This is a genomic window from Micromonospora sp. NPDC006766 (assembly GCF_040636055.1).
Lineage (GTDB): Bacteria > Actinomycetota > Actinomycetes > Mycobacteriales > Micromonosporaceae > Micromonospora.
Genome location: NZ_JBEYIX010000028.1, coordinates 1 through 56,991, shown reverse-complemented (window position 1 = coordinate 56,991; position 56,991 = coordinate 1). Strand labels below are relative to the sequence as shown.

51 protein-coding genes, 1 tRNA gene and 3 pseudogenes (1 of these 55 only partly in view) are annotated in these 56,991 nt (G+C 71.9%); 23 read left to right on the top strand and 32 right to left on the bottom strand.

Translation table 11 applies throughout. The features are described 5' to 3' along the window. On the bottom strand, positions 1-353 hold the 5' portion of the coding sequence (locus ABZ671_RS21600) for a LacI family DNA-binding transcriptional regulator (RefSeq protein WP_357860838.1). 682 nt of this gene lie to the left of the window's left edge; 353 of the gene's 1,035 nt are visible here — the first part of the coding sequence; the start codon lies at positions 351-353; its stop codon lies off the left edge, out of view. A 232-nt stretch (positions 354-585) separates the two neighbouring features. Between ABZ671_RS21600 and ABZ671_RS21595 the strand changes: the two genes are divergently transcribed. Continuing rightward, positions 586-981 (top strand): hypothetical protein, encoded by a 396-nt coding sequence (locus tag ABZ671_RS21595; RefSeq protein ID WP_357860835.1) that lies wholly within the window; start codon positions 586-588, stop codon positions 979-981. A gap of 61 nt (positions 982-1,042) precedes the next feature. Here the strand turns inward: ABZ671_RS21595 and ABZ671_RS21590 are convergent, their stop codons facing one another. From ABZ671_RS21590 to ABZ671_RS21580, 3 genes are all read right to left on the bottom strand, one after another. Continuing rightward, a complete protein-coding gene (locus ABZ671_RS21590; protein WP_357860832.1) occupies positions 1,043-1,477 on the bottom strand; it encodes a VOC family protein in 435 nt (144 codons plus the stop codon). A 42-nt stretch (positions 1,478-1,519) separates the two neighbouring features. Next, positions 1,520-2,329: a metal-dependent hydrolase gene (locus ABZ671_RS21585; protein WP_357860829.1), complete on the bottom strand. Its 810-nt coding sequence runs from the start codon at positions 2,327-2,329 to the stop codon at positions 1,520-1,522. A gap of 114 nt (positions 2,330-2,443) precedes the next feature. Next, positions 2,444-4,372, bottom strand: coding sequence for an amylo-alpha-1,6-glucosidase (locus ABZ671_RS21580; protein ID WP_357860827.1), 1,929 nt, complete (start codon positions 4,370-4,372; stop codon positions 2,444-2,446). A gap of 42 nt (positions 4,373-4,414) precedes the next feature. Between ABZ671_RS21580 and ABZ671_RS21575 the strand changes: the two genes are divergently transcribed. Then, positions 4,415-7,147, top strand: a complete 2,733-nt coding sequence (locus ABZ671_RS21575; RefSeq protein ID WP_357860824.1) for a glucosidase — start codon at positions 4,415-4,417, stop codon at positions 7,145-7,147. 119 nt (positions 7,148-7,266) lie between these two features. On the opposite strand, the gene ABZ671_RS21570 is transcribed toward ABZ671_RS21575, so the two are convergent. Beyond that, a complete protein-coding gene (locus ABZ671_RS21570; protein ID WP_357860821.1) occupies positions 7,267-7,770 on the bottom strand; it encodes an alpha/beta fold hydrolase in 504 nt (167 codons plus the stop codon). Between the two features lie 226 nt (positions 7,771-7,996). On the opposite strand from ABZ671_RS21570, the gene ABZ671_RS21565 reads away from it, so the two are divergent. From ABZ671_RS21565 to ABZ671_RS21555, 3 genes are all read left to right on the top strand, one after another. Further along, on the top strand, positions 7,997-8,626 hold the full coding sequence (locus tag ABZ671_RS21565) for a TetR/AcrR family transcriptional regulator (RefSeq protein ID WP_357860818.1): 630 nt from the start codon (positions 7,997-7,999) through the stop codon (positions 8,624-8,626). 87 nt (positions 8,627-8,713) lie between these two features. Further along, positions 8,714-9,412, top strand: a complete 699-nt coding sequence (locus tag ABZ671_RS21560; RefSeq protein WP_357860815.1) for an HAD family hydrolase — start codon at positions 8,714-8,716, stop codon at positions 9,410-9,412. A 22-nt stretch (positions 9,413-9,434) separates the two neighbouring features. Beyond that, a complete protein-coding gene (locus ABZ671_RS21555; protein WP_357860812.1) occupies positions 9,435-10,226 on the top strand; it encodes a DUF4184 family protein in 792 nt (263 codons plus the stop codon). A gap of 41 nt (positions 10,227-10,267) precedes the next feature. Here ABZ671_RS21555 and ABZ671_RS21550 read toward each other — a convergent pair whose 3' ends face one another. From ABZ671_RS21550 to ABZ671_RS21530, 5 genes are all read right to left on the bottom strand, one after another. Then, positions 10,268-10,543 carry a hypothetical protein gene (locus tag ABZ671_RS21550; protein ID WP_357860809.1) on the bottom strand — a complete coding sequence of 92 codons (276 nt, stop codon included), beginning with the start codon at positions 10,541-10,543 and terminating at the stop codon, positions 10,268-10,270. A gap of 46 nt (positions 10,544-10,589) precedes the next feature. Further along, positions 10,590-11,021, bottom strand: coding sequence for a hypothetical protein (locus tag ABZ671_RS21545; protein WP_357860806.1), 432 nt, complete (start codon positions 11,019-11,021; stop codon positions 10,590-10,592). Between the two features lie 99 nt (positions 11,022-11,120). After that, positions 11,121-11,825: a VOC family protein gene (locus ABZ671_RS21540; protein ID WP_357860804.1), complete on the bottom strand. Its 705-nt coding sequence runs from the start codon at positions 11,823-11,825 to the stop codon at positions 11,121-11,123. A 40-nt stretch (positions 11,826-11,865) separates the two neighbouring features. Continuing rightward, positions 11,866-12,411, bottom strand: coding sequence for a hypothetical protein (locus ABZ671_RS21535; protein ID WP_357860801.1), 546 nt, complete (start codon positions 12,409-12,411; stop codon positions 11,866-11,868). Further along, positions 12,412-13,365, bottom strand: a complete 954-nt coding sequence (locus ABZ671_RS21530; protein WP_357860798.1) for an FAD-dependent oxidoreductase — start codon at positions 13,363-13,365, stop codon at positions 12,412-12,414. Positions 13,366-13,475: 110 nt separating this feature from the next. On the opposite strand from ABZ671_RS21530, the gene ABZ671_RS21525 reads away from it, so the two are divergent. Then, positions 13,476-14,378 (top strand): LysR substrate-binding domain-containing protein, encoded by a 903-nt coding sequence (locus ABZ671_RS21525; protein WP_357860795.1) that lies wholly within the window; start codon positions 13,476-13,478, stop codon positions 14,376-14,378. Between the two features lie 94 nt (positions 14,379-14,472). Here ABZ671_RS21525 and ABZ671_RS21520 read toward each other — a convergent pair whose 3' ends face one another. The 3 genes from ABZ671_RS21520 to ABZ671_RS21510 all read right to left on the bottom strand — a co-directional run bounded on the left by ABZ671_RS21520 (position 14,473) and on the right by ABZ671_RS21510 (position 17,342). After that, entirely contained in the window at positions 14,473-15,537 is a 1,065-nt protein-coding gene (locus tag ABZ671_RS21520; RefSeq protein ID WP_357860870.1) for a S8 family serine peptidase, read from the bottom strand. Then, the gene (locus ABZ671_RS21515) at positions 15,479-16,030 is read right to left on the bottom strand and encodes a S8 family serine peptidase (protein WP_357860792.1); all 552 of its coding nucleotides are present in this window, start codon (positions 16,028-16,030) and stop codon (positions 15,479-15,481) included. The genes ABZ671_RS21520 and ABZ671_RS21515 overlap by 59 nt, the downstream gene beginning before the upstream one ends. A gap of 214 nt (positions 16,031-16,244) precedes the next feature. Continuing rightward, a complete protein-coding gene (locus ABZ671_RS21510) occupies positions 16,245-17,342 on the bottom strand; it encodes a winged helix DNA-binding domain-containing protein (RefSeq protein ID WP_357860789.1) in 1,098 nt (365 codons plus the stop codon). A gap of 87 nt (positions 17,343-17,429) precedes the next feature. Between ABZ671_RS21510 and ABZ671_RS21505 the strand changes: the two genes are divergently transcribed. Then, positions 17,430-17,723, top strand: a complete 294-nt coding sequence (locus ABZ671_RS21505) for a hypothetical protein (protein WP_357860786.1) — start codon at positions 17,430-17,432, stop codon at positions 17,721-17,723. Positions 17,724-17,779: 56 nt separating this feature from the next. On the opposite strand, the gene ABZ671_RS21500 is transcribed toward ABZ671_RS21505, so the two are convergent. From ABZ671_RS21500 to ABZ671_RS21475, 6 genes are all read right to left on the bottom strand, one after another. Beyond that, positions 17,780-18,970, bottom strand: a complete 1,191-nt coding sequence (locus tag ABZ671_RS21500; protein ID WP_357860783.1) for a helix-turn-helix domain-containing protein — start codon at positions 18,968-18,970, stop codon at positions 17,780-17,782. Further along, a complete protein-coding gene (locus ABZ671_RS21495) occupies positions 18,960-19,127 on the bottom strand; it encodes a hypothetical protein (protein ID WP_357860780.1) in 168 nt (55 codons plus the stop codon). Before ABZ671_RS21495 ends, ABZ671_RS21500 begins: the two co-directional genes overlap by 11 nt. A gap of 94 nt (positions 19,128-19,221) precedes the next feature. Then, on the bottom strand, positions 19,222-20,370 hold the full coding sequence (locus tag ABZ671_RS21490) for a helix-turn-helix transcriptional regulator (protein ID WP_357860867.1): 1,149 nt from the start codon (positions 20,368-20,370) through the stop codon (positions 19,222-19,224). A 738-nt stretch (positions 20,371-21,108) separates the two neighbouring features. Then, on the bottom strand, positions 21,109-21,498 hold the full coding sequence (locus ABZ671_RS21485; protein ID WP_357860777.1) for a hypothetical protein: 390 nt from the start codon (positions 21,496-21,498) through the stop codon (positions 21,109-21,111). Continuing rightward, positions 21,498-22,871 carry a pyridoxal-dependent decarboxylase gene (locus ABZ671_RS21480; RefSeq protein ID WP_357860774.1) on the bottom strand — a complete coding sequence of 458 codons (1,374 nt, stop codon included), beginning with the start codon at positions 22,869-22,871 and terminating at the stop codon, positions 21,498-21,500. Before ABZ671_RS21480 ends, ABZ671_RS21485 begins: the two co-directional genes overlap by 1 nt. A gap of 151 nt (positions 22,872-23,022) precedes the next feature. After that, positions 23,023-23,205 (bottom strand): hypothetical protein, encoded by a 183-nt coding sequence (locus tag ABZ671_RS21475; RefSeq protein ID WP_357860771.1) that lies wholly within the window; start codon positions 23,203-23,205, stop codon positions 23,023-23,025. Here ABZ671_RS21475 and ABZ671_RS21470 point away from each other — a divergent pair. Both ABZ671_RS21470 and ABZ671_RS21465 read left to right on the top strand, forming a co-directional pair. Then, positions 23,196-23,432, top strand: coding sequence for a hypothetical protein (locus ABZ671_RS21470; RefSeq protein ID WP_357860768.1), 237 nt, complete (start codon positions 23,196-23,198; stop codon positions 23,430-23,432). The two genes, ABZ671_RS21475 and ABZ671_RS21470, sit on opposite strands and share 10 nt — an antisense overlap. Positions 23,433-23,800: 368 nt before the next feature. After that, positions 23,801-24,850 carry a tetratricopeptide repeat protein gene (locus ABZ671_RS21465; protein WP_357860765.1) on the top strand — a complete coding sequence of 350 codons (1,050 nt, stop codon included), beginning with the start codon at positions 23,801-23,803 and terminating at the stop codon, positions 24,848-24,850. A gap of 59 nt (positions 24,851-24,909) precedes the next feature. Here ABZ671_RS21465 and ABZ671_RS21460 read toward each other — a convergent pair whose 3' ends face one another. Continuing rightward, positions 24,910-25,638, bottom strand: coding sequence for a YsnF/AvaK domain-containing protein (locus ABZ671_RS21460; protein WP_357860761.1), 729 nt, complete (start codon positions 25,636-25,638; stop codon positions 24,910-24,912). Positions 25,639-25,983: 345 nt separating this feature from the next. On the opposite strand from ABZ671_RS21460, the gene wrbA reads away from it, so the two are divergent. Then, a complete protein-coding gene (gene wrbA, locus ABZ671_RS21455) occupies positions 25,984-26,601 on the top strand; it encodes an NAD(P)H:quinone oxidoreductase (protein WP_357860758.1) in 618 nt (205 codons plus the stop codon). 102 nt (positions 26,602-26,703) lie between these two features. Here the strand turns inward: wrbA and ABZ671_RS21450 are convergent, their stop codons facing one another. Then, positions 26,704-28,623, bottom strand: coding sequence for a chorismate-binding protein (locus tag ABZ671_RS21450; RefSeq protein WP_357860755.1), 1,920 nt, complete (start codon positions 28,621-28,623; stop codon positions 26,704-26,706). A gap of 251 nt (positions 28,624-28,874) precedes the next feature. On the opposite strand from ABZ671_RS21450, the gene ABZ671_RS21445 reads away from it, so the two are divergent. Next, positions 28,875-30,239, top strand: coding sequence for an FGGY family carbohydrate kinase (locus ABZ671_RS21445; protein ID WP_357860752.1), 1,365 nt, complete (start codon positions 28,875-28,877; stop codon positions 30,237-30,239). Between the two features lie 37 nt (positions 30,240-30,276). Here the strand turns inward: ABZ671_RS21445 and ABZ671_RS21440 are convergent, their stop codons facing one another. Continuing rightward, positions 30,277-31,773 carry a GH1 family beta-glucosidase gene (locus tag ABZ671_RS21440; protein WP_357860749.1) on the bottom strand — a complete coding sequence of 499 codons (1,497 nt, stop codon included), beginning with the start codon at positions 31,771-31,773 and terminating at the stop codon, positions 30,277-30,279. An 852-nt stretch (positions 31,774-32,625) separates the two neighbouring features. Between ABZ671_RS21440 and ABZ671_RS21435 the strand changes: the two genes are divergently transcribed. Then, a complete protein-coding gene (locus ABZ671_RS21435) occupies positions 32,626-35,514 on the top strand; it encodes a glycoside hydrolase family 48 protein (protein WP_357860864.1) in 2,889 nt (962 codons plus the stop codon). Positions 35,515-35,844: 330 nt separating this feature from the next. After that, complete coding sequence (locus tag ABZ671_RS21430; RefSeq protein WP_357860747.1) at positions 35,845-36,732, top strand: phosphatase PAP2 family protein; 888 nt, start codon at positions 35,845-35,847, stop codon at positions 36,730-36,732. A 2-nt stretch (positions 36,733-36,734) separates the two neighbouring features. Here ABZ671_RS21430 and ABZ671_RS21425 read toward each other — a convergent pair whose 3' ends face one another. Then, entirely contained in the window at positions 36,735-37,175 is a 441-nt protein-coding gene (locus tag ABZ671_RS21425; RefSeq protein WP_357860744.1) for a YbhB/YbcL family Raf kinase inhibitor-like protein, read from the bottom strand. 110 nt (positions 37,176-37,285) lie between these two features. On the opposite strand from ABZ671_RS21425, the gene ABZ671_RS21420 reads away from it, so the two are divergent. Then, positions 37,286-37,960, top strand: a complete 675-nt coding sequence (locus ABZ671_RS21420) for a maleylpyruvate isomerase N-terminal domain-containing protein (RefSeq protein WP_357860741.1) — start codon at positions 37,286-37,288, stop codon at positions 37,958-37,960. Positions 37,961-38,032: 72 nt separating this feature from the next. Here the strand turns inward: ABZ671_RS21420 and ABZ671_RS21415 are convergent, their stop codons facing one another. Together ABZ671_RS21415 and ABZ671_RS21410 are read right to left on the bottom strand one after the other, a co-directional pair. Next, positions 38,033-38,887 (bottom strand): DUF1028 domain-containing protein, encoded by an 855-nt coding sequence (locus ABZ671_RS21415; protein ID WP_357860738.1) that lies wholly within the window; start codon positions 38,885-38,887, stop codon positions 38,033-38,035. Positions 38,888-38,902: 15 nt separating this feature from the next. Then, entirely contained in the window at positions 38,903-39,511 is a 609-nt protein-coding gene (locus tag ABZ671_RS21410; RefSeq protein WP_357860736.1) for a cadmium resistance transporter, read from the bottom strand. A 163-nt stretch (positions 39,512-39,674) separates the two neighbouring features. Here ABZ671_RS21410 and ABZ671_RS21405 point away from each other — a divergent pair, with 163 nt between their 5' ends. Beyond that, positions 39,675-40,577: a hypothetical protein gene (locus ABZ671_RS21405; protein WP_357860733.1), complete on the top strand. Its 903-nt coding sequence runs from the start codon at positions 39,675-39,677 to the stop codon at positions 40,575-40,577. 13 nt (positions 40,578-40,590) lie between these two features. On the opposite strand, the gene ABZ671_RS21400 is transcribed toward ABZ671_RS21405, so the two are convergent. The 7 genes and pseudogenes from ABZ671_RS21400 to ABZ671_RS21370 all read right to left on the bottom strand — a co-directional run. After that, positions 40,591-40,869, bottom strand: a complete 279-nt coding sequence (locus ABZ671_RS21400; protein WP_357860729.1) for a hypothetical protein — start codon at positions 40,867-40,869, stop codon at positions 40,591-40,593. Between the two features lie 31 nt (positions 40,870-40,900). Continuing rightward, positions 40,901-43,111 carry a transglutaminaseTgpA domain-containing protein gene (locus tag ABZ671_RS21395; RefSeq protein ID WP_357860861.1) on the bottom strand — a complete coding sequence of 737 codons (2,211 nt, stop codon included), beginning with the start codon at positions 43,109-43,111 and terminating at the stop codon, positions 40,901-40,903. 101 nt (positions 43,112-43,212) lie between these two features. Then, complete coding sequence (locus ABZ671_RS21390) at positions 43,213-44,367, bottom strand: DUF58 domain-containing protein (protein WP_357860726.1); 1,155 nt, start codon at positions 44,365-44,367, stop codon at positions 43,213-43,215. Between the two features lie 16 nt (positions 44,368-44,383). Then, on the bottom strand, positions 44,384-45,379 hold the full coding sequence (locus ABZ671_RS21385; RefSeq protein ID WP_357860723.1) for a MoxR family ATPase: 996 nt from the start codon (positions 45,377-45,379) through the stop codon (positions 44,384-44,386). Positions 45,380-45,406: 27 nt separating this feature from the next. Further along, complete coding sequence (locus tag ABZ671_RS21380; RefSeq protein WP_357860720.1) at positions 45,407-48,046, bottom strand: fibronectin type III domain-containing protein; 2,640 nt, start codon at positions 48,044-48,046, stop codon at positions 45,407-45,409. Positions 48,047-48,194: 148 nt separating this feature from the next. Continuing rightward, on the bottom strand, positions 48,195-50,153 hold the full coding sequence (locus tag ABZ671_RS21375) for a fibronectin type III domain-containing protein (RefSeq protein ID WP_357860858.1): 1,959 nt from the start codon (positions 50,151-50,153) through the stop codon (positions 48,195-48,197). A gap of 147 nt (positions 50,154-50,300) precedes the next feature. Beyond that, positions 50,301-50,717 (bottom strand): annotated as a pseudogene (locus ABZ671_RS21370) (tetratricopeptide repeat protein); the annotation flags it as partial. Positions 50,718-50,949: 232 nt separating this feature from the next. Between ABZ671_RS21370 and ABZ671_RS21365 the strand changes: the two are divergent. From ABZ671_RS21365 to ABZ671_RS21330, 8 genes and pseudogenes are all read left to right on the top strand, one after another. Next, positions 50,950-51,033: transfer RNA gene (locus ABZ671_RS21365), tRNA-Leu, on the top strand. 141 nt (positions 51,034-51,174) lie between these two features. Further along, complete coding sequence (locus tag ABZ671_RS21360) at positions 51,175-51,627, top strand: hypothetical protein (protein WP_357860717.1); 453 nt, start codon at positions 51,175-51,177, stop codon at positions 51,625-51,627. Continuing rightward, positions 51,624-52,640 carry a site-specific integrase gene (locus tag ABZ671_RS21355; RefSeq protein ID WP_357860714.1) on the top strand — a complete coding sequence of 339 codons (1,017 nt, stop codon included), beginning with the start codon at positions 51,624-51,626 and terminating at the stop codon, positions 52,638-52,640. Before ABZ671_RS21360 ends, ABZ671_RS21355 begins: the two co-directional genes overlap by 4 nt. A gap of 111 nt (positions 52,641-52,751) precedes the next feature. Next, on the top strand, positions 52,752-53,339 hold the full coding sequence (locus tag ABZ671_RS21350; protein WP_357860711.1) for a hypothetical protein: 588 nt from the start codon (positions 52,752-52,754) through the stop codon (positions 53,337-53,339). Between the two features lie 224 nt (positions 53,340-53,563). Continuing rightward, a pseudogene (locus ABZ671_RS21345) lies at positions 53,564-53,863 on the top strand (helix-turn-helix domain-containing protein); the annotation flags it as partial. A gap of 215 nt (positions 53,864-54,078) precedes the next feature. Continuing rightward, positions 54,079-54,981: a hypothetical protein gene (locus tag ABZ671_RS21340; protein WP_357860708.1), complete on the top strand. Its 903-nt coding sequence runs from the start codon at positions 54,079-54,081 to the stop codon at positions 54,979-54,981. Positions 54,982-55,316: 335 nt separating this feature from the next. Then, positions 55,317-56,342 (top strand): ATP-dependent DNA ligase, encoded by a 1,026-nt coding sequence (locus ABZ671_RS21335; RefSeq protein WP_357860706.1) that lies wholly within the window; start codon positions 55,317-55,319, stop codon positions 56,340-56,342. A 161-nt stretch (positions 56,343-56,503) separates the two neighbouring features. After that, positions 56,504-56,991 (top strand): annotated as a pseudogene (locus tag ABZ671_RS21330) (IS5/IS1182 family transposase); the annotation flags it as partial.

Here is a 56,991-nt window from a genome sequence, read left to right as displayed (position 1 = left end):
TCGAGCATCCGCTGGCTGGCCAGCCGGTGCAGCTCGTCCAGGTCGTTGACCCCGACGGGGGAGAGGACCAGGTGGTAACCGGCGGCGCTGGCCGCGGCGGCCGCCCCGGTGACGAACGCGGTCTCGGTGGCGCCGAGGCCCCGCTCGTCGACCGGCAGCAGCAGGCCGACGATGTGACTGCGCCGGCTGGCCAGGCCACGGGCCATGGCGTTGGGCTGGTAATCCAGCTCGGCCATGGCCGCGAGCACCTTCTGCCGGGTCGCCTGGGAAATCGGCCGGGCGCCGGTGAGCACGTACGACACGGTGCTGACCGACACCTGGGCGAGGCGGGCGACATCCTGCATGGTGGCCATCGCACCTCCTCCGGCGGCGGTTCCCGGCCGATGGCCGAATTCGTCGAAGCGTTTCGATAGACCGTAGCCACGCGTTAGACGTGCGTCAATAGCGTCTCAGATCAGCTAGCGAGGGAGATCGCCGCGGCCAGGATCAGCGCGTGCAGGATCATGTGCTCCAAGTTCGGTCGCGGGCGGTCACCGATGGGCGGCAGCACGATGAGGGTGCGCGCCGGCTACGCCACATCGGAACTTGAGCAGCACCTGCTCCTTCGGCGCGGGCCAGCAGCTTCCCAACGCGCCCTGGCTGGCCGATAATCGGCGCATGTGGGCCCGATGGCTGGCGTTGGCGGCAACAATCTGGACGGGTGCCTACGTCGCGGTGTACGTGACGGTGGTGGGCCACGACGACAACTCACCGGCCTGGTGGTATGTCGGGCTCATCGCGGTCAGCGTGGTGCCGTTGATCGCGGCAGTTGCCGGCCGGCTGTCCCGGCCGGCGTTGGTCGCCAGCGCCGTCGTGCTTGCGGTCGCGGCGCTGCTGGGGCTGCTGTCGATCGGCGTCATGCTGTTGCCGTCGGTCATGTGCGTGATCGTGGCGGCGATCGTGATGAAATCCGCGTCCGGCACCGTCCACGAGCCCCGGTAGCAGCCATCTTGCCACCTAACTCGACAATCGATCCGTACGCGGTTCCGCAGGTCGCGGCCTCTCAGTCGAGGCAGAACTCGTTGCCCTCGATGTCCTGCATCACGAGGCACGATTCGTTGACGCCGTCGGCGCGCAGTAGTTGCACGCGTACCGCGCCGAGGGCGATGAGTCGTGCGCATTCGGCCTCAAGTGCGGCCACCCGCTCTTCCCCCACGAGCCCGGTGCCGACCCGTACGTCAAGATGCAGCCGATTCTTGACGACCTTGCCTTCGGGTACGCGCTGAAAGAACAGCCGCGGGCCCACGCCTGCGGGATCAACGCAGGCGAACGCCGAACCCTGATGCTCAGGCGGCAGGGCGCGATCGAATTCGTCCCAGGTAGCAAAGCCCTCTGGTGGCGGCGGTACGACGTACCCCAACACCTCGCACCAGAAACGGGCGACGCGCTCAGGTTCTGCGCAGTCGAAGGTGACTTGGATCTGCTTGACCGACGCCATCGGCCCACTATAGGGGGTGGGCCTTCGCGTCGGGCGCGTCGGTCACACCCCGTTGTTCATCCGCTGCAGCACCGAGGGCGCGACCAGCCCCACCGCGGCGAGCACCGCGACGATGGTCATCGCGGTCCGCAGCACGACGGTCTCGGCCTTGCTGCCGGTGCGTAGCGCGATGCTGTGGGGCAGCCCGAACGATGTCCACATCCGTCGCTTGATCGGGATCGGCCAGAGGATCGGCACTCCGGCCCGGGTGATCATGTCGCCGAGGACGTGCACAACGCAGCCCACCCCGACGGCGGTGCCGATGAGCGGATAACCCCGGTCGCCGGGGAGGTTGGCGAAGGTGAACCAGGCTGCGGCCGCCGAGGCGAGGGTGACGACCACCCAACCGGCCCGCTCGGCCCACTTGTCGAAGAGCCCACGCAGCGCCAGCCCGATCATGAAGAAGAGGATGCTGACCACCGCCCACTTGCCGTAGTGGGCGCAGAGCTCGGTGGTGCCCCAGCCGACCAGGGCGGCGAACGGGAGGGTGTGGGTCAGCGTCCGATGCCCGTTGTTGCGGCGCGGGTCCTTGCTGAGCTTCGTGGCGTAGTAGACACCGAGCGAGACCTTCTCGACCACCTCGGCGACGAAGAGACTGACCACACCGAAGGTGTGCGCCACGGTGGCGCCGCCCTGGTTGCGGGTCACCTTGCCAGAGAGGTCGAGGTCGGGCAGAAGCGCCCCGCCCGCGCAGACCGCGGTGCCCACCGCCAACGCCAGCGGCGTCTGATGGTAGTCGGCGAACTGGTCCAGCGCCCAGGAGCCGGTCAGCCACACCGCCGCGCCGGACAGCGCGTGGGACGGTCCCATCATCTCGGCTCGCCCTCTCCACAATCTTGATCGACAAGACGATGCCACTGTAGTCAAGCCGCTCCGTGGCGGGGAACCACCGGACGGTCCACTGGGGAATGGCGATGACGGGCTGGGTCAGGCCCGGTGGCTGTGGCCCCGGCGTACGCGCAGGAGCTCGGCGACCGACCACGCCTGGAACGGGCAGCCGGTGGCGGCGTACGGGGCGGACCCGTCGGCGGTCTCACTCACCGAACCCACCCCGAACTCCGCCAGATGACCCTCAAGCCCCACCAGCAGGTCATCGGTGGGCAGCCCGACCCGGCGGTACGCGTCGACGAGCGGCCCGATCAGCCACGGCCAGACCGTGCCCTGGTGGTAGGCGGCGTCGCGTTCGGCGGGCCCGCCCCGGTGCCGGCCCACGAAACCGGGGGAGTCAGGGGCGAGGCTGCGCGGCCCCAGCGGGGTCAGCAGCCCCTCGGCGACCCGACGCAGCGTCGGCTCGTCCGGTGCGAGCGGGGCGTACGGCAGCGACCAGGCGAGCAGCTGGTTGGGGCGGAGCAGGTCGTCGGCGTGGTGCGGCGCGGGGGCGTCCACCACGTCGTGCAGCCAGCCGACCGGTGCCGGGAACCGGGCCCGGAACGCGCCCGACGCCTTCGTGTGCAGCCCCCACAGCGCGGTGGCGTCCCGCCCGAGCAGTTCGGTCAGTTCGGCGAGCCCGGCCAGCCCGTTGACCCAGAGCGCGTTCACCTCCACCGGCTTGCCGGTACGCGGGGTCACCGGCACCCCGTGCACCCGGGCGTCCATCCAGGTCAGGGCCGTGCCCGGGGTACCGCCCTGGGTGATGAGCCCGTCGGCCGGGTCGGCCTTGATCCCGTAGCGGGTGCCGGTCAGGTGCGCCTGCACCACGTCGTGCAGCGCGGGCAGCAGCTCGGCGGCGAGGTCGGTGTCCCCGGTGGCGGTGACGTGCCGGTTCACCGCGTGCAGGAACCACAGCGTCGCGTCGACCGTGTTGTACTCCACCCGCCCGGTGTCGGCGGTGTTGGCGAGCATCCCCTCCGACAGCGTCGCCGCGTACGCGCGCAGCAGCTCGCGCCCCTCGTCGGCGCGGTTGGTGCACAGGAACAGCCCCTCGTAGGCGGTCATGGTGTCCCGCGACCAGGCGCCGAACCACGGGTAGCCGGCCACCACGTCGGGCCCGGCGGCGGTTCGCACCACGAACGCGTCGGCGGCCAAGGCGAGGGTGCCCTCGACCCGATCGCGTGGCTCCGCGGCGGCCACCACCGCCCGGTTGCGCCGCCGGGCCGCCTCGACCAGCGCGGTCGCCGGCGGCGGCTCCTCGGTCAGGTCGCCGGCCCAGGCCAGCACCGACACCGTGGCACCCGGCTCGTCGAGCGGGCCGGAGAACCGGCCCGCGTACCAGAGGTCCTCGTTCGGGGGCAGACCGCGCGCGGCCTCCTCGCGGTGGTGCACGCCCAGCCACCACTGGCCCTCGGGCGCCCAGTCCGGCCCGGCCAGCCGGAACGCCTCCTCGACCACCGCCCCGCCCGCCACCGGCTCCAGCCGGGGCGGCGGCCCGTCCGCGCGGCGCTCGCCGTGCGCGTCCCGCCAGGTGCAGACCGCGGCCAGGTCCAGCCGGACCGGGCCGCCGGAGACCAGCCGGTGCACCACCGCCACGCAGGGCCGCCCGTACGCCATGGCGATCTCCCGCTCGATCACCACCTCGCCGATCCGCCACCGCCAGCGCGGCACGCCGTAAGTCAGGTCGAAGCGTTCGAGCAGTTCGAAGCCGCGTGGGTCGACCGCCCCGGAGGACCACTCGTGGACGCCCAGCCGGACCCGCTGCCCGGAGGGCAGGGCCACCGTCGGGTCCAGGCTGACCAGGCCCACCCGACGGGACGCGGCGGTCTCGCCGGCCACCACCAGCAGCCCGTGGTAGCGGCGGGTGCGCAGCCCGCCGATCGTGCCCATGGCGTAACCGCCCCGGCCGTCGGCGGCCAGCCACTCCCGCGTCGAGGAGGCGGACAGGTCCCCGCAGACCTGCGGCCCGAAACAAATATTGATCACGTTTCCTCCACCGGCGGCGAGGTGTGACGCGCCACGGCGACAATGGCCCGTGTGGTGGTGTACCCCGGCGGCGTCGAAAATGTGCAGGTGATCACTGACCGTCCGCTTTCCGCGAACCCCGACCCCGAGCGGCACCGGCTCGCCCAGGCCGACGCCGGGGCGCAGGACTGGCGCGCATGGGGTCCCTATCTGTCCGAGCGGGCGTGGGGGACGGTACGGGAGGACTACAGCGAACACGGCACGGCGTGGGACTACTTCCCCCACGATCACGCGCGGTCCCGAGCCTACCGGTGGAACGAGGACGGCATGGCCGGCGTCTGCGACGACCGGCAGACGTTCTGCTTCGCCCTCGCGCTGTGGAACGGGCGGGACCCGATCCTCAAGGAGCGGATGTTCGGCCTCGGCGGCGACAGCGGCAACCACGGGGAGGACGCCAAGGATTACTGGTGGTACGAGGACTCCACCCCCACCCACTCGTACCTGCGCTGGCGCTACCACTACCCGCAGGCCGCCTTCCCCTACGCCGAGCTGGTCGAGGAGAACGCGCGGCGCGGCCGGGAGGACACCGAGTACGAACTGGTCGACACCGGCATTTTCGACGACGACCGGTACTGGGCGGTGACCGTCGACTACGCCAAGGCGTCCCCGACCGACCTGTGCGTCCTGGTGACGGTCGCCAACCGGGGTGATCGGGACGACACCCTGCACGTGCTGCCGACCCTGTGGTTCCGCAACACCTGGGCGTGGGGGCTACCGGGCGGCGACCGGGTGCCGAAGCTGGTCGGCTTCGAAGCCGGCGCGGGGCCAGGCCCGGCGGCAGGCGTCCGGCTGGTCGGCGAGCACTGGGTGCTCGGGCAGCTCCTGCTGGAGGGCGACGGGGACGCCACCCCGCTGCTGTGCGACAACGACTCCAACGCCGAGCGGCTGTGGGGGCTGCCCGGGCGGTCGCCCTACCCGAAGGACGGGATCAACGACCACGTGGTGGCCGGCGCGGCCACGGTCAACCCGCAGCGGGAGGGCACCAAGGGCGCCCTGCACTACATCCTGGACGTGCCGGCCGGCGGGCAGCGGCAGATCCGGCTGCGGCTGACCCGGACCGCCCCGCCGCCGGCCAGCGCGCCGCCGCCCCCGGCCGACCTCGGCGACGACTTCGACGGCGTGCTGCGGGCGCGACGCGCCGAAGCCGACCAGTTCTTCAACAGCGTCATCCCGGCCGGGGCCAGCGCCGACGAGGCCCTGGTGGCGCGGCAGGCGATCGCCGGGCTGATGTGGGGCAAGCAGTTCTACCACTTCGACGTCAAGCGGTGGCTGGATGGCGATCCCGGCTCCGCGCCGCCGCCCGCCGGACGCCGCCAGGGGCGCAACAGCCACTGGTGGCACATGACCAGCTTTGACGTGATCTCCATGCCCGACCCCTGGGAATATCCCTGGTACGCGGCCTGGGACCTGGCCTTTCACTGCGTCACCATCGCCCGGGTCGACCCCGGCTTCGCCAAGGACCAGCTGCTGCTCCTGTTGCGCGAGTGGTACCTGCACCCCAACGGGCAGATCCCGGCGTACGAGTGGGCGTTCGGGGACGTCAACCCGCCGGTGCACGCCTGGGCCGCGCTGAAGGTGTTCGAGATCGACGGCTGCCGGGACCACGAATTCCTCGCCCGGATCATGCACAAGCTGCTGCTCAACTTCACCTGGTGGGTCAACCGGAAGGACACCGGCGGCAAGAACGTCTTCGAGGGTGGCTTCCTCGGGCTGGACAACGTCGGCCCGTTCGACCGCTCGGCCGCGCTGCCGGTCGCCGGGGTGCTCGAACAGTCCGACGGCACCGGCTGGATGGCCATGTACGCGTTGAACCTGCTCGACATGGCGATCGCGCTCGCCGAGCACGACCGGGCGTACGTGGACATCGCCACGAAGTTCTTCGAGCACTTCGCGTACATCGCCGCCGCCGCGTACGACCAGGGGCTCTGGGACGACGAGGACGCCTTCTTCTACGACGTGTTGCGGCGGGCCGACGGCACGACGGTGCCGCTGAAGGTCCGCTCGGTGGTGGGGCTGGTGCCGCTCGCGGCGACCACCCGGCTCACCGCGCAGGCCCTGCACCGGCTGCCCGAGCTGAGCGCCCGGCTGCGTTGGTTCCTCACCAACCGCCCCGAGTACGCCAACGTGATCGGCGCCCGCCGGATCGGCCCCGACGGCCGGCAGCAGCGACTGCTGTCCATGGTTGGCCCCGACCAGGTGACCCGGCTGCTGGCCCGGATGCTCGACCCCGACGAGTTCCTCTCCGACTACGGCCTGCGTACGCTCTCCCGTGCCCACCTGGACAAGCCGTTCACGGTGACCCTCGGCCGGCAGAAGTTCAGCGTCGGCTACGAGCCGGCCGAGTCGACCAGCGGGCTGTTCGGCGGCAACTCCAACTGGCGCGGCCCGATCTGGATGCCGACCAACTTCCTGCTGATCAGCGCGCTGCGCGACTACGCCGCCTTCTTCGGCGACGACCTGCAGGTGGAGTACCCGACCCGCTCCGGCGAGAAGCGGACCCTCGACGAGGTCGCCGACGACCTGTCCGCCCGGCTGATCTCGCTGTTCACCCGGGACGACTGGGGCCGGCGGCCCATCTATGGCGCGGCCCAGCTGTTTCAGACCCACCCGGACTGGCGCGATCTGCTCTGCTTCCCCGAGTACTTCCACGGCGACAACGGCGCCGGGCTCGGGGCGTGGCACCAGACCGGGTGGACCGCGCTGGTCGCCGACCTGATCCTCACCCTGCGCCGCTGACCGGGACGCCGGGCGTGCCGAGGACCTGTTGCAGACGGTCCTGGCGGACGCTTGGCGGCGCTGGGCCTCGATCACCGCCGGCGGGCGCCCCCCGAGGCGGGGCGGCGCCGAGGTGCTGGTCATCGACGCTCACGACACGCGCTGGGAGCCCAGCGTGCTCGTCGGGAGCAGGTTGAGCGAGGCGCGCGATGTCGGCGGTGATGAATTCCATGGCTGCGTCGATTACCTCCGGCTGGCCCAGGATCCCGCGATGCCCGAGGTTGCGGGTGACGACAAGCCGGGCCCCGTGCGCGGCGGTGATCCGGTGGGCGTGTTCCAGCGGCACCCTCCTGCTGAACCCGTCCGGAGAGGCCGAGTTGCCGGCTGAACTCATCAACCAGGAATCCGAATTCGGCTACGCCGCTGACGGCCACCAATCGCCCGGCCCCGATGCCGTTGCGGAGGTCATGGAGGGCACAGGGGACGCCGAAGGAATGGGCGATGACGGCCTCGAAGCGGCCGTAACGGCCCTGCAGGTGGCGGATCACCTCCTCGTACTCGAGGATCGTCATGGACGTACCGCCGGAATCTCCGTGCCCGGGGGCATCGAAGGTGACGGGGCTGAACCCCAGGCCTCGCAGCACGGGTACGAATCCCGCGTACCGGGACCCACGCGACTGCCAGCCCGGAAGTGGCGTTCAGGGCCGATCCGACGAGCGACAGGGCCTTCATTCTCTTCCTTGTCTGCGGCCGAGGCATCAGCATCCCGGCTATTTTCCGCACGAACGTTCGTGCTTGCCGGCAGGCTATCAGCATGGCTACTCGTTCGTGAAGTATTGTTAACGAACGTTCGTACGCGGAGGAGTGGACATGGTCGGGCGACCGCGAGACGAGCAGGCGCGGAGTCTGATCCTGCGCAGGGCGGCGGACATCGCGTCCCGGAACGGCTTGGAGGGCTTGTCCATCGGCGGGCTCTCCGGCGAGCTGGGCCTCAGCAAGAGCGGACTGTTCGGCTACTTCGGCTCCAAGGAGGAGCTTCAGCTCGCCACCGTCCGAGCCGCCGCCCAGATCTTCATCACGGAGGTCGTCCAACCCGCGCTGAGCGTCCCGCCCGGGCTCGGACGGGTGTGGCTGCTGTGCGACAGCTGGTTGATCTACTCGCAGCGGCGGGTCTTCCCGGGCGGCTGCTTCTTCTTCACCGTCGCGGCGGAGTTCGAAGGTCGCCCCGGCCGAGTCCGGGACGCCGTTGCCGCAGCCAGCCTGGACTGGCGTCGCCTGGTTGCGCGCACCATCGAAGACGCCCGTCAACTCGGCCAGCTCATCGAAGGCACCGACGCTGATCAGCTCGCCTTCGAGCTGATCGCCTTCATGGAGGCCGCCAACTCCGTCTCGCTGCTCCACGACGAGGCCGGTGCCTACCAGCGGGCACGCGCCGCCATCCAGGCGCGCATGCGTCCCCTCGCCACCGGCCACACGGCGCTGTCCTGGATCTCGTCGTAAGGTTCGACGCGCCGCGGACCGGGCGGCGTTGACCGCTCTGACCGGCCTGTAGCGTGTCGGGGCCGCCACACGGGAGGGAGACAGGCGATGCCGCAGCGCCGCGACGCCGAGGTGCTCGTCTTCGACGCCGATGACACGCTCTGGGAGAACAACGTCCTCTTCGAGCGGGTGATCGATGACTTCCTCGACTGGCTGGACCACCCGACGCTGGAGCGCGGGCAGATCCGGTCGATGCTCGACGACATCGAGCAGGCCAACTCCGTCGCGCACGGCTACGGCGCGAAAGTCTTCCTGCGCAGCCTGGGGGAGTGCCTGGAGAAGCTGCGGCAGCGCCCGGCAACCGAGCGGGAGCGCGCGGAGATCGACAGTCTCGCGGCGGCGCTCATCGGGCACCAGGTCGAGCTGATGCCCGGGGTCGCGCAGACCCTGGACGACCTCGCGACCCGGCACGAGCTGCTGCTGCTCACCAAGGGGGAGCGGGAGGAGCAGCAGCGCAAGCTCGACGCGTGCGGGCTGCTGCACCACTTCCGCGCCGCGCACATCGTGCCCGAGAAGGACGCCGACACCTACCGCTGGCTGGCCCGCGAGCACGCCTTCGACCCGGCGACTGCGTGGATGATCGGCAACTCGCCGCGCTCGGACATCCTGCCCGCCCGGGCCGCCGGCATGAACGCGGTTTTCATCCCCAACGAGACCACCTGGGTGCTGGAGCACGACGAACTCGACCCGTACGACACGGGGGTGATCCGGCTGGCCGCGTTCACCGACCTGCTTCACCACTTCTGACCGGGCGGGTAACGTCCGGTTCGTGCCGCTGACCTTTCCCTCGCACCTGGCCCCGGTGCTGCCGCTGAAGCTGTGGCGACCGGCCTGGTTCGACGGGGTGGCGCTGGCCACCGGCGCGGTGGCGCCGGACGTGGGCTACCTGTTCACCGGCACCCGGTTCGACATCGGCCTGCGTACCCACACCCTCGGCGGGCTGCTCTGGTGGTGCCTGCCGATCGCGCTCGCGTACGCCTGGATCGTCCGCCGGGTGATCGCCGGGATCGCGGTGCACCTGCCCGGCGAGCGACTCTTCGCCTGGCGCGACCACGCCGCGCTGGCCGGCGTCCGCCATTCCTGGCAGGTCACGGTCTGCTCGGCGCTGATCGGGGCGTTCAGCCACGTCGCGTGGGACCGGGTCGCCCACACCGAGCGCTGGCCGCGGCTGCTGGGGATCCCGGACTTTCATGCCGCGACCGGCATGCCCTGGTGGCTGTTCTCGGACGTGGTGAATTCGCTGGCGGGGGCCGCCGTCGTGGTCGCCCTGGCGGTGCGGGCCGCCCGCCGGCGGCAGATCTTCGACGGGGTACGGCCGCCCGCGCCGCCGGCCCGGCCCGCCGTCTTCTGGGGCGTGGCGCTGCCGGTCACCGCGGCCGGCGTACTGGTGCTGCCCGGTCTGCCCGCCGCCGCCGTCCCGGCGCCGGCCGGGGTGCGGCTGCTGCACCTGGCGGCGCTGGCGCTGATCGCCGGGGCCGCCGCGGCCGGTGGCCTCACCCCGACCCGTCCGGGTCCCGAGCCCGGTGATCGGCCCGCAGAGCGGCAGCGCACGGCCGGCTGAGCATGGTTCGCGGGCGAGGATCTGCCGTCTTCGGAAGCCGCTCAGGAGACCTCGCCCCGGACGATCGCCACCGCCACCCGGCAGAACTCATCCATGTCCGGCTGGAAGCCGGCGGCGATGTCCGGGTGCAGGCCGGCGCGGGTCTCGTCGAGCAGCCGACGGCAGACCTCCTCGACCGGCTCGCCCGCGTAGCTGGCGCGGACCCGTTCGGTGGCCGCCTGCAGGGCCGAGGTCAGCTGCTCCTCCAGCGGGCCGTGCAGCTTGCGCTGCACCGGATCGAGCCCCTTCGGGTCGAGCGTGACATGTGGCTCCGACACTGGCCCTCCCTTCGTTGGCGTCCGCGGTACCCACCGCGATCGTCGGTCACACCACCGCCGGTACGGCGGCCACCCGGACCCGGTACGAGAAGTCCTCCGCCGGCTCCTCGACGTACGACAACCGGCGGATCTGCCGGTCGTCGCGGTAGAGGGCGACATCGACCAGCACCCCGAGGTGGGCCAGGCCGATGTGCGCCACCCGCTTCTTGTCCTGCAGCACCGCGCAGATCCCGCCCAGCAGAGTGCTGGCGTCGGAGGTGCGGTGCCCGGGCGGACAGCGCAGGGTCAGGTCCACCTCGACCGGACCGTCCAACGGCGTCCACCCGATGCGCTGGGCCGCCGTGGAGGCGGCCTGGAGCAGGGCGCGGACCCGCACTGCCTGGCGATGCCCGGCGGCGAAAATGGACAGGGCCTCGGTCTTGACCGGGGGCAGGCCGCTCACCTCGAACGTCAGCGCGAGAGCGCGGGTGTCCTGCACGACGGGAACCTCCTCGTGGGGACGATCCTGCCGAACCGGAGTGACGGCCGAGGCGGGTTCACGCGAGAACCAACCGAACGGGCGGGCCGGGGTGGCCGCTCACTGGTTGGGGCGTGGCGGGAAGGCGCAGAACTCGTTGCCCTCCGGGTCGGCCAGCACCCACCAGCGGGTCGTGTCGGTGGGCTCGCGCAGCAGGGTGGCGCCGGCGGTGATCAGCGCGGTGACGTCCGGGCCGGCCAGGGTGACGTCCCAGTGCCACCGGTTCTTCACCCGCTTGCGTTCCGGCACGGGGTCGAAGACCCAGTGGCCCCAGGGGAAGTCGGCCGCGCCCACCACCGAGGCGGCCCCCTCGTCGGTGGTCTCCACCCGGCCGCCGACCACCCCGGCCCACCAGGTCGCCTGGGCCATCGGGTCGGCGCTGTCGACGACCACCGCGAACACGCCGGGCCGGGCGCCGTCGCGCGGCCCGTACGCGCGGAACTGGTTTCCCTCCGGGTCGGCCAGCACCCACCAGCGGGTCGTGTCAGTGGGTTCGCGCAGCAGGGTGGCACCGGCGGCCAGCAGCGCGGTCGGTTCCGGGTCGGCGAGGCGTAGGTCCAGGTGGACGCGGGTCTTGCCGGTGCGCGGCTCGGGCACGGTGTTGACCCAGATCGACTCGGCCGTCACGGTGCCGCCGGGGGGATCGATCCGGGTGTCGCCGTCGCCGGTGTCGACCAGTTCCCCGTCGAGGACGCCGGCCCAGAATGCGCCGAGCCGGTGGGCATCGGCGGCGTCCATACACAGGTCCTTGAAGCGCGCGATCATGCCGCCCACTATGCCGGTCACCTCAGACATGCGCGGACCGCTATGCCGGATTGTGGCGGGCCCGGATCGCGCCAGCCCGATGGCCGGTCGCGGGTCGATCACGGAACCCCAGGCCAGGCAGAGTGCGAGCATGACCGGCACCCCGAACGCTGTGGCGACGCTCTGGCTGAACAACGGTGAGTGTCGAGGCAAGGACGAGCAGCGGGATCGCGAGCACCCATCGCCACGGCCCGGCCGCCGCCGGCCGCAGCAGCGGCACCGACAGCCCGATCACCGGCAACCACCAGCTGGCAAGTTGAAACACGTGGAGGTTGTCCCAGGTGTCGTTGAACGGGGGAATCATGGGCGGCACCGGGGTGAGCAGCGCCAGCGCGAAGCCCAGCCGATAGCGGGCAGACAGCAGGGCCAGCGCCGCAGAGCCGGCGAGGGCGGCTGTCGCGGTGGATCCCCACAGCAGCTGCCAGGAGATCGACTCGTCGGCGGGTAGGTCCGCGCCGGCGAGCGTCACCTGCCAGATCCGCAGAATGGCCTGCCAGGCCAGCATCAGCACGAGTGCCGCTCGCGCCCCGTCGCACCAGGGTTCCACTCAGCCCAGGGCGAGGTCCGCCACCTCGGCGGCGCACCCCCAGGACAGGGTGACCCCCGCCCCACCATGGCCGTACGCGTGCACGAGCCGGCTGCCGGGCGGGCCCGCCGGGTCCACCTCCACCCGGGGGCCGCCGTGCCGGGCCGGCCGCAACCCGATCCGCTCCCCGAGCACCGGCGCGTCCGCCAGCTCCGGCACCAGCGCGACGCAGCGCCGCCGGATCGCCGCCGCCGTGTCCGGGTCGGGAGCCGTGTGCCCCACCCCCGGCTGGTACGTGCCGCCGAGCACCACGTCGTGCCGGCGCGGATGCACGTACGTGATCCCGGCCGGGTCGTCCTCGTCGCGGACCGACACGGTCAGCCCCGGATTCGCCACCAACACCAGATGACCGCGCACCGGGTAAACGGCCGGGTCGGCGGCGAGCTGCCCGGCAGCCAGCCCCGTCGCGTTGACGACCACCCGTGCGATGTCGAACGCGTCGGCCAGCCGCCGCACCCGGCGGCGCAGCAGCCGCCCGCCGTTGGCCTCCAACTGTTGCCGCAGCCAGGCCAGGTAGGGCGTCATCTCCACCGTCGGCGCGGTGAACCGCAGCACCGCCGGGTACGGCGGCTCCGCCGGCTTGGCCACCAGGTCCCCGCACGCCTGCCCCCACCAGGGCGGGCCGGCGTACGGGTGGCGCAGCAGCATCCGGGTCGGCCGGGCGACCACCCCCGGCACGCCGTCCGCCGCCTGGCGGCTCAGCTCCGCGTGTGTCTCGCGCGCCCAGCGCAGCACCCGTGGGTCCTCGTCGGTGTGGGTCGGGTACCAGACCGCGGCGGCCACCGTGGACACCGTGTCCGCCGGGTCATCAGCGGCCAGCACCGTCACCCGCGCCCCCCGCTGCGCAAGGGTGACCGCCGCCGTCATCCCGATGACCCCGCCGCCGACCACCACCACGTCCGTCGTTGCCGTCATCGCCTGCTCCCGTCGCTCATGCCGTTGGCCTCGGATCGTCACTCTTGCGACGGGGCGCCGTCCAAGACGGATCGAGCAGTCGGCGATAAGCGGCGCTTATGATTGGCGGCATGTCCGACGCGTCGACCCCGGAGGCCTGGTCGGACCTGCGGCGGCTGCGCTACTTCGCCGTGCTGGCCAAGGATGTGCACTTCACTCGGGCCGCCGAGCGGCTGCACATTGCCCAGCCCGCGCTCAGCCAGCAGATCCGGGCCCTGGAACGCCAGCTCGGCGTGCCGCTCGTGCACCGCACCAGCCGAGGCTGCACGCTCACGCAGGTGGGAGCACAGGTCGCCGACGAAGCCGCCCGGCTGCTCGCCGACGTGGACGAGGGCATCGCCCACATTCGGGACCTGGTACGCGGGCGGGGTGGCCGGCTCCGGCTGGCGTACACCCGATCGGCGCGTGGCGGCCGGGTCGACGCGCTGGTCGCCCGGTTCCGGGCCGCCCACCCCGACGTCGAGGTGGTCCCGGAGACGGCCTGGACGGCACCGAACGTGGCGGGCCTGCTCGCCGGCCGGTTCGACGCGGCGTTCGTCCGCCCGCCGATCGACGAGCCGACGCTGGCCTGCCGGACGGTCGACACCGAGGAGCTGCTGCTGGCCCTGCCCGCGGGCCACCCCCTCGCCGCCGGACGCCGCCGAATCAGCCGGGCCGAAGTGGTCGACCTGCCGGCCGTCATGTGGCCGCGCGAGAACGGCCCTGGGATGTTCGACCGCACGATCGCGCAGGTCTGGCCGCGCGGTGGCTTCCGGCTCGTGCGGCAGGAGCCGGACGACGAGCAGCTGCTGCGGGCGGTGGCGCAGGGGGATGTGGTCGCGGCCGTCCCGGCCGGCCGGGCCCGCGCGCTACGGCTGCGCGGCGTACGGCTGCGCCGGTTCACCGCCCCGACGCCCACCGTGGACGTCGCTCTGGCCTGGCCGCGCGACAGCACGAACCCAGCTTTGCGCCGGTTCCTCGCCCTGCTCGATTGAGAGGTCGGGGCACTCCGGCGAACCGGGTGCCCCGACCGACTCCGCTGCTCAGCGGAGATCGCACGCGGAGACGAATGCGATCGACAGTGAATTGCTAGGCACGACCCAATATATCCCAGTACATTCTGCCGTCCCTGCCCCACAGCGCGAGGTTGCCGTCAGACTGCAGCTCGAGCCGGTCGATGGGCTTGGACCACGTATTGCTGCTCCAGAGGGGCCGCCCGCCAGGGGCGTAGACCACGAAATTGCCGTCCCCCTGGACAACCGCGTAGGCATTCCAATTGCCCCACGTGTTGGGGGTGTTCCAGAGCGGAAAGCCATCCTGGTAGAGGACAAGGTTGCCGTCCGCCTGCATCACCAGTTCGTAGTTACCCTCGTCGGACCGAATGTACTGGCCAGTGGCGAGCGTCTGATTCACGGGGACCACGTCGGTGCCGGGACGCGGCGGAGTGATGAGGGTGTGGAGCAGCTTGTTCGGTGAGCCGTTGTTGATGCCGCTGAGCCGTCCCGTCGTCGCATTAATGACAGTTAGTTCGATGTCAACGTATCCGGGGAACATCGTCGGGTTGGACCCCAGCAGGAGCGCGGCGGCGCCGGCCACGTGCGGCGCGGCCATCGAGGTGCCGTCGATGGTGTTCGACGCGGTATCGCCGCTGTTCCAGGCGGAGGTGATGCTCTGGCCCGGAGCGAAGACGTCCACGCAACGTCCGTAGTTGGAGAAATAGGCTCGCGTGTCGGTGCTCGTGGTCGCGCCCACGGTGATCGCCCGGGACACCCGGGCCGGCGAGTAGTTGCAGGCATCGGCGTTGTCGTTGCCGGCGGCCACCACGTACGTCACCCCAGCGTTGATGGAATTGAGCACGGCAGCGTCCAGGGCGGAGTCGGCACCGCCGCCGAGGCTCATGTTCGCCACCGCGGGCGAGATCTTGTTGGCGGTGACCCAGTTGACCCCGGCGATGACGCCCGCCGTCGACCCCCTGCCGGCGCAGTCGAGCACCTTGACCGCGTGCAGCCGTACCCCCTTGGCCACACCGTAGGCGGCACCGCCGATCGTGCCGGCGACGTGCGTGCCGTGGCCGTTGCAGTCGGCGTTGTTGCTGTCAGCCGAGTTGAAGTTCCAGGTGGCCCGGCCGCCGAAGTCGACGTGGCTGGTCCGGATGCCGGTCGATCACGTAGACGTGCACGTTGCTGGCGGTGTTCTGGAAGGTGTAGCTGTTGTCGAGCGGGCGGTTGCGCTGATCGATGCGGTCCAGACCCCAGGACGGTGGGTTCGACTGGGTCCCGGTGATGGAGATCTGCTGGTTCTGGGACACGTAGTCGACCGCGGGGTCGGCCGCCAGTCGGGCCGCCTGGGTCTTGCTCATGGTGGCCGCGAAGCCGCGCAGCGCGGAGCCGTACCGATAGGTGATTCGCGCGCTGTGTTTCGCGGCCAGGCGTTTCGTCAGCTCGTCGGTTGCTCCGGGCTTCGCCACTGCGGCATCACGGTAGACAACGATGTAGCTATCGGTAATGGCGTCCGGGCTGCCGGCGTTTCGCACGACGCCCTCGGCTGCGGCGGGCAGGGCGCCGAGGGCGGCTACCGCCAAGGATGCGACTGCGGTCACCGAGAGGCCGCGGAGCAGCCGGGTGACGAGCGCCCGAGTCTCTGTCATTCAGGGGACCTTCCCTAGCGGGGTGGGGGATGGGCGGTATGGCCGTACGGATGAGGGCCCGCGCCACGGCGAAAGACCGTGGTAGACATTCATCAACTTGAGGTTATCGATATGCTGCCGTCTTTGGCCCTTTTTGCGTGAGTTGTATGAAGCGCGTCGGGCAAACGTTGTGCCCGTCGGCAGCAACCGCCCGCCCCCTACCGTGGCATCACACTCAGTGCCGCAGGGGCAGGCCGAGGTAGCGGGCGTAGTCGGCCAGGGACGATTCGACACGGTACTGAAGCGCGGCGTCGAACGAGACCAGCGGGTGCACGGTCACCGTCACGGCGTTCCTGCCGATCGTCCGCTTCCATGTGCCGACCACCCGGCCGCCGAGCACCACGGTCGACTGGAAGACGCCGTTGCCACCGGGCACGACGGCCGCCGCGTGCGCCGGATCGAGCATCAGGGTGCGGTCCTTGAAGCCGAGCAGATACTCGTCGAAACCGGGCAGCGTGTGTACGTCGTCGACCGGCTCGCGGGGCGCGTCGAGCAGTGCGGCGTCGACCACGGCCCCGGTGCCGTCGACCTCGACGGTGGCGAGGGCGTCGCCGGCCGCCGCGACGCCCCGCTTCGCGTCGGCGACGGTCAGCCCCGTCCAGCGGGCGAAATCATGCCGGGTGACCGGGCCGTGGCTGCGCACATAGCGCAGGGCGAGCAGGCCGAGCGCCTCGTCACGGTCGGGGCGGTGCGGGTCGGGCACCCACTCGTCGAGCAGGGCGAACGTCTGCTCGGTGCCGACGTGCGGGGCGATGCAGGTGACGCCGCGCTGGGCGGCGTACCAGAGCAGGTGGTAGCCGCGCTGCCCGGCGGTGTCGATGCCGGCCGCGTTGAGCGTGGCCAGGCACTGGGCGCGGGTGAGCCGGCCGCCGCCGGCCAGCGCGTCGCCGAGCACGTCGGCGGCCCGGTCCGCGTCGGCCTCGGTGAGGCCGAGTTGGGTGCGGCGGGCGGCGGCGCCGGCCAGGGTGCGTACGCCAGTCACCGCCAGCATCCAGTGGGCGTCGCGGGACGGCACCAGGTGGACGGTGCCCCGCATCGGCCAGGTCCGCAGCGCTTCCCGCCGCTCCAGCGCCGCCTGCACGTCGGCCTGGGTGCGCCCGGGCAGACGTACGCCGAGCGACCAGAGGCCACTCGCGGCGTCCTGGGCCTGCATGGCGCCAAACCAGTCGATCACGTCGGCCACGGTGTCGGGGCGGGCGTGCGGGTGTGGGCGCAGCAGCAGACTGGTCATCCGCAGTGCCAGCGCCTCCGCGCCGGTGAGCCGTACGGGCACGCCCGCCCTCCCGTGGTTGGTGGACGGCCAGCATAGGCGGGCCCCACGACATCCTTCCGGCGTCGGCTCTCGTGAGAACATCCGTCCATGAGCAGTGACGTCGCCCTCGAAGTGAGTGCCTTGGCCATCAACGTCACCATCCCGGAGGGGCTCCGCTGGGCCGACACCCGACGCGGTGAGGAGTTCACGCTGAGCACCCTCAACGTTCGGCTTTTGCCGGACGGGCGGCTCGCGGCGAAGGCGTACGGCCGGCCGACCGCCGGCGGCCGGGGCACGTACGTCTCGTTTCCCGTGCCCGAGCGGCCCGAGCTGGCGGCTCTGGTCGATGAGGCCGCCAGCCGCGCCGGCGCGCTGTGGGCCGCCCACCGCGGCCTCGGCTGAAGGTCTCCATCGATCGCCGGGTCATCCTGATCGGCCGAAGATCGGGGCGGTCCGGCTCAGGCCACGCCGAGGGTGATGGCGAGCTGGGTGATCGTCGCCGGGGCGGCTGGGTCACGGGCCACCTGTGCGACCACCTCCCGGGCGGCTGGTCGGTGCCGTATCTCGGCGGGCGCGATGCTGTCGGCCTGCACCAGCATCCGGGCCGCGTTGGCGGGGTCAGCGGTGTGAAGGTAGGCGCGTGCTGCGTTGATCAGGTGTGCGGCCTGGTGTTCGATGGGTAGCCAGCGCCAGCCTTCACGGCCGGTTGCCTTCTCGTGCCAGGTGACCGCGTCTCCGGCGTCGCCCAACTCGACGGCGGCGGCGACCCGGGCCAACTCGACGGCCGTCGGCCCGAACGCGGTCCGGTAGTGGTCATGCCCGTCGCCCACCCGGCCGGCCAGGTCCGCGGCCTCGTCCAACAACTCGATTGCGGCGCGGTGGTCGCCGGACCTCGCCGCCATCAACGCCGCCTGCACGAGCAGCGACCCGCACAGCGACAACTCCTGCGGCTTTCCCTCATCAAGATCGTGTGGTGCGATCCGGTACGCGGCGGCGAGCATCACCGACCTCGCCCGCGCCATTGCCCGAAGCGCCTGGCCGAGCTGCACCGCAGCGGCAGCCACCAACACCCGGTCACCGGTCGCGGCGGACATGGCCCGGTCGGCGGCCAGCCAGGCAAGACTCGCCTCGTCCAGCTTCACCAGCACGGACGCCGTCACCCGGTACGCCTCCACCAACGCCGTCCGGCCGGCGTTCGGGACCCGGGCGTGGACGTGCTGAACGTCGGTCAACAGCGTCGGCAACAGTGCGACCAACTGCGGGTACCGTGCGTGCTGGTAGGTGGTCCACGCGTGCCGGACCTCCCCGGCGAGACGATCAGCCGACCCCACCTGGCGGTGCCCTGCCGTACGGCCCACCGCCATCTCGTACGTGGACAGCGCCGCCCCGATCCGCGCGATGCCCTCGCTGCGCTCGGCCGCGTCGGCCGGCTCGGCATCCCGCCCGAGCAGCGTTGCGGTGTCGACCCGCAGCACAGCCGCGACATCCCGGATGGTCGACACCCGCTCCAACGGCCGGACCCCACGCTCGACCTTGTCCACCCAACTCTTCGACTTCCCCAGGCGATCGGCGAAGGACTGCTGCGACAGCTTCCGCCGCGCCCGCAGGTAGGCGACCCGCCGCCCGATTGGCAGGTGATCACCGTTCACGACGCCACCGCCGATCCGGCACCGCCCGAGTGGTCTCCTCGACCGGTATCCGTTCGGCCTCGGCCTGGGCGAGAATCCGCTGCTTCGCGGCCTCCCGCTCCGCCGCTTCCGTCTGCTCGCCCTGGCCCGTTCCTCGATCGCGCTGCGTACCGCCCACGTGTGTCCCCTTCTGGCAAGGGCACGACGGTGACCGTGCCCGCAATCGGGACGCTACGGACAGCACATTCGATCGCTGGAACGCCTACGCACCACTACCGCACGGTCAGGCTCATCCGTTCGCAGAGGCCCCGCAACTCCGGCGACGTCGCCCCCTTGCGCAGCAGCGACCGCGCCGTCTCCCGGGCCGAGACCGATGAACGGGCATGCTGCGGGCCGACCCGCTCCGCAGCGAGCAGCATCCGCACCGCCTCCCGATCCCGGCCGACCGCCTCCGCTGCGCGGCCCATGTCAAGCCAGAAATACACCTGACGCACCGCCGGCAGCCCTGCCACCTGCACCCCCGCCGCCGTCTCCATCGCCGCCTCCGGGCGGCCCGTGTCGAGCTGGAAAGCCATCCGCCACAGCGCCACGTTCCGTGGGCCCCACGTAAGATCCCAACTCTCGGTCTCCCCGGTGTGCGCGGCGATCCGCGCCGCCTCGGCAAGATGGTCCTCAGCACCAACCCGATCACGCAGGCCAGCAAGGTGATGCGCCCGCGCCAGGTGCAGGAACCCCAGCACGTCCAACGCGCCAGCCGCCCCACTGCCCACGAGATCAGCGCCTGCCACATCACACAACGCTCGCGCCGGCCCGTACGCCCCCGAGAAGGCGGACACCCGAGCCCGGTTGGCCGCCGCAACCCCGACCGCCACCGGGTCATCGAGCAACCCGGCCGCCTCGGCACAACGCTCCGCCGCCAGCCAGGCATGAGCCGGGTAGCTCACGTTCAGCAACGACCCCATCGCCACGCCATACACCGGCACCATTTCCAACAATGCCGCACGACGATCAGTCAGGCCGTGCATCGCCGGCACCAGATCAACGAGCCGGCGCAGGGCACCGGCGTAGTCACAGCGCCCGTACAAGCCACGCACGAGCGCTGCCTCGCGACGCACCTGCTCGGCAGTCGCCGCCGCATCAGAACGTACGGCCGTCGGCGTGTCCATCATGATCCGCCAGATCCGCTCGGCGTCGATGCGAGCGGCATCAAGCTGGCGATCTGCCGGCGTGTACGCCTGCCCGGTCAGGTCAACCACAGAGCATTCAAGAGCGGCAGCCAGATCGACGATCATGTACCGGTCAGTGCGCTGCTGGCCACGCTCGATCCGCGACCAAGATGTGTGGGAGATACCAGCACGACTGGCCGCGTACCGCACACTCCAGCCACGCAACTCGCGGCGGGCACGAATGCGATCACCAATCGACGGATCAGCAGGTATAGGGCGGCGAGGCATCAGCGGCGCTCCCGGATGACACAAGGTCCCCGCCGAGAATTTCCGGCGGGCTGCCACATCGGACGGTACACGGAACGGCGCTCACAACCACGCTCTACGGCGTCGTGGGCCTGGTTTGATGCCCCAGATTAGCCGTCCTACAGATCGCGGAAGGTTCGCGGATCTACTCTGGCGGGCGGGGTGACTAAGCTCGGGTGCATCCTCGATGCTTTCAGGACCTTTCACAGGAGATCCAGTGGATGTCCTCGGTGCGCAATTGAGGCAGGCTCGTGTTGAGGCCGGCGTAACGCTGGCCTCCATCGCGGCCCGCATCTGCTACTCGGCCTCGCACCGAGCAACGTGGAGACGGGCCGCCGGGCCGCCGGACCTGTTGCAGGACACGCTCGCCCGGGTGGCCGAGCGATGGCAGGCGGTCGTGCGTGGCGGCGACCCGGAGCCGTACGTGCGTCGCATGCTCTACACGCGGGCGATCGACGGCTGGCGACGCCGTCGACGGCATGAGACGGCTACCGCTGCCATGGCGGAGCGGAGTGTGGGCCGTCCGGCGGTGGCGTCGCAGTCGCCGACACTTTCACCAGCCGGACCAACATCGGCCCACGCTCACAGCACGCCGAGGGTGATGGCGAGTTGGGTCATCGTCGGCGGGACATCCGGGTCGTGGGCCACGAAAGCCGAAGCCGGCCGGCACCCATGCGCTCGGCCCGTTCAACGCCGCCGGCCGGCGATCGTCAGCGTCGCCGCCATGACCGCGCAGCCGAGGGCCAGGACGGCGAGGATCATCACCAACGGATTGACGTACGCCGGGACCAGGTCGTAGCCGGCGTTGCACCGGTTGTGGAGTGGAAACCACCGGTCCGCCTCTTGCCAATGTTCGGCCCGGTACCCGGTGTCGTAGTCCTGGCCCACCCGGACACACGTCTCGCCGATGTCGTAGGCGGCGGCGCTGAACAGGCCGTAGACGTACACCAGAAGGGCGCAGGCGGCGGAGATCAGGCCGAGCCGGACCCAACCGCCGGCGGACCGCCACGCCCAGACGACCTTCCCGCCACCCAGACCCAGAGCGCCGAGTACGGCGACCGGCACCAGCAACCGCATCAGGGCAGATCGGCGAGGCGGGTGATCGTGGCGATCGAGCGGTCCACGTCCGCCTCGGTGGTGGTGGCGTTCGACACCGCGATCCGCATGAGCCGTCGTCCCCGCCAGGTCGTACCGCCCGCCCAACACGTGCCGTCCGCCTGCACCGCCGCTACCACCCGGTCGGTGCGCGCGTCGTCGCCGAAGCCGACCAGCACCTGGTTGAGGACCACCTCGTTCGCCACCTCGAACCCGGCCGCCGTCAGGCCCTCGGCGAACCGGCGGGCCAGCGCGCAGCAGCGGTCGACCAGAGCGGCGACACCGTCGCGGCCCAGCTCCCGCAGCCCGGCCCAGACGGCGAACCCGCGCGCCCGCCGCGAGGACTCGGCGGTCAGGTCCGCCCCCACCGGCACACCACCGGAACCGACCAGGTACGCGGCGGTGTAGGACATCGCCGCCGCCTGCACCTCCGGGCGGGAACAGAACGCGAAAGCCGAGTCGTACGGGAGGTTCAGCCACTTGTGGCCGTCGCAGGCCCACGAGTCCGCCAGCTCCAGCCCGTCGACGAGATGCCGGGTCGCGGGGCTCGCCCCGGCCCACAGCCCGAACGCACCGTCCACGTGCACCCATCCACCGTGCCGGTGGACCAGTTCGCACGCCTCTCGAAGCTCGTCGCACCCTCCGGTGTTCACGTTGCCGGCCTGTAGGCAGACAATGGTGGGGCCCGCGGGGCCGGCCCGCAGCACCTCCCGCAGCGAGACGAGGTCGATGGCACCGTTCGGCCCGGCGGGCACCGGCTCCACCACGTCCACGCCGAGGCCGAGCAGACGCAGCGACCGGTCGATGGTCGCGTGCCGTTCCTCGCCGGCGATCACCCGGATCGGTGGCGCTCCGAGCAGCCCGCGCCGTTCCACGTCCCAGCCCACGTCCGCCAGCACCTGGTGCCGGGCGGCGGCGAGCCCCGCCGTGTTAGCCGCCTGACCGCCGGTGACGAAACCGACCGACGCCGACGCCGGGATCCCCAGCAGCTCCTTCAGCCAGGTGCCGGCGGCTGCCTCGGCCGCGATGGCGGCCGGCGACGTGACGGCGTTGAACGCGACCTGGTCCCAGCCGGCGGCGAGGATGTCGGCCGCGGTCGCCGCCGGCAGCGCGCCGCCCACGACGAACCCGAAGTACCGAGGCCCGGCGCTGGCGACCAGGCCCGGCTCGGCCGCCGCGACCAGATCGGCCAGCACCTCCTCTGCCGGGGAGGGCGCGGCGGGCAACGGGCCGGAGAACGCCTTGGTCAACGCATCCTGGTCAACGGGCACTCCGACCGGCCGCTCCGGCAACGACCGTCGGTAGTCGGCGGCGTGATCAGCGGCCAGCCGGAACAGGCGATTCAGTTCCTCCATCGGCGCACCATATCGCCCTGGCCGAACGATGTCGATCATGGTCGCGGCGCCGTGGCTTCGTCTTTCGGCGTCACCCGTGCCTGTGTTTCCACTGCCCTTCCTCCGGCCGAGGCCAGCACGAGACGTACCGCCCGCTACGCCCGGTGGTGCTTCACTGCCGTAGTTTCTCGGCGGCGCGGAGAACGCTGTGTGCGGCGGTCGACAGAGGGCAGCTCGGGGTCCGGCAGATCGGGCAGTGGCCGTCCGGTCCGGGCTCGTGGTCGCGGAGTATCGCTCGGGCGGTGAGGGCCAGCCGGTTGCGGATCTGGGCCAGGGACAGGAACGGTGCGGTCATCCTCAAGCCACCCCGAGAGCTGCGGCGAGCTGTGTGACCGTGGCCAGGGCGGCCTGGTCGCGGGCTACCTGGGCGAGGACACCACGTCCGGCGGGCCGGTGGCGCACCTCGGCCGGTGCCGTACGGTCGGCCTTGATCAGCGCTCGGCCGGCATTGACCGGGTCGTCGGCCTGGAGGTAGGCGCGGGCGGCGTCAATCAGGTGTGCGGCGCGGTGTTCGGGGGGTAGCCACCGCCAGGCGTCCCGCTTGGTGGCGACGTCTGCCGTTCGCCTTTTGGTCGACCCGGCGTTCGGCCCCAGGGTCAGCGGTGGCGCCGGGTTGTTGTCGGACCGCAGTGCGCGTGCCGTCGGCGGCTGTGATTAGACGATCCGGCTTGGATGTGGTCTTCGATGTCAGATCATGGTCGTTCCGGTCGGCCGGATCGGTGCCAGCCGTAAAGTCGTTCGTCTGGTTTGGACGGTCCGGAAAATCGGAGGGCCGAGGCAGGAGGGTTTCCGAGTTGGCTAATGGTTTCAGGCTCAAAGCCAACAGCGGGCGGGACACGGTGCCGGCTTCTTTGGTTCACGGTAGGTCGGCTGCCACGGTTGCCCGGTGGGTGGAGGTGCACCGGCTGGCGGTGGCGGGCCGGGATCCGGTGATCGCCCGGCGCGTCGGAGGCCGGGTGGCGAGGGTGTGGCTGCTCAGGTCCCGGTTCGCGGATGTCGCGGCCCTCGCGAACGCGACCCTGACCCTCGGTCCGGACGCCGGCGCCTTCTATGACCTGGGCTGGGCCCTGTCCTTCACCGGGCAACCCCGGCATGCCCTGGCCAGCTACGAGCAGGCCCTGCGCCTGTACCGCGAGGTCGGCGACCACGGCAACGAAGCCGCCACCCTCACCAACATCGGCGGCGTGTACGAGGGCCTCGGGGGCTGGCAGCGGGCCCTGACCTACTTCCAGCAGGCCCTGCCCATCACGCGGGAGGTCGGCTACCGTGCCGGCGAAGCCACCACCCTCAACAACATCGGCCTCGTATACAACAGGCTCGGGGACTGGCAGCGGGCCCTGGCCTATTACCAGCAGGCCCTGCCCATCCAGCGGGAGGTCGGCGACCGCGCCGGTGAAGCCGCCACCCTCAACAACATCGGCCGCGTGTACGACGGCCTCGGGGACCGGCAGCAGGCCCTGGCCTATTACCAGCAGGCCCTGCCCATCCTGCGGGAGGTCGGCTACCGTGCCGGCGAAGCGATCACCCTCAACAACATCGGCGGCGTGTACGACGGGCTCGGGGACCGGGAGCAGGCTCTGCCCTACTTCCAGCAGGCCCTGCCCATCCAGCGGGAGGTCGGCGACCGCGCCGGCGAAGCCGGCACCCTCAACAACATCGGCGCCGTGTACGACGGGCTCGGGGACTGGCAGCGGGCCCTGACCTGCTACCAGCAGGCCCTGCCCATCCGGCGGGAGGTCGGCGACCGCGCCGGCGAAGCAATCACCCGGTACAACATCGCGATGATCCACCAGGCTGAGGGGAATCTCGACAGGGCGATCAGCGAGCTCGAACTCGTCGTCGACCTCGACCGCCAAGTGGGCCACCCGGACCTCGCAGCCGACACTGCCACGCTCGAAGAGATACGCCAAGAACGAGCAGAAACTCGGAAAGCAACCTGATCACCTCATCGCGAATCGGGCGGGCGGGATCGCTACCCGCCCGCCCGGGGTGTCGCCGGTCAATCGGCGTGGCGCGGCTGCTCGGACACGTCCGCGTCGACCAGCTCCCGCTGGACCTGCCCGTGGACCGGTCGCTGCTCGACAACCTCGTGGCTGGCCAGCCGGACCCGCTCGACCGGAACCCGTTCCTTGACCGCCACCGGGTGCTCGGCGTGCAGCACCAGTTCGCGCTCGTCCTCGCCGAGCTGGGGCCGTACGTCGTCGCGGTTCGCGGCGGTGATCGGCTCGCGTTCGACGGTCACCTCGTCGTGCTGGACCGGGATGCTGGTGTGGACGTTCTCGGTCACCACCCGTTTGCGTAGCCGTGCCGTGGCGACCGGCTCGCGTTGGGTGCCGACCCGCAGTCGTTCCTCGGAGCGGATCATCTCCGGTGCGGCCGTCGCCTGCGGTGGTGACGGTTGCAGGGCCGCGCCGCGTGCGGGCAGCTGGTAGTGCCGGTAGAGCTGGGTGAGTTGGTCCACACCCAGCGGCTGGTCGGTGTCGCTCTCCACCCCGGGGGCGCTGCGGACGGTGGACGTGTCGTACGGCATCCGCACCCGGCCATCCTGCCACCGCGCGGTGTGCAGTGGGGCCATCGACTGGTGGCGGCCCGGGATGCGCACGCTGACCCAGGTGGGCTCGCCGGCGGCGTCGGCCCAGACCTGGCCCACGCTGCCGATCTTCGCGCCCGAGCGGTCCTGGACGTCCTGCCCGTACAGCGAGCGGATCTGCTGCTCGGTCAGTCGCATGGTTCGTCCTTCCTCTCACGGGTCTTGGAGAGGATCCCCGCCGGAGCGGCCGGCATGCCGGGAAATTCGGACGAATAGGAGGAGCAGGAGCGGATGGCCCCTGATCGCGCTACGCCAGCGGCTGCCGGCGTAGCGCGATCCCCCGTTCAGGTCCGGTGCCGGACGAGGTCTGCCTGGACCCGGTGCGTCCAGGATCCCCCGGTGCCCGAATCGGATCGGCGCTTCGGCGGGGAACTTGCGCAAATTTTGAGCCCGGGCACCCGTTCTTGAGAAGCGCGGGGTGTTTACGCGGGTGAGCAACGGGTAGCCGCCGGAGCTGACCCGACACCGAGGAGGAAACGTCTGATGGCTGGCCAGGTCAACGTCGCGGTGATCTACTACAGCGCGACCGGCATCACCTACCAGATGGCGCAGGCGGCGTGCGAGGCCGCCGGCGAGGCCGGGGCGGAGGTACGCCTGCGTAAGGTGCGGGAGCTGGCGCCCGACGAGGCGATCCGCTCCAACTCGGGTTGGGAGGCGCACCGGCTGGAGACGCAGAACGTGCCGGAGGCGCAGCCGGACGACCTGACCTGGGCCGATGTGGTGATCTTCGGTTCTCCCACCCGGTACGGGCTGATCGCCGCGCAGCTCAAACAGTTCATCGACACGACTGGCCCGCTGTGGGCCCAGGGCGCGCTGGCCAACAAGGTCTACAGCGCGTTCACCTCGACGGCCACCTCGCACGGCGGCCAGGAGGCGACGTTGCTGTCGTTGTTCACGGTCGTCTACCACTGGGGCGGCCTCGTGGTGACTCCCGGCTACACCGACCCGAGCCAGTTCGTCGCCGGCAACCCGTACGGTGCCTCGCACACCAGCAACAACGGGGAGATCGCCCCGGATCACATCGCCCTGGCGGCGACCGCCCTGACCGCGAAGCGGGCGGTGCAGATCGGTGCCGCGTTGAAGGCGGGCCTGGCCGGCTGAGCCGAGCTCGGCGGATGGCGACCGGTGGGCCGGGCGACACCGCTCGGGCCACCCGACCGGTGGCCCGGGCACTCGCGCTCGGACCACCATTCGCTGGCTGCGCTACCCGCGATCGGCCGGTCCCTGCCCGGTCAACGCCGGATGGTCGAGCAGGTGCCCGAGCAGGTCCGCGAGCACGGCCAGGCCGTCCGGGCTGAGCACCGACTCGGGGTGGAACTGCACGCCGGCGAAGCCCGGTCCGCGCAGCGCGTGCACCGCCCCGTCGGCCGGGTCCCGGGACACCTCCACCGGCCCGTACGCGGTGGCGACCCGGTCCGCGTCGGCGCGGGCGGTGAAGCTGGAGTAGAAGCCGACCCGGCGGGTCACGCCGAACACCGGCACGTCCCGTTGCAGGCCCTGGTAGGGCGCGTCCCGGCGGTGCAGCGGCAGCCCGAGCAGCCCGGCGAGCAGCTGGTGGCCGAGGCAGACGGCGAGGGTGGGTCGCCCGCTGGCCAGCAGTTCGGACAGCAGCGCCCGCATCGCCGCCATCTTCGGTTCGGCCGGGTCGTTCGGGTCGCCCGGTCCGGGGCCGACCACGACCAGGTCGTACGCGTCGACCGGGCCGGGCTGGTGCCAGTCGCGGCGGGTGACGGCCAGGCCGAGGGCGCGGAGCTGATGGGCGAGCATCCCGGTGAAGGTGTCCTCGCCGTCGACGATGAGCGCCCGCCGGCCGGTCAGTCCGGGCAGCGCGGTGGCGTCCGGGGTGCGCTGGTCCAGCCAGAACCGGGCCAGCGGCGTGTTGCGGGCGGCGAGCGCGGCGCGTACCTGCGGGTCGTCGGCGAGTCGGACGGCCTGGCCGGGGCCGGGGTCGGGTGCGTCGGGGCCGAGGCCGAGCGCGGCGAGCACCCCGGCGGCCTTGGCGTGCGTTTCGGCCACCTCGCCGGCGGTGGTGGAGTGCCGGACCAGGGTGGCCCCGACCGGGACCCGCAGCTCGCCGGTGGGGGAGAGCTCGGCGGTGCGGATGAGGATCGGCGCGTCGAGGGTCTGTCGGCCCTGCGGGTCGCGGCCGAGCAGGGCGAGGACACCGGAGTAGTAGCGGCGGCCGGTGCGTTCGTGGCGGGCGATGACCCGGCAGGCGTTCTCCATCGGGCTGCCGGTGACGGTGGGGGCGAACATGGTTTCCCGCAGCACCTCGCGGATGTCGCGGGTGCCCCGGCCGGCGAGCAGGTACTCGGTGTGCGCGAGGTGCGCCATCTCCTTGAGGTAGGGGCCGACGACTTGGCCGCCGTGTTCGGCGACGGTGGCCATCATCTTCAGTTCCTCGTCGAGCACCATGTACAGCTCCTCGACCTCCTTCGGGTCGTCGAGGAAGCGCAGCAGGGCGTCGCGGTCGGCCGCCGCGCCGGTGTGTCGGAAGGTGCCGCTGATCGGGTTCATCATGACCAGCCCGTCGTCGACGCTGACGTGCCGTTCCGGGCTGGCGCCGACCAGGATCCGGGTGCCGGTGTGCACGACGAACGTCCAGTAGGCGCCGCGTTCGCGCAGCAGCAGCCGGCGCAGCGCGGCCAGGGCCGCAGCCAGAGGGTCGCCCTGCACGGTGGCCCGCAGGGTGCGGTGGATGACGAAGTTCGCTCCCTCGCCGCGGCCGATCTCCTCGGCGAGGACCCGGTCTACGGTCGCCGCGTACTCGGCGTCGGTGATGTCGAACGCGGCGTCGTGGGTGACCACGGGCGCGTCGGGCAGGGCGGCCACCACCTCGGCGAGGGGGACCCGCCGGTATTCCTCGATCAGCAGGCATTCCAGCGGGGTGCCGTCGTCGACGCAGGCGAACCCGCGTTCGGCTATCTGCCGGTAGGGGACCAGGGCCAGGGTGCGTGGTCCGGGACCACCCTCGGGCAGGGGAATGTCGGCGAGCTGCTCGGCGGTGCGTACCGTGCCGGTGAGCAGGTCGAGGTGGTCGGCGTCCGCGCGGCGGATGAGCGCGAACGGGCCGGGGTCGACGCCGGCGGCGACGGCCGCGAGCGGGTCGTGCGGGCTGGTCATCAGGGTCTCCTCGGTGGTCCGGTGGCCGCCGGTGGGGCGACCCGGGATGCCGGGGAGAGACCGGCGGCCGCCTCGTCGGGCGGCCGCGTGGGGAAGCTACGCGCGGGGGTGGGCCGCCGGGTCGGCGGGCCACCAGCAGGACAGGTGCGCGGGCATGGCGATCACTGTACGCGACCGAGCGGGCGTGGGGAACGGATCGCGGCTGAACCATCTTGACTTCGGCGCCATTCTCGGCGGGTAGATTGACGACGATGGCCATTCTCGCGCTCGACCTGGGCACCTCGTCCGTGCGGGGGCTCGTGCTGGACGCGGACGCCGCCCCGCTTCCGGGCGCGCTCGCTCGCCGCAAGGTCCGCCCGGTCACCGGCGAGGACGGCACCGGCACCCTGGACGGCCCCGGCTATCTCGCCTGCCTGCTGGAGTGCCTGGACGAACTGGCCGCCGGCGGTCACCTGCGCGACGTCGAGCTGGTCGCCACCTCGGCGCAGTGGCACTCGGTGCTGCCGTTGGGCGGTGACGGTGAGCCGCTCGGCCCGGTGCTGACCTGGCTGGACACCCGGCCGGAGCCGCCGGCCGGTGTCGGCGGGCCGGCGGATCCGGAGGCGTTCCACCAGCGCACCGGGACGTGGTGGCACCGCTGCTACTGGACGGTCCGGCTGCCCTGGCTGCGGGAGCGGGCCGGTGGGCGGATCGGCCGTTTCGTCGGGCTGGTCGAGTACGTGCTGGGCGCGTTGCTCGACGAGGCGCCGATGTCGGTGTCGATGGCCTCGGGCGCCGGGCTGCTCGACCTGCATCGGGTCGACTGGGACGCCGAGGCGTGCGAGCTGGCCGGCGTACGCCCCGGGGAGCTGCCGGCGCTGGCGCCGCGACGCTGGTACGGCCGGCTGCGCCCCGAGCACGCCCGGCGTTGGCCGCAGTTGGCCCTCGCTCGCTGGGCAGCGCCGGTGGGCGACGGTGCCGCCTCCAACGTCGGCTCCGGCTGTGTCGACGTGTCCCGGGCCGCGGTCACCGTCGGCACCTCCGCCGCGGTACGCCTGCTGCAGGCGGTGCCCGCCGGGGCGCCGCTGCCGCCGCTGCCGGAGCGGCTGTGGCGGTACCGGGTCGACCACGAGCACGTGGTGACGGGGGCGGCGTACTCCAGCGGCGGGAACCTGTTCGCCTGGGCCAACCGGGAGCTGCGCCTGCCCGCGGCGGCCGAGCTGGAGACGGCCCTGGCCCGGGCGACCCAGGGCCGGCGGATCCGGGTCAATCCTCGGTTCGGTGGGGACCGGCCGCCCGGCCTCGCGCCCGCCGGTTGCGCCGAGCTGCACGGGCTCAGCTTCGGCACCACCGCGGTCGACCTGCTCGCCGGGCTGATGATCAGCGTGTGCCGGCTGGTCGCGGACGACCTCGCCGTGCTGGAGTACGGGTTGGAGCAGCCGACCGAGGTGGTGCTCGGCGGTGGTGCGATGGCGGCGTCCGCCTGGTGGCGTGGGGCGTTCGCCGAGATGCTGGCGCCGCGTAACGTGCGCTACCAGCACAATCCGGAGGTCGGCGCGACGGGTGCGGCGTTGGTGGCGCTTGGCCGGGTCGCCGAGGCGGCGCGTCTCGGGGGGATCGGCGGCACGGGTGGCTGACCGGACGTCCCGGCCAGCCACCCGTTGACGCCACGAATTAGAGGCCGTTGTCGCGGATGACGGTGCGGTACCAGTGTGCGCTGTTCTTGAGCACTCGGCGCTGCGTGGAATAGTCCACGTAGACCAGGCCCCAGCGCTGGTCGTACCCTTCGGCCCACTCGAAGTTGTCCAGCAGCGACCACACGTGGTAGCTCTCCAGCGGCACGCCGTCGCCGATCGCCCGGTGGGCGGCGGTGAAGTGGTCGCGCAGGAAGTCGATCCGGCCGCTGTCGTCGACGGTGCCGTCCGCGCCGAGAGTGTCCGGGCAGGGCAGCCCGTTCTCGGTGATGGTGAGCGGGATCGGGCCGTAGTCGCGGGTGACCCGGGTGAGGATGTCGTACATCCCCTCGGGGTAGATCTGCTGCCACTCGGCCTCGGAGGTGGGCCACTTGTGTTCGGTGCTGCCCTGGCCGGTGACGTAGATGGGCGTGTAGTACTGCACGGCGAGCAGGTCGACCGGACTGGAGATGATCTTCAGGTCGCCGTCGCGGATGCCCCGGGCCATCCGGCTGTCCGGGCCGAGGTCGGCCAGCACGTCCTGCGGGTAGGCGCCCTTGAGGATCGAGTCGAGGTAGAGCCGGTTCTCGTAGCCGTCGTACAGGTGGGTCGCCGTGGCCGCCTCGGCGGTGTCGTCGGCGGGGTAGCAGGGGTGCAGGTTCAGCGCGGGGCCGATGCGGGTCTTGGCGCCGGTGGCGCGCAGCGCGCGGACGGCGAGGCCGTGGGCGAGCTGGAGGTGGTGGGCGACGAGGTACGCCGCGTCGGGGTCCTGCCGGCCGGGGGCGTGGTGTCCCCAGATGTAGCCGTTCTGCACCACGGTCTTCGGCTCGTTGATGGTCAGCCAGACGGGCACCTGGTCGCCCAGGGCGCGGAAGACGATGTCGGCGTATTCGGCGAAGCGTTCGGCGGTGTCGCGGTTCTCCCAGCCGCCGGTGTCCTGGAGGGCCTGGGGGAGGTCCCAGTGGAAGAGGGTGGCCATCGGGGCGATGTCGCGCTCGTGCAGCCCGTCGACGAGTCGGCGGTAGAAGTCGAGGCCGCGCTGGTTGGGTCGGCCGGACCCGTCGGCCTGGATGCGGGACCAGGAGATGGAGAACCGGTAGCTGCGCAGGCCGAGGTCGCGCATGAGGTCGAGGTCCTCGGCGTACCGGTGGTAGTGGTCGGCGGCGACGTCGCCGGTGTCGCCGTTGCGGGTGCGCCCCGGGGTGTGGCTGAAGGTGTCCCAGACGGATGCGCCCCGGCCGTCCTCCTTGGCCGCGCCTTCGATCTGGTACGCCGAGGTGGCCGCGCCCCAGCCGAAGCCGGTGGGGAAGCGCAGCGACCCGTGCGGGGGCGCGTCGGGATCGGTGTCGGGGGTGGCGTCGCAGCCAGCGACGAGGGCGGCGGCGGACGCGGCGGTCCCGGCCACGCCGGCGCCGGCGAGCCCGGTACGGGCAGCGCCGGCGGCGGTCGCGGAGAGAGCGGCGCGGCGGAGCAGGCGCCGTCGGGTGAGTAGCGACATGAACGATCTCCTCGAAGTGACTGGCCACCCGGGGCCGGGAGCGCTCCCAGCATAGGCCAGGCGTGGCCGGCCGCGTCCCGTGGGCGGACCGCGGCCTGGGGCGCGGGCCGGTCGGGGAAGGGCCGGTCGGTGGTGAGTGAAGGACGTCGCTCGCGGCGCCGGATGAACGGCGAGATGGGCGGATAGCGAAAGAAGGCCGACCGGGAGGCGTGTCGCGCCTGTCCCGTCGGCCTCTTTTCCCGTCGACAACGGGGGTTTAGTGTGGGGACGGGGGAGGGCAACCCCCGTCCCCACGAGTGGTGCACACACGCACGAGTGGAATTGGCGTTCTGTCGTGCGTGTCGCGCGGGAGCCGGGCCACGCGAGTGGCTCTGGTTCCACCTCCCTCCATGCCGCTGGGTGATGGCTGACGACGGTGTCCGGGCTGGCCCGTCGTCAGCCTCTTGGGCTGGTGCGCTGGGGACACGGGGGTTCCCCAACGAACGTGGACTTGCACATCGGTCGATGGAAGCGCTCCCATCGGCGATGCTTGCGACTGTAATGCCCGTAACCGGTTTGTGAAAGCCCCTGAACGAGATCGAAACATGGACGTGCCTAATTGGCTCGGGCGTTGTAGTGGGAGCGCTTCCATGGCACACTCTCCCCAACCGCTACATGGAGCCAGCGCGCGCGAGCGTGGGCCGCCGAGGGCACCCGGACAACCCGGTGCGGCAGCCTGCGATCCCCGGCCCCACCGGGTCGACCACCTTTCCGGGCGCTTCCGTCCCCCCGTGTCCGCCCGACGCGTGGAGGCGCCCCGCCGGGGCCACAGGCCCCGGCCCGGTCCGAGGAGACATCGCGCACATGAGACTCATGGCCAGACGTCGCCGCACAGCGATGTTCGTCGCCACCGCCGTCGCCGTCGCCGGGGTGGCCCTGCCGGCCGGCGCCGCGCAGGCCGCCCCGGCCTGCGACGTGACGTACGTGACGAACGACTGGAACGACGGCTTCACCGCCAACGTCGACATCAAGAACCTGGGCGACCCGGTCAACGGCTGGACGCTGAAGTTCACCTTTCCCAACAGCAGCCAGCGTGTGACCCAGGGCTGGTCGGCCAAGTGGAGCCAGTCCGGCAACCAGGTGACCGCGACCAACGAGTCGTGGAACGGCAGCCTCGGCACCGGCGCCGTGACCAACATCGGTTTCAACGGCGCCTACTCCGGCAGCAACCCGAAGCCCACCTCGTTCACCCTCAACGGGGTCACCTGCAACGGCACCGCCGCCAACCAGCCGCCGACGGTCGCCCTCAACGTGCCGGCCGGGCCGTTCGTGGCACCGGCGAACGTGCCGCTGACCGCCACCGCCAGCGACCCGGACGGGACCATCAGCAAGGTCGAGTTCTACCGCAACGGCCTGCTGGTCAACACCGCCACCAGCGCCCCGTACACCTACACGCTGCAGAGCCTGCCGGCCGGCAGCTACACGGTGCAGGCCAAGGCGTACGACAACCTCGGCGCCAGCGCGGTGGCCGAGAAGTCCTTCACGGTCAACCCCGCCACCGGGCCCGCCCTGGTGGCCACCCCGCTCGCGCTCAGCGTGAACAAGGGCGGCAACGCCACCTTCAACCTGAAGCTGAGCGCCGCACCGAGCGGCAACGTGCCGGTGACGCTGACCCGTACCGGTAACACCGGCGTCACCGTCTCGCCGACCACGACGACCCTGACGTCGGCCAACTGGAGCACCGGCGTCACCGTCACCGTCGCGGCGGCGGCGAACGCCGACACCAGCAGCACCGCGACCATCACCGCCTCCGCCACCAACTACACCCCGGTGTCGGTCACCGCCACCGTCATCGACACCGGCGGCGGCGACAACGCCTACATCCAGAAGTTCCTCGACCAGTACAACAAGATCAAGAACTCGGGCTACTTCAGCCCGGAGGGCGTGCCGTACCACTCGATCGAGACGCTGATCGTCGAGGCGCCCGACTACGGCCACGAGACCACCTCGGAGGCGTTCAGCTTCTGGATCTGGCTCGAGGCACAGTACGGCCGGGTCACCAAGAACTGGGCGCCGTTCAACAACGCCTGGACAGTGATGGAGAAGTACATCATTCCGTCACACGCCGACCAGGCCACGGCCGGCGCACCGGGCACCCCGCAGTACGCGGCCGAGTACCCGCAGCCCAGCCAGTACCCGTCGATGCTGCAGCCGAACGTTTCCGTGGGCCAGGACCCGCTGCGCTCCGAGCTGCAGTCCACCTACGGCACCGGCGACATCTACGGCATGCACTGGCTGCTGGACGTCGACAACAAGTACGGCTACGGCCGCTGCGGTGACGGCACTACCCGCCCGGCGTACATCAACACCTTCCAGCGCGGCCCGCAGGAGTCGGTGTGGGAGACCGTGCCGCAGCCGACCTGCGACACGTTCAAGCACGGCGGCCAGTACGGCTACCTCGACCTGTTCGTCAAGGAGTCCAACGCCCCGGCCAAGCAGTGGAAGTACACCAACGCCCCGGACGCCGACGCCCGCGCCGTGCAGGCCGCGTACTGGGCACTGACCTGGGCCAAGGCGCAGGGCAAGCAGGCTGACGTCGCGGCGACCGTGGCCAAGGCCGCCAAGATGGGCGACTACCTGCGCTACTCGCTGTTCGACAAGTACTTCAAGAAGATCGGCAACTGCGTCGGCGCGTCCAGCTGCCCGGCCGGCTCCGGCCGCGACTCGGCGCACTACCTGCTCTCCTGGTACTACGCCTGGGGCGGCGCGTACGACACCAGCCAGAACTGGTCGTGGCGCATCGGCTCCAGCCACAACCACTTCGGCTACCAGAACCCGTTCGCGGCCTGGGCCATGACCAACACCCCCGAGCTCAAGCCGCAGTCCCCGACCGCGGTCTCCGACTGGCAGAAGAGCTTCGACCGGCAGCTGGAGTTCTACACCTGGCTGCAGTCCGCCGAGGGCGGCATCGCCGGCGGCGCCACCAACAGCTGGGAGGGCAGCTACTCCCAGCCGCCGGCCGGCACCGCCACCTTCTACGGCATGTTCTACGACGTCGCCCCGGTCTACCGGGACCCGCCGTCCAACCAGTGGTTCGGCATGCAGGCCTGGTCGATGCAGCGCATCGCCGAGCTGTACCTGCAGACCGGCAACACCAAGGCCAAGGCTCTGCTGGACAAGTGGGTGCCCTGGGCCATCGCCAACACCACGCTGGGCACCAACTGGTCGATCCCGTCGGACCTGCAGTGGACCGGCCAGCCCACCACCTGGAACCCGACCAACCCGCAGCCCAACACCAACCTGCACGTCACGGTGACCGCGGGCGGCCAGGACGTCGGCGTCGCCGCCGCCTACGCCCGGACCCTGATCGCGTACGCGGCCAAGTCCGGCAACACCGCCGCCAAGAACACCGCGAAGGGGCTGCTCGACGCGCTGTCCGCCGCCGCCGACACCAAGGGCGTCTCCCGGCCGGAGACGCGCGAGGACTACAAGCGCTTCGGCGACGTCTACAACGCCAGCACCGGTCAGGGCCTCTACATCCCGTCGGGCTGGACCGGCAAGATGCCCAACGGCGACGCCATCGCCCCGGGCAAGAGCTTCCTGGACATCCGGTCGTTCTACAAGAACGACCCGGACTGGCCGAAGGTCGACGCGTACCTCAAGGGTGGGGCCGCGCCGACGTTCAACTACCACCGGTTCTGGGCCCAGGCGGACGTTGCCATGGCCTACGCCGACTACGGCACCTACTTCCCCGCGGGGTGAGGTGACCACTCCGCCACGGGTGGCCGGCCCACCCGTGGCGGAGGCCGACCGGGCCGAAGGGGGAACACGCGGCCCGGCCGGCGGACGGCCTGATTCCCGTCAGGCCGGGTGGGCCGGTCCGTCTGGCCGACGCAGCGGACGGACCGGCCCACCCTTGCGTCCGTAGACGAACTTGCCGCGAAAACACCCGCGAAAAACCGGCCGTCACGGGATCACATGCGGGCGCCGGAGGGAGTAACGTACGTCACCAGAGAGGCCGCTCCCCCCGTGGCGGCCTCTCTCCTATTTGCCCGACCCAATCGAGCGCCTGCGGCGGCTGGCCGTTAGGTTGTGCGAGTGCGCGAGACGGCGAGGGGTCGGACGGCGGTCTGGACGATCGTCCTGGCCCTGGCTCAGGCGGTCGCGTTCTACCTGGTCTGGCGCCTGGCGGTGCACACCACGCTGGGCCAGTGGATCGACACCGTCGCGCTGAACGGCCACCAGATCGGCCAGGACCGCATCGACGGGCCCGTAGACCGGATCCTCAATGCGATGTCGGTGCTGTCCCTGCTGGCGGCGACCGCGATGATCGGCTTCATCGCGTTGATCCGCAACCGGAGGACCCTCGCGGTCACCGCCACCCTGCTGATCGCCGGCGCGAACCTCAGCACCCAACTGCTCAAGCACTATCTGACCCGCCCCGACCTCGGCATCGACCCGCAACGCGCGGCGGCCGGCAACAGTCTGCCCAGCGGGCACACCACAGTGGCCGCGTCGGTGGCGGTCGCGCTGATCCTGGTGCTGCCGCCGAAGGTGCGGGCGGTGGGAGCGTTCCTCGGCGCCGGCTACGCGGCCGCCGCCGGGGTGGCCACCCTCTCCGCCGGCTGGCACCGGCCCAGCGACGCCATCGCCGCGTACCTGCTGGTCGGGGTCTGGACGGCGGTGGCCGGGCTGACACTGCTGCTCTTCCAGCGGGAACGGGCGGCGACCTCGCCGGCCGACGCGCACCGGCTGGCCGCCGCCGTGCTCGGCCTCGGCGGCGTGCTCGCGCTCGTCGTGTCCGGGCTCGCCCTGCTCTGGCTGGCCCGGCTCGCCGACATCCCCGCCGACCAGCTCGACCGTCGCCCGCTCCTCATCGCGTACGCCGGCAGCGCGGCCGGCATCATCGGGACGATAGCCGTCGTGGCCGGGCTGGTCCTCGCGGCCGTGCACCGCCTGGTGCCCCGCCACCAGGGCTGACCTCAGCGATAGAAGGTGCCCACCACCGTGCCGCTGGCGATCTCCTTGTCGCTCAGCGCCCGACGCACATCGGGCACCCCCGGCGCCTCCGGCAACTCCAACGGACGCTCCAGGGCGTACAGGCGGAAAAAGTATCGGTGCGGATCCTCGTGCTGGGGCGGGTGCGGGCCACCCCAACCAGTGGCGCCGAAACCGTTGGGCCACTCCCGGCCGCCCAGCGGCACACCGCCCTCGTCGACCCCGTTCGAGTGCGGCGAGATCCCGGTCACCAGCCAGTGCAGGAAAGGATTCTTCCCGGCGTCCGGGTCCTCCACGAACAGGATCAGCTCCTCGGCCGAGTCGGGCACCTGGGACCACTCCAACGGCGGCGAGACGTTCCCGCCCTCCCGGGAGAAACGCCCCGGAAGCAGGTCATGGTCGTTGAACGCGGTACTACGGAGCATGATGCCGGCCATCGTGCCTCCTCTCCTCGTCCCGCCGCGCGTACCCGACCCCACAGCGGCGAAACGACGACTGGCACGCTGACCCGGCAGGCAACGGACGAGGAGGTCGGATGGACACGGTACGGGCGGCGTTCCGGAACGAGTGCGCGCGACTGGAGGAGGAGCTGCGCGGCCTCGACGAGACGGACCTGGACCGGCCCACCCCCTGCCCGCCCTGGTCGGTGCGGGACCTGCTCGCACACGTGCGTACCGGCGCGGGGCGGCTGGTCGACATGCTCGCCGCGCCGCAGCCCCAGCGGGCCGAGGTGGACGCCGCCGCCTACTTCGGCACGGGCAAGTTCACCCCCGAGGTGAACAGCGCCCGGATCGACAGCGCCCGGTGGGAAGCAGCACGCGAGCTGCCCGGCGTACCCGAGGTGGCCGACGGCTTCGCGCGGGCCTGGCGGGCGGCCGACGCGGCGGTGGCCGCCCAGCCGCCGGGGCGGCTGGTGCGCACCCGGCACGGCGACGCGATGACGCTCACCGAGTTCCTGCGCACCCGTGTCGTGGAGGTCGGGGTGCACGGGCTGGACCTGGCCGACGCGCTGGACCGGCAGGCGTGGCTGACCCCGACCGCGGCCGAGGTCGTGGCGGACCTGCTGTCGGGCGGCCGGCCGCTGCCGCCCGGGCTCGGCTGGGGCCCGCTGACCCTGGTCCGCAAGGCCACCGGCCGGGCGGCGCTCACCGGCCGGGAACGGTCACTGATCGACCGGGCCGACTTCCGCTGGCTGTCCTTTGGCGGCTGACCGTCGTCCTCGCGCAGCGGGCCGCACCGCCCGCAGGCCGCACCGCCCGCAGGCCGATCCGGGCCGGGCCGGTCAGCTGTCGGCGTGCCCGGCCGGGGCGGTGCGGCGCAGGTGCTCCAGGACGATCGGGTCGATCCGACCATCCACCAGCCGTTCCTCCAGGTTCTCCACGCCGGCCCAGGAGGCGAGCGCATCGTCCAGGCCGAGCGCGCCGACCGGGTGCCCGGCGGTGGCCAACAGCGCGGCCACCTCGTCGGCCAGCGGGCCGGTGAGGTCGCGCAGGGTGGCCGGGTCGGGCTTGCCGAAGAGCATGGTGTGGGTGTCGAGCAGACGACCCAGCTCGGTGACCGGGTCGGGGTGGTCATCGACCCGCAGGTCGACCACCTCGTCGCCGGTGCCGGCGTACCCGCCGCGCCGCTGCACCACCAGCAGGCCCGCGCTCTGCCGGCCGCGCCGGTCGCCGCCGGCCCGGTCACCGGCCTGCAGCGCCGCCAGCAGCCGCTGCGGGAAAGGCAACTCCGCCCCACCCAGCCAGGCGTCCCGGATCGCGTCGATGACCTGCGGGCCGGCGAGGATGTTGCCCTGCGCGGCCCAGCCGTCCCCGGCCTGGCCGCCGGCCCACGGATGGCAGTGCGGCCCGGTCCAGGTGGCCCCGTTGCCGGCGGCCCCGACCACGCCGAGCTGCCGCTCGTCACAGCCCGGATCGGCGGCGACCAGCCCGGCGACCACGTCCGCCGGGGCCACCCCGGTCCGCAGCAGCGCCAGCCCCTGCGAACGGTAGGCCAGATTGACGTGCGCCTGGGTGGCGATGGCACCCACGTTGGCCTCGGCGGCCGGCACCAGCGCCCCGGCGGCGAGGAACTTGCTGGCCACGGCGACGCCGTGCAGGCTGCCATCGGCGGAGCGAGCGACGATCGAGAAGGTCATTCGCTGATCCTAGTTTCAGTGCCCGCCCGACCCGATGCCGCCTGACCCGAGGACGATGACGGCGCCGATGAGCATGAACACGCCGGGCACGATCCAATGCCCGAACCGCTGGACGGTTTCGATGATCCTCTCGTGAGAGCCGAGCCAGGATCCGGCCAGGCACCACGCCGCGACTCCGACCACGAACACGGCGACCGTGACGAGACTGTCGACCGCGCCGATGGTGCGGAACATCGGGGTGTAGACGGAGATGTTGTCCGCCCCGTTCGCGACGGTCAGCCCGATCACCGAGGCCAGGCCGGTAGCCACGGTCAGGGTTGGCAGTTCGCCGTCGGCGCGGGCGCGGATCGCCGCGATGAGGCCCCTGACGCCGAGGGCGAACGGTATCAGGCCCACCAGTTTCACCCACCGGTCCGACACCACGGCCAGGCCGAGGGCTGCCGTGGCGGACACCATGACCAGCAGGCCAACCCCGACGTACTGCCCGGTCCAGATCTGCCACGGCCGGGGCCTGCCGGACGTCTTGGTGGCCAGGAACAGCACGGTCAGCACGACGATGTCGTCGACGTTCGTGCCGGCGAACACACCGGCCGCCGCGCCAACCGTTCCCACAAGCTCACCCACAGAGCAGCACAGTACGGTCCTCCCCGGATGTTGGTGGCGTGGTGGGGCCGGTGCCGGTGCCGGTGCTGTCCAGGCCGGTGCGTGCAACCGATCGCCGGGATCAGTCGTCCAACCCTTCAGTGCCGGCGCCAACAGAGGCGACCGATAGGACATGGGGGAACGGATGAGGCGGGTCAAGTTACTGGTAGCCGCGGTGGCGGTCGGGACGCTGCTCGTCGGCTGCGGCGAGCAGGCCGGCGCGGAGCGGGACGCTGCGGGCGGCCAGGCCATCGATTCCGGGTCTGCGATGGGATCGCCGCAGGCGGACCCGGTTGCGCTGATCGGTTCCTGGACAGTGGCGCAGGCCGACGGCGGCGCGGGTGACGTGCTGCGGCTCGCCTCCGACACCGACGGCGGTCTGTTGTTGTTCGGCCGCTGCGGGGTGCGGATGGGGACATGGCGGGCCGATGTCAACGGCCTGTTCGTCGCCGACGCCACCGGCAGTTCCGTTTCCGACAACGCCCGCGGCTGCGGGCCCGACACGGAGGCCGCCGGCGGCTGGCTGGATCGGGCTGTTGCCTTTCAAGTGGACGGCGACAGCCGAGTCCTGCTCGACGGCCAGGGGATGCGGGTAGCCCGGCTGCTGCCGGGAGCGAAGCCGACGCCGGGGCCGAACCTGCTGCCATCCCTCGCGGCGCCGCCCACGGTCACCGACGAGGTCCGGCGTGCCCTCGCGCCGGCCGCCGCCCTGCCGGCGACGGTGACGCCGGCGGGCCGGGACGCCCTCCTCGGTCGATGGGTGCCCGCCGACGGTCGGCGGGACGGATCGCAGGCGCCGCACGTCGAGCTGCGCGACGACGGCGAATGGCGTGGCTCCGACGGGTGCAACGGTCAGAGCGGACGGTGGGTCGCCGGCCCGGACGGGGCCCTGCTCGCCACCGCAGGCCCCAGCACACTGATCGGCTGTGACAACGTTCCGGTGGGGTCCTGGCTCTCCGCGGCCTGCCGGGCCGGGCTGGACGGCCAGGTGCTCGTGCTCTTCGACGCCCAGGGCAAGGAGACAGGCCGGCTGCGGCGCGACAGCTGAGCAAGGGCCCCGGTCAGTAGGACCCGCCGTCGCTGCTGCCGCCGGCGCCGCCGTAGTCGCTGTGCGACAGGTGCGCCGCCCAGCGGCGGTCGCCGAGGTCGGTGTCGCCCTGAAAGGTGTCCCGGTGCCGGCGCGGGCCGGAGTGCCGCAGCTGCCGGGCCGCCTTTCGGGCCGCGGCGAGCCGCTCCGCGCGGGTCGGCGTGCGGCGGGCCCGTACGCGCCACCGCCAGCCGGCGGTGGCCAGGAGTACGCCGGTGAGGGCGGCGACGACCGCCCACGCAGCTGCGGGCATGCCCACGACGGTAGGGCCAGCGGGCAAACGGTCAGCGACGCCAGCGCAGCGGACCCGGGTGGACGGTCCACAGCAGCCGCCGCCACCCTGGGCGGGCCGCGCGCAGCGCCGCCGCATACCGGCCAGCGAGTTCCGCGGCCCGGTCCGCCTGGGCGGGGGTGGCGGTGTGCGGGGCGAAGGCGACCTGGTTGAGCAGCCCAGCCAGCTCGTCGGGGTCGCCGTCGGGCCGGTCGAGGGTCGGCGGTCCGGGGCATGCCGCCCGGGCCTCGGCCAAAGTTCGGCGGGCCTGCTCGGCCACCTCGGCGGCGGTCAGGTCGCCGCCGACCGACCGGCCGGCGAGGCGCAGCGAGTCGGTCAGCTCCCGCCAGGCGCCGGCGATGCGCCGGCCGGGGTCGCCCCGGTCGAGGCGGGCGCGGCTGAGGTTGCGGCGCAGCACGGCCAGGGTCAGCAGGACCAGCCCGACCAGCAGCACCAAGGCGCCGGTGCCCCCGCCGACCAGCACGGGCGTGCCCAGGCCGGCCCGGCCGGCTCCCGGGCCGGGTGCGGCCTCGGCCGCAGGTGTGGCGGTGGGTTCCACCGTGGGCTCCGGCACCTGGGACGGGGGTGTGTCGTCCGGGGCCGGGCGGAAGTCCTCCTCCACCGGGCGGGGTTCCTGGTCGGGGCGGGGCATCGGGTCGAACGGCACCCAGCCGACACCGTCGAACAGCACCTCCGGCCAGGCGGACGCGTCGGCCGCGCGGATCGGGCCGTCGCCGGCGGGTGCGAAGCCGACCACGACCCGGGTGGGCAGACCGGCGAGCCGGCCCAACACCGCGAACGCGGCCGCGAACTGTTCGGAGGTGCCCCGCTGCCCGCCGCCGTTGGGCGGCCCGAATAGGAAGAACGCCAGGTTGGGGTAGGCGTGCCCGCTGGGCGCGTCGGCGGTGACGCGGTAGTGCTCGGCGAGGAAGTCCTGAATGGCGGTGGCGCGGTCGTACGGGGCGGAGTTGCTCTCGGCGAGCTGGGTGGCCAGGCGGCGCAGCTGCTCCGGGGCACCGTCGGGCACCCGCAGCACCCGGGCGACCGGCTCGCCGGCCGGTACGTTCGCCGTGGCGAACAGGTCACCGTCCAGGTGCTCCCGGGCGGAGGTGACGGTGTAGCGCAAGCCCGGAGTCAGCCCCTCGGGGCGGATCAGGGTCGCGGTGGCCGGGTCGTAGGCCACCCGGGCGCCGGTGACCTCGCGAGGGGTGGGCACGGCGGGCAGCAGCCGGCCGGTCAGGTCGGCGACGGTGATCTGCTGGCGGATGGTGTCGGTGGCCGCGCCCGCGGCGGGCGCGGTGGCGGGCAGGATCCGTCCGGCGTTGCGGTAGGTGGCCCCGACCCGCCAGGTCACGCCGTCGTAGTCGCTGAGCACGGCAAGCCGGAGACGCGCCGGCCCGACCGGGCCCGCCTCGGTGTGCACCTCCAGCAGCTGCTGCTCCGGGTTCAACGCCCAGCCGGAGATGCGGGCCAGCGGGTTCTCGTCCAGTGACTCCAGCTGCGGCGGTTCGACGTAGCGGCGCGGGTCGACGGGACGGTCGTCGACCCGAGCGGCGACCAGCGGGGCGAGCAGGGCGGCCAGCGCGACCACCATCGCCACCCCGGCGGCGCTCGCGGCGAGCAGACGGAGCCGCACCGCGGCGCGTACCGCCGAGGGGAGCCCAGCCGTCGGGTCGCTGCTGGCGCTGCCGTTGCTTTGCGGCGGCATCGCCAGGCCGGCGGCGGCGACGGCGGCGAACACGACGGTCGGCCCGATCGCCGGGCCGGCGTTAGGGCCGACCACGTAGACCGCACCACCGTAGAGCAGCACGGGCGGGAGGTAGCCGAGCAGCACCCGGCCGGCGCGCAGCGCCACCTCCGCGGCGGCGAGTCCGGCCAGCCAGGCGGCGACCACCGGAAGCAGCACGGTGTCCGGCGCCGGCTCGACGGGGATCATCGCGGTCAGCAACCGGGGGATGGCGTTGCGGGCGGCATCGGCCGTCACGTCGGCGAGGCTGCCGGGCAGCGCGGCGTGGCCGGCGGCCAGGCGCAGCGACAGCAGCGCCCAGCCGGTCAGGCCGGCCACGGACAGCGGAGCCACCGCCCAGGACGGCAGCCGCTGGGCGGCGACGCTCAGCAGCACCGAGCCGATCGCCGCGCCGAGGACCAGGCGGGTCAGCAGCGGGTCGGCGTACACCCGGCCCAACACCACACCGGCCAGCGCGATCATGGTGATCAGCGCCATCGGCACCGGCAAGGCCCGCAGCGCGCGGGTCACCGGCCCGCCGGCCCCGGCGGTGGGCGGCTCGGCCGGCCGGTGCGGGCCGGCCGGGGTCTGGGTGGCGGTCACCATCGGCGGATCCCGTCCCACTCGGCGGCGAACTCGGCGCCGTCGGCGGCGTCGATCACCAGCAGGCCGGCCGCGCCGGGCGGCGTCGGTTCGGCCGCGCCGAACATCCCGACCACCACCGACGGGTACGCGCCGCGCAGCGCGCCGACATGCCCGAGGTCGGCGTGGCCACCCGGCCCGGTGAGGAAGATCAGGGTGTCGCCGAGCCGCTCCTGTCGTAGCCGGCTCACCGTGGCGGGCAGGGTGCCCTCGCCGCCGTCGGTCAACTCGACCGCGGCGAGCCGGTCCAGCGGGCCGGCGGCGCCGGCGGGTTCCTCGTCGGCGGGGGCGACCAGCAGCAGGCTCACCGGCAGGCCCTCCCGGACGGCCGCGACGACCACCGAGGCGGCGGCCTCGCAACCCGACTCGAACGACTCGGCGGCCCCGGCCAGCCGCTGCGGGTAGGCGGACGCCCGGTTGTCCAGCACCACCACGATCCGGGGGAGGCTGGTGTCCACGTTCTCCCGCACCATCAGTTCGCCCACCCGGGCGCTGGTGCGCCAGTGCACCCGGCGCAACTCGTCGCCGACCACGTACTCGCGCAACGAGTCGAAGGTGATCGAGCCGTGCGGGACGCTGTCGGTGCGCCCGTCGAGGCTGCGCCCGGCGCCGGTCGGCACCGCGCTCAGCGGGTGGATGCGCGGGTGCACCCAGACCGGCACGCTGCCTCCGTACGATCGGGCCAGCGCGACCAGGCCGAGGGGATCGCGTCGGGTGACCCGCAGCGGCCCGACCGCCACCACCCCGCGTCGGTGGGTCGGCACGTCGTAGCGCACCTCGGTGTCGCGGCCGGGACGCAGCCGCAGTAGCGGCACCGGCACCAGGGCGGCCGCGCAGCGGTCCTCGGCGACCAGGTTCGCCGCCCGCAGCCGCCCAGTGTTGCGGACGGTCAGCGTCATCGCCGCCGGTTCCCCACGCGCCACCCGGTCCGGGTCGGCGACCCGCTCGACCATCAGCCGGGGCCGCCACGCGGCGTTGATCAGGGCGTACCCGACGGCCACGGCCGCGGCCGCGCCGAGGACCGCCAGCTCCGGGTACGCGAAGCGGAAACCGACGCCGAGCAGCACGACAGCGGCGACGAGCAGCCCGACACCGCGGGCGGTGATCCCCACGATCTGCCGTGCCGTCTCAGCCCTGAACCGGGGCGGGCTGGCCGGACGGCAGCGGCACCGGCACCGAGGCGACCGCCTGGCGCAGCACGTCGGCGGCGGTCACCCCGCGCACCTGCGCGTCCGAGGTGAGCAGCAGCCGATGCGCGAAGACCGGATCGGCGAGGGCCTTCAAGTCCTCCGGCATGATCCAACCCCGCCCGTCGATCAGCGCGTACGCGCACGCCGCCCGGGTCAGCGCGATCACGCCGCGGGGGCTCACCCCGACCCGCACCTGCGGGTGGTTACGGGTGGCCGCGGCCAGCCGCACCGCGTACCCGTAGAGCGGCTCGGCGATGTGCACCCGCTGGGCCATGCGCACCATCTCGCCGACGGTGGCGGTGTCGGTGATCGCGGTCAGCGAATCGGGGGAGCGGACCGTCGCCCCGCGCAGCACCTCCACCTCGACCGCCTCGTCGGGATAGCCGACCGACAGCTTCACCAGGAACCGGTCGAGCTGAGCCTCGGGCAGCCGGTATGTGCCATCCATCTCCACCGGATTCTGCGTGGCCACCACCAGAAACGGCTGCGGCACCGGATGGCGTACGCCGTCGACGGTGACCGTCCGCTCCTCCATCACCTCCAGCAGCGCCGACTGGGTCTTCGGCGACGCCCGGTTGATCTCGTCGGCGATGACGATGTTGGCGAACACCGGCCCCGGGTGAAACTCGAACGCGCGGGTGGCCTGGTTGAAGATGGTCACCCCGGACACGTCCGAGGGGAGCAGATCCGGGGTGAACTGGATGCGCCGCCACTGACCCTTCACCGTCGCCGCGATCGCCCGGGCGAGAGTGGTCTTGCCGACCCCGGGCACGTCCTCAAGCAGAACGTGCCCCTGGGCGAACAGCGCGGTCAGCGCCAACCGCACCACCTGCGGCTTGCCCAGCACCACCGCGTTGACGTTCTCGGCCAGCCGGGCGGCCAGGGCGGCGAAGCCCTGCACCTCCGACTGGGTGAGCGGTTCGTGGGCGTTCACGTGCGGGTGCTCCTCGTTACGACGCGGTCAGCAGGTGGGCAGGAGGTTGATGTTGTCGCCGCCCTCCAGGTTCAGCCAGGCCCACGGGATGTAGTTCTTGCCGCTGTAGTTGACCTGCACCCACCAGGTGCTGCGCTTGTCGTTGTTGTAGATGTAGGCGTAGACCTCTTCGCCCTGCTTCTTGCAGTACGCCTGCAGCCGGGTGCCGGGCTTGGCCCAGCCCACCTGCTTGGCATTGTCCTGCTGCGGCACCGAGAAGATCTCATTGCCGTTGCGGCCGGGCACCTCCTTGTCGCAGTAGGTGCGCTGGTCGCCGGACGGGCCGTTGTTGCAGGTCGCGATCCCGTAGAGCGCGTCGGTCGACTGGGCCCTGGTGGCGGTGATCTTGCCGGCGGCGTTGGTCGCCGTCACCGTCACCGTGTACGCCGTGCCCGGCGTCAGGCCGGTCACCCGCAGGCTGGAACAACTCCCACTGGCCGTCTTCCCGCCCGTCGCCGCCGAACAGGAGGCCTTGCCGCCGCCCGCGTCCACTGTGAACGACACCGTCACCGAGGTCGCGTCCGCCGACGAACCGGTCACGGTGACCCGCGGCGCGGCAACCGTACGCGCGGTGGTGGCGGCCTCGGCGCCAGGACCGGCCTCGTTGACCGCCCGCACCTTCACCGTGACGTTCTGCCCGTCGCCCAGCCCACTGACCGTCGCCTGCACATCGGTCACCTCACTGGTCTTCCCACCGGCATCCACCAGATACTTGGTGACCGGCCGACCATTGTCCACCGCCGGTGCCCACCGCACCGAGATGGTGCCCGGCTGGTCGGCCACCGTGGCCGCGCGCAGCTCCGTCGGCGCGGCCGGAGCGGTGAACGGCACCACCGTGTCGCTCACCGGGGACGCCTTCGACCCGGCACCCTTGCCGGTGACCGCAACCACCGTGAAGGCGTACTGGGTGCCGTACTCCAGCTGGCCGGCCGGAATCACCAGCTCCGTCTTCGCCGACTCACCGACCGGGGCGGTGGCGCCGGCCGACGCGGCGGTCACCGCGTACCGGGCGATCGTGTTGCCCTGCCCGTTGGCCGCAGGCCACGTCACCAGCACCGTGCCGTCGGGCCGCGCCTCGGCCGTCACGCTGGCCGGCGGGTCCGGCACCTCCGCCGTCGGGGTGACCGGGTTGCTCTTGCGGGCCGGCCCGTCACCCTTGGCGTTGACCGCGTACACCTCGAACGTGTACGTCTCGCCGTTGGTCAACTCGGTGATCTCCAACGAGCGCTGGTTCGCGCCCACCTCATGGCGCTGCCCGGCACCCTCCACCACGTACCTGGTGATCTCGGCGCCGTTCGCGGCGGCCGCCTGCCAGCTGACCCGCGCCGACGCGTCACCCGCGGCAGCGGTCACGGCGCGCGGCGCCCCGGGCTTACCCACCCTCGGCTTCTTCGCCGGCGGCGGTGGCGGCGGCGGCGGCGGAGCAGCCGGCGGCGGGTCACCGCCGAGGACGTCGTTGGCGTACTTGTTGACCTCGCGAACCTGATTCTTGTCGTCCACCACCTGCGCCATCGACGAGTTCGGCGGGTTGATGAACAAATGGCTCTCGCGAACCTCCAGCTCCAACGGCCCGGGCCGCCCGGAACCCTTGACACTGTCCACCAACTGCCCGGTGCCGTCGAACGAGTAGACCGTGCCGGTGCCCTCGTCCGCAACGTAGAACCGGCCCGCCCACGCCACCGCCGGGGCGAGCCGGTCACCCGAACCGGGAACGACGAACTGCCGCACCTCGCCGCCGTCGCCGACCACGTGCACCGTCCGCTGACCCGCCACCGTCACCAACACCTGCGAGCCGCTGGTGCGCGGCGGTAGACTGCCCGGCGCCGTCAAGCTCAACCTGGCCCGCTGCGTTCGGCCGCCCCGCACCGTTACCAGCGAGGCGGACGTGCGGTCCAGCACCGCCACCCCGTCATCCAGGGCGGACACCACCAGCTCGTGGCTCGGCTCCGCCACCTCGTACGTCTCGACCTGCTTCGGGCTCAGACCCCCTGGCGGGGTCGCCCCCGGCGTGGCCGGCAACGTGGCGGCGGTGACCGCCGACACGGTGCCCTCGCTCGGCACCGCGATCCACAGCCGACCGGCACCGTCGAACGCCCCGCCGGTGATGCCCGGCGGATAGTGCACCGGCTCGCCCACCGGGGTCAACGCACGCGGGTCGAGCTGGCGGACGATGCCCTGCACAGCGTCGACGACGAACGCGTCGTCGTCGTGCAACGCCACGTTCACCCCGAGACCCGGAGTCGTCGGAGTGGTCGCGATGATCTGGAGCGTGGCCAGATCCAGCGAGCTGACGTGACCGGTGTTCAAATCCCGCAAGATCAGCAGCCGATCGGTCTGGGCGACCTGCATCTGATGCCGCCGCGCCCCCGGAACCTCCATCCGGGTGTCCACCCGCGCCGTGATCCCGTTGACCCGGGCCACCTCGCTGCGAGTGGCGCTCCACAACCACGACGAGGCATCGAAGCTGGCCACCGCGTTGTCGGCGGCACCCAACCCGAGCACGGTCAACCCCATCGCGCCCAGCAGCGCGGCCACCGTGCCGACGGTGACCAGCCCGCCCCGCAGCTTCCGGGAACGAGGCGGGGACGGTTGCGCCCCGGTGCCCGTGACGTCCTCGATGGTGGTCACTGCCGACCGCCTCCCCGTGTCGGTGGGGGAGAGGCGACGCAAATCGCCCCTTCCCAGAGCCGGGAGTCATCATAGGCACCGATCAGCGACGTTGAAACCCGCACCGTCCGGCTGTGGACACCCGCCGTGTCGCGGATGCCGCCGCAGGTCAGCGGGTCTGCGTACCACGATCCCGGTCGGTGCACACCTGACCCGACGTGGCGTACGTGTCAGTCGAGTAGACCGCCAGCACCGTGAAACAATAGTCCAACTTCGGACTCAGACCGTTGACCGTGTAACGAGTCTCGCCCGCGTCCACCGTGGCCATCACCCCCAGCTTCTGCCCCGCACGACCACCGGCCACCACGAACGGCACCACCCCGTCGGTCGGGTCGGTCCAGGTGACCGTGATCGTGGTGCCCTCGTCCTGCAGCCGCAGGTCCGTCGGGGGAGGACCACTCACCTTCGGCTGCACTCCGGTCGCATCCGGCGCGGGCGGGGCCACCTCGCGGTTGAGCACCATCGCACCCACCCCGACGACCGCCGCCACCACGACCACCACGGCACCGGCCACCACGGCCACCACCGTACGATTCCGGCCGCGCGGCTCCGGCTCCGACGGCTCCGGGTACGCAGGCGGCTGGTGGAACGGCGCCGGCACCGCCGGCCAGGCCCCCTGCTCCGGGTACGGGGCAGGGCCGGGTGGTGTCTCCTGCCGCGCCGGCTCGGGAAACTCGAGCAGCTCGTCGTAGACCGGCAACGGCCGTGGCCTGCCGTCCTCCGGCTCCGGCCCGGCCGAATCCGCGAGCTCCGGGCCAACCTCGTCGCCATCCTCCATCTCCGGCTCCGGCTCCGGCTCTGGAACCGGGTCGGCCGGCCGATCGAGCGGCTGCGGCGGGGCGGGGCTGCTCCACGGCGGGGCGGTCATCCCCCAGGGCGGTACCGGCGATGCACTGACCGGCGCCGCAGCCGGCGGGCTGCCCGCAGGCGACGGTCTGACCGGTGGGCTGCTGACGGACGGCGGCGGGACCGGTGGGCTGCTGATCGGCGGCGGCGTGATCGGCGGGCCGCTGACCGGCAGTGCGTTTACCGGCGGTGCGTTCACGGGCGGTGCGTTCACGGGCGGTGCGCTGAACGGCGGGCCGCTGACCGGGGCCGGGCCGGCGGTCGGTGGCGCGTTGAACGCCGCGCCGCTCACCGGTGGCGCGCTGACGGGTGGCGCGCTGACGGGCGGTGCGCTGACGGGCGGTGCGTTCACCGGCGGGCCGCTGACTGGCCGGCGGTTGACTGGCGGGCCGCTGATCGGGGGTGCGCTGACCGGCGGGGTGGTCGGGGTGGCAGCCGTGACTGAGCTCGCGGCGACCCGTTCCGCCTCCTCCTGGAGCAGCGGCCCGATCTGCTGCACCTGGACGGTCGGCTTGTCCCAACATGGTGCGGGCATCACCGGCGTTGCGGACGCGCCGCCCGAGCCGGCTTCGGAACTGTCCTTGCCGTCCACGGCCGGCCGGTCGGCCGTCAGCTCCGGCGCAAGAGCCGGACTCGCCGAAGGGGGTGCCGGCGGCGCCGAGGCGGGCGCGGTGACCGGCGGTCCGGAGACCGGCGTGTTCTCCACGTTTACCGGTGTGCCGGGCACCGGAATAGACGGTGGGGGAGGCAGTGCAGCGGATGCCGGCAGAGCGGAGCCGGGTGCCGGCGGTGCCGAGGCCGGCCGGGTGGCGGCTGGGATGACCGGGGCTGGCGGCAGGTGAGGTGGCGCGGCGGTGACCGGCGGTGGGATCGGGCTCGGGGCCGGTGGCACGGACACCGGCGCCGGCGCCGGCGGGGCTGAAGCCGATGCCGCCGGCAGGACGGCCGGCGGTGGGACCGGGGTGGCCGGGGACGGCGCGGAGACGGGCCGGAGCGGGTCTGGTGATGCCGAAGCTGGTGCGGTCGGCGCAACGACCGGTGGGGGCGGGATGGTCGGCGGTGGGGGCAGGGGCCTACCCGGAACGGTGGCGGGCGGCGCCCAGGGTGACTGCCGCGTCGGCCCCGGAACCGGTCCGGTCTGCGGTGCCCACTGCGCGCCGGGCGGCCCGTCGTGCGGCGGGGCCGCCGCCGGGGCGGGTGGCGCCGAGGTGACACCGGGCATCGGCGGGACGGTCGGCGGTTGGGACGGAGCCGCCACGGCCGGCAGCGACATGGTCGGCCCGGACAACGCCGTCGGGTCGGGCTGCGGGCCGATGGCTGGGCTACCGAGGTGCGTGCCGGGCATGCCGGGAGCGGCGGCGGAGCCGCCGAGGTACTGGCGGGCTGCGCGTACCGCGGGGTGGTCCGGGCCGAGCACCGCGGGCCCGGCGGCGGCGACCCGGGTGTAGTTGCGGCGGGCCTCGTGTCGGTTGCCGAGCTCCTCCGCCACCTGGGCCAGGTCGAAACTGAGCGCGAGCATCAACGGGTCCGCGTCGCCGCGGCGACGCTCGCCGGCCGCGTACGCCTCCTCCAGAACCCGCCGGGCGGCGGCCGGGTCGTCGGCCTCCCGATGCAGGCGGGCGAGAAGATGGCCGGTGGCCAGCACGTCGGGGTGGTCCTCGCCGTACGCCGGTCGGGCCGCGCTGATCGCGTCGGTGAGCAGGCGACGGGCGGTGGCCAGATTACCCGCGCTCCGTAGAGCTAGGGCCTGATGTTGCGCGGCGGTCAGGGGAGAGGGGTGGGACACGTGAGCAATGCTGCCCGGAACCGGCGTTTGGACGCTACCCGGCACGCCGGATCCGGGAACCGGCCTCGTCGCGTCCCGTCGGCTCACTGCTTTGACCTGGGAAAACGTGGCCGCTGGGCGGCGATGTGCATGATCCATCCGGGCCGTGTACAGTAATCCACCGTGCGGCCCACCGGGGCGGCCGAACCGGTGAGAAGATCACCTCGGCTGACAGGGTAAGCTGCACGAGCAGGTCCGGGTGGCGGAATGGCAGACGCGCTAGCTTGAGGTGCTAGTGCCCGTATAGGGCGTGGGGGTTCAAGTCCCCCCTCGGACACTCCCGCGTAGCAACCGTGCGACGTTGGACGTTCAGGTGGTCAAGCATGCTTGACCACCTGATTTCACTCTCTGTTACCGCCGTTGGTGGCAGCCTCGTCGTTGGGCGAGGTGGGTCATGACAGACCGGCCAATCGATTCGGTGATCCCGGCGGTGGTTCCGTCAGGCGGGCTGAAGATCCGCGGCCACTCGCGTGCCGCGATGAAGCGACCGCCTCTGCCGCTGGCGCGACTGGCTCCTACTCGTGACGGCAGCACGGTGTATGGGCTGGCGACTCTTGATGTGCATGGCCGCGTCGCTGATCGGGCGGTGATGGCCGCTCTCGGCTGGGCTCCTGGCCGCAGGCTGGGCATCAGGGAGAGCGGCGGCCTGATCATCGTCGACCCTGACCCGCGCGGCGTGTTCCAGGTGACAAAAGAGGGTCATGTGCGGTTGCCCGCTGTGGTCCGCCAGTGGTGCGGGCTGACGGCCGGCGATCGGGTGCTGCTGGCGGCCGATCCGAAGGCCGGACGTCTCGTGCTTCACCCGCCGGCCTCGCTGGACGCGGTAGTCGCCCGGGTACACGACGAGGCGTTCGCGGGCGGTGAGTCGTGAGCGGCGTGGCGGGCAAGGCGGAGCTGGAGGCCGCTCGGTTGTTGTTGTCGCGGATGGGCATCTCGCCAGCGGATCTGGTGGCAGTGGCGTCGGATCGTCCGCCGGCTCCGACGTTCGCGGAGTATGTGCCGGTGGTTGCGGCTGCGGTCAGTGCTGGGACGCGGCGGGCGTACGGGTCGTACTGGAAGCGCGTGGTCGAGCAGTGGGGCCAGCGGCGTATCGATGAGCCGACACCATCGGAGATCGAGCGGCTTGCGGAGTACGTCAAGACGCATGTGGTGGCCCGGCGTAACGCGCGGGGCGGGCGCAGCGCGGCAGAGCATCTGATCGCGGCGTTGCGCTGTCTGTACCGGCGGGCGGTCGCCGACGGGTTCCTGTCGGAGGCAGAGAACCCGGCGTTGAAGGTGGCGAAGCCGCGGCGGTTGCCGAGCACCCGGCGGGCGTTGGCGGATGCGCGATTGGCGGAGATCAACGAGGTGGCGGCGTCCACGGGTGATGATCCGGCGTTGGACAGTCTGCTGCTGCGGCTGCACACCGAGACGGCGTGCCGTCGCGGTGGGGCCCTCGCTTTGCGGCCGGTCGACCTGGACCCGGACCAGTGTCTGATCCTGCTGCGGGAGAAGGGCGAGACCGTCCGGTGGCAGCCGGTGTCGCCCACACTCATGCGGTACCTGCAGCGGCACGCCGAGCAGCGGCACGCGACGGAGGAGGGGCCCTTGTTCCGGTATCGCAGCGGGCAGCCGATTACCTATCGGCGGTACGACCACCTTTGGGTGCGCATTGGTGAGCACCTGCCGTGGGTGCACGCGCAGCAGATCAGCACGCACTGGTTACGGCATACCACGTTGACCTGGGTGGAGCGCAACTTCGGCTACGCCATCGCCCGGGCCTATGCCGGTCACTCCGCCAGTGGGGGAGATGCCGGAACCACCGCCACCTACGTTCGCGCAACTATCCACGAGGTTGCTGCCGCGCTGGCGGCACTTACCGGTGAGCCACATCCGCTGGCGTAGTGGGGTGTTGGGGCGGGCCCTGTCCTAGGCGGACTGGGTCCGCCCCAAACGATTGGAGTGGGCCCCTCCGGTAGGCGCTCGCCGTCGTACAGCGCGGTTACGGTGACGGCTATGGGCTTTCCGCAGGTGCCGGGTCCTCGGCGGTCCGCCGAGGATGACGCCGACCAGGCCTTGTCGTTTGCCATCGGACTGGACGATGCGTCACCGGAGCGGGTCGCTGCGGTGGCCGCTGTGCTCGTCAATACTTGGCAGGCGGATTCGGGTCGGTTTGCGGCGGCGGCCGCGGTGTGCCGACGCCGGCAGGGCGAGGGGGACGAGGATGTTTGGGGGGAGACTGCGAACCTTCTGGACCGGGCCCTGCGCATAGTCCACGACGCCGGTGCCGACAACGACGATGATGCTCGGGTCCGGCTCCTCGGACAACTCTTCCCGGATCCAGGGCCCTTCCGGTGGGACACGGCACGACGCCGCGATCTTGTGTGGTGGCTGCGCCGCCTGGCGGCACTGCGCGTCCGCGCGGTCCACCTACCAGCCGGCGCGCCTGCCGGGTTCCAGCGGCTGGTCCTTCGTCGGGGCCTGCTCGTCGTCGGTCAGGTCGACTTCCAAGTGTGCCAGGGGTGTCGGCGTGGCTACCTGCGGAAGATCAGCGTTGATGGGGCCGCCAAAGGCTATGGGATCGGCACCCGCGCCGTGCTCTAGCTCTATCGGCGGTACCCGGGCCTCACCTGGTACACGACCACTCAGTACGACACCGCTGGGACGTTTTGGCAGAAGGTCGCGCGGCGAACGGATGGGGCTTTTACCGAGAACCACGACGGCGCGTGCGAGCACATGAAGATCGACCGACGGGGCTGTCGACGACGCGTGAAAACTGAGCCGTAGTCGACGGGTGAAAACTGAGCACCCTGTGTACGGCTTGGGGTGTGATCAGTGTGGAGGACTGGGCCGAGATCCGTCGGTTGCACCGGTCTGAGGGTGTGAGTCAGGCAGCGATTGCGCGGCGGTTGGGGATTTCGCGGAACACGGTGGCGCGGGCGTTGGCGTCGGATCGGCCGCCGAAGTATGAGCGGGCGCCGCGGGGTTCGGCGGTGGACGCGGTGGATGCTCGGATCCGTTCGTTGCTGGCGGAGTGGCCGACGATGCCGGCCACGGTGATCGCGGAGCGGATCGGGTGGACCCGGTCGTTGACGGTGCTCAAGGATCGGGTGCGCGAGCTGTCGCCGGTCACGTTCCACCCGGGCGGCGTCCCGATACGCCAGAGGGGATTGCTATCCGTGCCGGGGGCGGTGTCCAGGGAGGGCTTGGTGATATTGCCCGGCTCGCCGTGGATGCCGTGCGGCTCGACGGCCGCCTTCCCGCTTGGCTGGACCGGGGTGGACCTCTGGCGCAGACGTACAGGCCGGCGGCGGAGGCAGCCAGATGGACGAGCGGCAGCCGGTTGAGCGCCGTCGCCAAGGAGCTGGTCGCGGCCGCGAAGGCTCAGCCCGACCTGCGTGAGCTTGATATCGCCCGGTCGCCGCTGCATCCGGCACCGGCGGTGGACACCCTCGATGCGGCTATCGCAGCGGTCCGCGCTGCGCGAACCTGGCTGTGGCTTCACCCCGCCCAGGTCACGGGAGTGCACCTTCAGGTCGGGACGCAGCTCGGCCTGGCGGCGCACGTCCTCACGGCCGACGGATCCCTGGCGATGACCGGGGGTTGGCGGCAGGCGGCGATCGCCGCTGCCGAGCTACGCGCGGCACCGGCGGCCGGCCCGGCCCAGGACACCGTCGCCGAGATGGGCGAGGCCCTGCGGTGGACCCGCTCGCTGCTGGGCCCTGCAGCCCGGGGGCACATGCAGCATCGGGGGAGGGACGCCGCGCGGCTCGGCAGCGAGATGTTGCTGATGGCCGCCGCCCTCCACCGAGGCCTACGCACGGCGACGCAGCGGCGGAATCTGTTCGTTCGAGGGGATGCCATCCTCGAGCGTCCCGCCGGTTCGCTGGTCTACCGAGCCGCTCCCCATTGGCGGCCCGCAACAGCCGACGATGACCTTGTGCGCGACCTCAGCCGGGCGTTGTGGCAGATTGTCGGGTCCGGCGCCGAGGGTGATCCGGCGAGCATGGTCGCTCATGTGCTTGCCCAACCGCCTCGCCCGCGAGCGGTGAGCCCAGCAGCCGCAGAGAGCCGCAGTCCGAAGCCGGATGTGCTGCCGGACGACCGGGCCTGCCCGGGCCCCAGGCAGGCAGAGGGCGGGCAACCGAACCCGGCGGGAACGAAAACCTTGACTGCTGTATCGGGCAGCGAGGCGGTCGAAGAAGGCGGAGACCCGTTGCTGGGCGACATCGCGATCCTCGACTAGCGTGGCCCCGCCGAGCCGGTACACCTCGTACCCGTGAAGCCGCAGCTCCCGGTCCTCGTCGACCATGTTGCGGGCTGGTCACTGCTCCTTGAGTCGGCGGTTAGTCGTGGAGCCGGCCCTCGAAGCGGCGACGCTGCCGCTGGTGGGGCGCTGATACCTGAGTCGAGGTGCCTGACGACCTTGAAGGCCGGCAACACGGGCATTTGTTGTAGCCAATCTTCGCCCGTTCCGGGCGGCCCCTCGCCGACGATGGGCGAGGGGACGGGGATGATGAGCTTTCACAGCCCGCGCAGGCGGTGAGCCCGGCCCGGCGCCGGGTTGCGACGGATCCCGCGTTGCGCCGGCCGGTCGCGCCGATGCTCGCCGCGCCGGTCGATGCGGTGCCCGAAAGTCCCGACCTGCTTCATGAACCCAAGTGGGACGGGTGGAGGTGCATCGCGTTCCGCGAGGCCGACGGGGTGTACCTGCAGTCGCGGGCCGGCCGGAACCTCACCACGTACTTCCCGGACATCACACGGGCGATCCGGACGCTTCCGCCCGGGGTAGTGCTGGACGGCGAGCTGATCGTGTGGGAGCGCGGTCGGACGAACTTCGCACAGTTGCAGCGGCGCGTCACCGCCGGCCGCGGTCTCCTGCGCCTGGTCCACGACTGCCCCGCCCACTATGTGCTGTTCGATCTTCTCGCGGACGCCGACGGGCAGGTGATCCTGAATTTGCCGCTGTCGGAGCGGCGAGTCCGGCTGGAGCGGCTGCTCGCTGACGCGCCCGCGCAGCTGACCGTGACGCCGCAGACGGCCGACATGCGGCTGGTCGCGGACTGGCTGCTGGACTGGACCGTCGCGGCCGGGATCGAGGGCGTGGTGAGCAAGCGGCTGGCCGGGCGGTACGAGCCTGGCCGGCGCGGGTGGTGGAAGTTCCGGACCCGAATCGTGACCGAGGCGATCGTCGGTGGAGTGACGGGCAGTATCCACAACCCTGACACCCTGCTGCTCGGCCGGTTCGACCGCAGGGGACGGCTGCGGTACACCGGGCGGACACACCCGCTGACCGGCCTCCAGCGGAAGGAGCTCGCTGGGCTGCTGTCTCCGCTACGGCCTCGGCAACACTACGGCGCTGCCGTGGTGCACCCGTGGCCGGAGCCGTTGCCCGCGTCCTGGTCCGGGCAGCTGGACCGGCCGGAGCCGCTGCGGTACGTGCAGATCGAGCCCACCGTGGTGGCGGAGATCGACGCCGACGTCGCCTTCGAGCACGGCCGTTGGCGGCACCGGGTGAGGTACGCGCGGTTCCGGCCCGACATGTCGGTGTACGACGTACCGCTGCTGCTCGGCGAGGAGGAGAGCTACTTCGGCGACCTGAGGTGAGTGAGCCATTCCGCGCAAGCGGGTGGTAGCAGTCAGTAGCTGCCTGGAATGCCGGGAAGGCGTGAGACGCGCCAGATCAGGTCCGGTACGAAGAGAAGACGCAGAACCTCGATACGAAGTGGTCCTTCCACAGATCAACTTCATAGAGGTCCTGCGTCGACATGAGTGTCACATACACCGCTGCGCTGCCGGTACGCGAGGAGACGGTGAACCGTCCGGCCGGGTTGCTGGCCGCCGAACGCACCCGCCGCGGCACCCGCGCCCGAACCCGGTCACTGACCTGCCGTGACCAGGCGATCCTGGCCCCGCGCTGGTTCTGCGACGGCACCCGGATCAAGCAACTTGCCGCCGACAACAAGATCAGCGTGTCCACCGGCTACGACTACCTGCACGAGGCCATCGATGTGCTCGCCGCACAGGCACCCAGCCTGCACGGCGCCCTCCTGGCTGCCAAGGCCGCCGGCTACTCCCATGTCAACATCGACGGCACACTGATCGAAACCGACCGGTGCCGCACCCCCGGACCGACACCAGGCGTGGATCTCTGGTGGTCCGCCAAGCACGACAACCATGGCGGCAACGTCCAGGTGATCACCGTCGGCGACGGCTGGCCCATCTGGACCTCGCCCGTGCGTCCCGGCCGCGAGCA

Excerpts from the sequence above, each read along its gene's own strand:
- ABZ671_RS21590 (WP_357860832.1), bottom strand. The coding sequence starts at position 1,477 with ATGGCGTCGGTCAAGCAGATCCAAGTCACCTTCGACTGCGCAGAACCT.
- ABZ671_RS21585 (WP_357860829.1), bottom strand. The coding sequence starts at position 2,329 with ATGATGGGACCGTCCCACGCGCTGTCCGGCGCGGCGGTGTGGCTGACC.
- ABZ671_RS21575 (WP_357860824.1), top strand. The coding sequence starts at position 4,415 with ATGGCCCGTGTGGTGGTGTACCCCGGCGGCGTCGAAAATGTGCAGGTG.
- ABZ671_RS21565 (WP_357860818.1), top strand. The coding sequence starts at position 7,997 with ATGGTCGGGCGACCGCGAGACGAGCAGGCGCGGAGTCTGATCCTGCGC.
- ABZ671_RS21560 (WP_357860815.1), top strand. The coding sequence starts at position 8,714 with ATGCCGCAGCGCCGCGACGCCGAGGTGCTCGTCTTCGACGCCGATGAC.
- ABZ671_RS21540 (WP_357860804.1), bottom strand. The coding sequence starts at position 11,825 with ATGATCGCGCGCTTCAAGGACCTGTGTATGGACGCCGCCGATGCCCAC.
- ABZ671_RS21530 (WP_357860798.1), bottom strand. The coding sequence starts at position 13,365 with ATGACGGCAACGACGGACGTGGTGGTGGTCGGCGGCGGGGTCATCGGG.
- ABZ671_RS21525 (WP_357860795.1), top strand. The coding sequence starts at position 13,476 with ATGTCCGACGCGTCGACCCCGGAGGCCTGGTCGGACCTGCGGCGGCTG.
- ABZ671_RS21515 (WP_357860792.1), bottom strand. The coding sequence starts at position 16,030 with ATGACAGAGACTCGGGCGCTCGTCACCCGGCTGCTCCGCGGCCTCTCG.
- ABZ671_RS21505 (WP_357860786.1), top strand. The coding sequence starts at position 17,430 with ATGAGCAGTGACGTCGCCCTCGAAGTGAGTGCCTTGGCCATCAACGTC.
- ABZ671_RS21485 (WP_357860777.1), bottom strand. The coding sequence starts at position 21,498 with ATGCGGTTGCTGGTGCCGGTCGCCGTACTCGGCGCTCTGGGTCTGGGT.
- ABZ671_RS21480 (WP_357860774.1), bottom strand. The coding sequence starts at position 22,871 with ATGGAGGAACTGAATCGCCTGTTCCGGCTGGCCGCTGATCACGCCGCC.
- ABZ671_RS21475 (WP_357860771.1), bottom strand. The coding sequence starts at position 23,205 with ATGACCGCACCGTTCCTGTCCCTGGCCCAGATCCGCAACCGGCTGGCC.
- ABZ671_RS21460 (WP_357860761.1), bottom strand. The coding sequence starts at position 25,638 with ATGCGACTGACCGAGCAGCAGATCCGCTCGCTGTACGGGCAGGACGTC.
- wrbA (WP_357860758.1), top strand. The coding sequence starts at position 25,984 with ATGGCTGGCCAGGTCAACGTCGCGGTGATCTACTACAGCGCGACCGGC.
- ABZ671_RS21450 (WP_357860755.1), bottom strand. The coding sequence starts at position 28,623 with ATGACCAGCCCGCACGACCCGCTCGCGGCCGTCGCCGCCGGCGTCGAC.
- ABZ671_RS21445 (WP_357860752.1), top strand. The coding sequence starts at position 28,875 with ATGGCCATTCTCGCGCTCGACCTGGGCACCTCGTCCGTGCGGGGGCTC.
- ABZ671_RS21440 (WP_357860749.1), bottom strand. The coding sequence starts at position 31,773 with ATGTCGCTACTCACCCGACGGCGCCTGCTCCGCCGCGCCGCTCTCTCC.
- ABZ671_RS21435 (WP_357860864.1), top strand. The coding sequence starts at position 32,626 with ATGGCCAGACGTCGCCGCACAGCGATGTTCGTCGCCACCGCCGTCGCC.
- ABZ671_RS21425 (WP_357860744.1), bottom strand. The coding sequence starts at position 37,175 with ATGCTCCGTAGTACCGCGTTCAACGACCATGACCTGCTTCCGGGGCGT.
- ABZ671_RS21420 (WP_357860741.1), top strand. The coding sequence starts at position 37,286 with ATGGACACGGTACGGGCGGCGTTCCGGAACGAGTGCGCGCGACTGGAG.
- ABZ671_RS21415 (WP_357860738.1), bottom strand. The coding sequence starts at position 38,887 with ATGACCTTCTCGATCGTCGCTCGCTCCGCCGATGGCAGCCTGCACGGC.
- ABZ671_RS21405 (WP_357860733.1), top strand. The coding sequence starts at position 39,675 with ATGAGGCGGGTCAAGTTACTGGTAGCCGCGGTGGCGGTCGGGACGCTG.
- ABZ671_RS21400 (WP_357860729.1), bottom strand. The coding sequence starts at position 40,869 with ATGCCCGCAGCTGCGTGGGCGGTCGTCGCCGCCCTCACCGGCGTACTC.
- ABZ671_RS21395 (WP_357860861.1), bottom strand. The coding sequence starts at position 43,111 with ATGGCGCTGATCACCATGATCGCGCTGGCCGGTGTGGTGTTGGGCCGG.
- ABZ671_RS21375 (WP_357860858.1), bottom strand. The coding sequence starts at position 50,153 with ATGCCCGGTGTCACCTCGGCGCCACCCGCCCCGGCGGCGGCCCCGCCG.
- ABZ671_RS21350 (WP_357860711.1), top strand. The coding sequence starts at position 52,752 with ATGGGCTTTCCGCAGGTGCCGGGTCCTCGGCGGTCCGCCGAGGATGAC.